We start from the raw sequence: 56585 nt of genomic DNA, 5'->3' as shown, positions 1-56585 counted from the left end.
CGCGCCGGCAGTGGCCTCGGTGGCACTGTTTGGCTGTCAGGTCAGTCGCAGCCACTGGCCATTGAAACTTCCTCCAGTGGAGTGGACCGGCCGTCTGCTGTTGAAGCGCTTCGGCGCAGTGTCCGGCTCGCGGCTCAAGCGGGGCCCGGAGGACGAACCGGCCGGCGTGCTGATCGAAGCCATGCGCTGGAATGGCCTGTTCGGTCGCTTTGGCGAGGGTAAGCGCGATTGGTGGAAAGGCCTGGCGGACGTCGATGTGCCGCTGCTGGCCGTCAGCGCGGCGGGCGACCGGCAGGATCCGGACTGGGCGTGCCGTAAGCTGTTCGAGCAGATCGGCTCCGAGCACCGTCAGTACCTGTGCCTGGGGCGCCAGCAAGGGTTTAGCGGTGATTTCGGACATGTGGAAATGCTCGTCAGCAAGGCCGCCCAGGCCGAGGTCTGGCCGCTGGTTGAGCAATGGTTGAACGACCCGCTGACACCTTTATTGGCTGCCAAGCCCGAGGCATTGGTCGTAGTTTGACCCAGGGCTCTGCCAAGGGCGTTTCGCTCGTGTGTGGTTGCGGCTAATATATGACGCGTTAAACGCTTCTGGTCATATTCAGTCGCGCAGTGGTTATTGCGTTGCGATGTAGCGAATGGGATGTTGCGCACCGGCTCCGGCTGGTGCTTCTTTCGAAAGACACTTCTTTGGCGGAAAGGAATTTTTCAATGAACCATTACGTGACCCCCGACCTGTGCGACGCCTACCCGGACCTGGTGCAGGTAGTCGAGCCGATGTTCAGCAACTTCGGCGGCCGAGATTCCTTCGGCGGCGAGATTGTCACCATCAAATGTTTCGAAGATAACTCCCTCGTCAAGGAGCAGGCCGACCAGCCGGGCGCCGGCAAGGTGCTGGTGGTCGACGGTGGTGGTTCCCTGCGCCGCGCGCTGCTGGGCGACATGATCGCCGAGAAAGCCGCGAAGAACGGTTGGGAAGGGTTGGTGATCTATGGCTGCATCCGTGACGTCGATGTGATCGCCCAGACCGACCTTGGGGTACAGGCGCTGGCCAGTCATCCGATGAAAACCGATAAGCGCGGCATCGGCGACCTGAACGTCGTGGTGACATTTGCGGGTGTGACGTTCCGCCCGGGTGAGTACATCTACGCCGACAATAATGGCGTGATCGTCTCGCCAAGCCCGCTGCAGATGCCTGAATAAACCGCAATAACCGACAGGGGTGAGGATGTTCGAGGAAGAAAACGCGCAGTGGGGGCTGGTGCATGCCCTGGTGCTGGACGGTAAAGGCGGTGCGCGTTCGATTGCCCGGACTGAGCTCGACGACTTGCAACTGCAGCCCCAGGAAAGCCTGTGGCTGCACTGGGATCGCAGCCATCCCCAGACCCAGACCTGGCTGCGCAAATCCAGTGGCTTGAGCGAATTCGCCTGTGACCTGCTGCTGGAGGAGAACACCCGCCCACGCCTGTTGCCGCTGCCGGATGCCGAGTTGCTGCTGTTCCTGCGCGGGGTCAACCTCAACCCGGGGGCCGAGCCGGAAGACATGGTCTCGGTACGTATCTTCGCTGCCGCCAGCCGCGTGATCTCCCTGCGTCTGCGCCCGTTGCGCGCCACCGATGAACTGCTGGTGCAGTTGGCGGATGGCAAGGGGCCGAAAACCGCTTCGGAGCTCATCCTTTATATGGCGCAGTACCTGACCAACAAGGTCCAGGATCTGGTCACGGATTTGTCGGAAATCGTCGATGCGGAGGAAGAAAAACTCGATACCGACGAACGGTATACACCTGAACATGGCAGTGTTTTGCAGATCCGTCGCCGAGCGGCCGGGCTCAAGCGTTTCCTGTCGCCGCAGCGGGATATTTTTGCCCAGCTCACGCGGATAAAATTGCCGTGGTTCTGTGACGACGATGCCGACTACTGGAACGAATTGAACAACAGCCTGACCCGCTACCTGGAAGAGCTCGAATTGACCCGGGAGCGCGTGGGGCTTGTGCTTGAGGCCGAAGACCGGCGCTTGAGCGTGCGCATGAACCGCACCATGTACCGCTTCGGGATCATCACGGGAATTTTCCTGCCGATGAGTTTCCTGACCGGTTTGCTGGGTATAAATGTGGGGGGGATACCGTTCTCCGCCAGCCCCTACGGATTCGTGATTGCATGCCTGTTGATGGTCTCGGTGGCACTCGGACAATGGTGGCTGTTTCGACGATTGCGCTGGGTTTGAGCTGAATATGACCTGAACGTAGGAAGGGGCCTATGTGACCCCAGGAATTTTACCCTCGTCTTTTAAAACACTTGCGAGAGGTCTTTATGCACGATCCGTTCGAACAGTCTTTGCGTGACATGCTCAATGCCTCGCCGTCCAACCGTGACGACGATGCCTGCCTGGGCCGCGTATTGAAAACCGCTAACCGCCAGGTGGGCGCGGGTGACCTGTTCGGTCTGCTCGGCCGCTGGATGCCGGCGTTGATGATGGCCCTGAACAACGGTTCGGCCCACGTGTCGCCGGTTTCCCGTCGTAAACCTCTTGCTCGCACTGCTGATAAGGCTGATTGAATATGGAACTTGATCTCTGGACCCAGAGCCTGGTCACCGCGATGACCGCATTGTGGACCAAGGTGGCGAATTTCATCCCCAACCTGTTTGGTGCCCTGGTCCTGGTGTTGCTGGGCTTTGTCGTGGCCAAGCTGCTCGACACCCTGCTGTCCAAATTGCTCGCGAAACTGGGTCTTGACCGCCTGATGGCCGGCACTGGCCTGACCAAGCTGCTGGGCCGCGCCGGGTTGCAGGTGCCGATCTCCACGTTGATCGGCAAGATCGTCTATTGGTTTGTTTTGCTGATTTTTCTGGTTTCTGCGGCGCAATCCCTTGGACTTGAGCGAGTTTCAGCTACGCTCGACATGCTGGCGCTGTATTTGCCGAAGGTTTTCGGCGGCGCGCTGGTGCTTCTCGTAGGCGTTTTGCTTGCTCAACTGGCCAATGGGCTGGTGCGCGGCGCCGCTGAAGGTGTGGGGTTGGATTATGCCGCTGGCCTGGGGCGTATCGCCCAGGGGTTGGTGATCATCATCAGTATTTCGGTCGCGATCAGCCAGTTGGAGGTCAAGACTGACCTGCTCAACCACGTGATCGTCATCGTTTTGATTACCGTTGGTCTGGCCGTTGCGCTGGCCATGGGCTTGGGAAGCCGGGAAATTGCCGGCCAGATTCTCGCGGGAATCTATGTGCGTGAGTTGTATCAGGTTGGGCAACAGGTGCGTGTGGGCGAGGTCGAAGGGCAAATCGAGGAGATCGGCACAGTCAAGACGACGGTGCTGACCGATGACGGCGACCTGGTGTCGCTGTCCAATCGGATTCTCCTCGAGCAGCAGGTCAGTAGCCGCTAACCCGGTAAACCCTGCTAATGTACGCCGCCGCAAGCCCGGCTGACCGGGCTGTAGCGGACATTGACCTGACTGTCGGCACGACTTGTTTTGAATAAAGCCCAAACGCTGTCCACGCGCTATGACCCCCGTGAGCTCTCTGATGAGGAGTTGGTCGCGCGCGCACACACGGAGCTGTTTCACGTAACTCGCGCGTATGAAGAATTGATGCGCAGATATCAACGCACTCTGTTCAACGTTTGTTCAAGGTATTTAGGGAACGATAGAGATGCGGATGATGTCTGTCAGGAAGTGATGCTCAAGGTGCTGTACGGCCTGAAGAACTTCGAGGGCAAATCGAAGTTCAAGACGTGGCTGTACAGCATCACCTACAACGAGTGCATCACGCAGTATCGGAAGGAACGGCGAAAGCGTCGCTTGATGGACGCCTTGAGTCTGGACCCCCTTGAGGAGGCGTCTGAAGAAAAGGCGCCGGCACCCGAGGAGAAGGGCGGACTTGATCGCTGGCTGGTGTATGTGAACCCGATTGACCGGGAAATTCTGGTGCTACGATTTGTCGCAGAGCTGGAGTTCCAGGAAATCGCTGACATCATGCACATGGGTTTGAGTGCTACAAAAATGCGTTACAAGCGTGCTCTAGATAAATTACGTGAGAAATTTGCGGGCGAGACTGAAACTTAGTGCGTGGCAAATATCTCTTACGTGTAGGCAAGTTCTGTTAGACTTGTCGCCGAGTTGTCCCCCGGTTTGTGGGACTGCTTTACAATCACCAGATGGGGATTTAACGGATGAAACTGAAAAACACCTTGGGCTTGGCCATTGGTTCTCTTATTGCCGCTACTTCTTTCGGCGTTCTGGCACAAGGCCAAGGCGCAGTTGAAGGCGAGCTGTTCTACAAGAAGCAGTACAACGATAGCGTCAAGCACATCGAAGACGGCTTCAATCCTGGCGCTCGCATCGGTTACTTCCTGACCGACGACCTGTCCTTGAACCTGTCCTACGACAAGACCAACCACACCCGTTCGAACGACGGTACTGGTAACCAGAAGATCAAAGGCGATACCGGCAGCCTGGTTGCCCAGTATCACTTCGGTCAAGCTGGCGTAGACAGCCTGCGTCCATACGTAGAAGGCGGCTTCGGTCACCAGAGCCGTACCAACGTCCAGGCTGACGGCCACAGCGGTCGCGACCAAACTACCTTCGCTACCGTTGGTACTGGTGTGAAGTACTACTTCACCAACAACCTGTACGCTCGTGCCGGTGTTGAAGCTGACTACGGTCTGGACAACGGCAAGTGGGACTACTCCGCACTGGTTGGCCTGGGCGTGAACTTCGGCGGTAACGCTGGCGCAGCTGCTCCAGCTCCTACCCCAGCACCAGCTCCAGAGCCAACTCCAGAGCCAGAAGCTCCAGTTGCCCAGGTTGTTCGTGTTGAGCTGGACGTTAAGTTCGACTTCGACAAGGCCGTTGTTAAGCCTAACAGCTACGGCGACGTGAAAAACCTGGCCGACTTCATGGCTCAGTACCCAGCTACCAACGTAGAAGTTGCTGGTCACACTGACTCCGTAGGTCCAGACGCCTACAACCAGAAGCTGTCCCAGCGTCGTGCTGACGCTGTTAAGCAAGTCCTGGTTAAAGACGGCGTGGCTCCTAGCCGTGTAACTGCTGTAGGTTATGGCGAATCCCGCCCAGTTGCTGACAACGCAACTGAAGCTGGTCGTGCTGTTAACCGTCGCGTAGAAGCGTCGGTTGAAGCTACCGCTCAGTAATTACTGAGATGTAGAAGAAACCCGGCCTCGGCCGGGTTTTTTTTGCTTGGAATTTGCCTCAGGCGCTGACTGCGGCAGCGACATAAGCCGTCTGCTCGGCGGCCGCAACATGGCCGATCACCAGAATCGCCGGGCTCTTCAAGGCAAATGCCTGTGCGTCTTCGTGCATCCGCGACAGCTCACTGCGGCATTCGCGCTGTTGGAGCAATGAGGCGTTTTCGATCATTGCCACCGGCATATCTGTCGCCATCCCGCCTTCGAGCAATTGCTGGCGAATCTCCTCCAGCTTGGCCACTCCCATATACACCACCAATGTCGTCCCGCCCTCGGCCAATGCGCGCCAATTAAGGCTGCTGTCGTCCTGGGTATGGGCCGTGACCAGGGTCACACCGCGGCTGACGCCACGCAACGTCAGTGGAATCGCGCAATTCGTTGCCCCCGCCAGCCCGGCGGTGATCCCGTTGACCAACTCTACCTCGACGCCGCGTTCGCGCAGCCACACGGCTTCTTCGCCACCGCGGCCGAAAATGCACGGGTCACCCCCTTTCAGCCGCACTACGCACTTGCCTTGGCGGGCGTAACGCAGCATCAGGCGGTGGATAAAGTCCTGCGGGGTCGAGCGGCAGCCGCCGCGTTTGCCGACCGTGATCACCCGTGCCTCCGCGCAGTGCTCCAGCACTGCGGGGTTGACCAGGTCATCGATCAGTACCACATCGGCTTCGTGCAGGGCCCGTACAGCCTTGAGGGTCAACAGCTCCGGATCGCCAGGGCCCGCGCCCACCAGCCAGACTTTTGCGTTCATGGGTTTTTCCTCGTCTAGAGCTGACGTCAGTTGTGAAAGAGTGAATACAGAAGAATCAGGTTGATCAGCATCGAGACCAGGCCCAAGGTGCGCCAGACCTTCAATGGTTCGCGCTCCAGCAGGGGCCTGGGGCGGATGCTCAGCTCCTGGCGGTCGGCCTGTTCCAGCACCAGCAGCCATTCCTCGGCGGTTTCATAGCGATGCGCCGGCTGTGCAGCCACGGCGCGCTCCAGGCTCAGGGGGAGCCAATCGGGGAGATCCGGGCGATAGCGGCTGGCGCTGACAGCCTGGGCAAATCGAGGCCGTTGGAAGGCTTCGATTTCCCCGTAGGGGTAATGCCCGGTCAACAGGTAATACAAGGTGACGCCTACGCTGTACAAATCCTGCTGGGCTGTCGGACGGTCGCCATTGAACGCTTCGGGCGCGATAAAGCTCGGGGTGCCGGGCAGTACGTGGGCCCGGTCCTCGGAAAGACCGGGGCAGTAGGCCAGACCGAAATCCAGCACGCGCAATTCACCGTCATCCCCCAGCAGCAGGTTTTCCGGCTTGATGTCGCGGTGAAGGATCTGCCGTCGGTGCAGCATGCCGACTGCGCGCAGCAAACGCTCGGCGACGGACTGCCATTGCGCCAGGGGCAATGGGCCCTGGTACTGGAACAGCTCGGCCAGGGTTTGCCCCGGATATTCCCGCATGACGTAGTACAAATGCTGGCGCCCGCTGGCGGCGTGCACCTCAGGAAAGGCACGCCCGGCTACCCGTCGCAAAAACCACTCTTCCGACAGTAATGCCTGGCCGGCGTCGCTGTCGTCGTCGCGGCTCAGTGGCAAGGTTTTCAGCAGCCAGGGTTGCTGTTGGGCATCGCGCACCCGGTACAGCAACGACTGCCTGCTTTGCGCCAGCACGCTGTCCACCTGCCAGCCTTCAAAGCGTTGCCCGGATTTCAGTAGCGGTGGCAAGGGCCATTGCTGCAATTGCACCAGGGCGTCGCCGAGGGTGGCGGCGCCAAGCGTGTCGATGCGCACCAGCAAGGCGCTGGCATTGTCCTGGCTGCCCGCCAGGTGTGCGGCATTGACCAGCGTGGTGACCGCCAGGTCCAGGTCGGTTTGTTCGCGCAGGATCGCGCTGATGCTGTGATCGCCCAGGGTGGCCCAGACGCCGTCGCTGAGCAGCAGGAAGCACTCACCTTCGCGCAATTGACCGTCGAGAAAATCCAGCACCAGGTGCTGATCCAGGCCGAGGGCACGCTTGAGTACGTGCTGCATGCCCGGTTGTTCCCACACATGGTCTTCGCTGATGCGCTGCAACTCACCGTCCAGCCAGCGATACGCCCTGCAATCACCGACATGGGCCAGGGTGAAACGCTGGCCGCGAAAGACCAGGGCACTGAGGGTGGTCAGCAACGGCTGGCCGCCGCCGTTGGCCTGCAACCAGCGGTTTTGCGCCAGCAGCAAGCGCTCCAATGCCTGTGCCACACCCCAGGTTTGCGGCGTGGCGTAGTAATCCAGGGCCAGGGCCTGCAAAGTCGAGCGTGCGGCCAGTCCGCCGTCGGCGCACTGGCTCACACCGTCGGCCATGGCGCACAGGTAACCTTTGCTCGCCGCCAGTTCCGCTGCGGGGGTGACGACCCGCAGCGCATCCTGGTTTTCCGCCCGTGGGCCGATGGCGCTGGCGTGGGCGACGCTCAGTTGCAGGCTCATCAGACGCGCGCAGCGGTCACTGCGGCCGAACCCCAGGTGGTTCTCCAGCGACGCTTGACGCCATGCAGGCCGAACCAGGCCAGTACGCCCAGGCTGGCGAACAGCCACAAGGCCAGTTGATAGCTGCCGGTGCTCTGCTTGATCGCGCCCATGCCCGCGGCCAGGGCGAAACCGCCGATGCCGCCGGCCATGCCGATCAAGCCGGTCATCACACCAATCTCACGCCGGAAACGCTGTGGCACCAACTGGAACACCGCGCCATTGCCCGCACCCAGGCCGAGCATGGTGCAGACGAAGAGCGCCAGTGCCGCATAGGAGCTGGGCAGGTTGAAACCCACCGCCGCAATGCAGATCGCCGCGACGCTGTACATGCCGAGCAGGGTGCGGATTCCGCCGAAACGGTCGGCCAGCGCGCCGCCCAGTGGGCGCATCAGGCTGCCACCGAACACGCAGGCGGCGGTGTAGTAGCCGGCAGTCATGGGGCTCAGGCCGTATTGGTCGTTGAAATAGCCGGGCAGGGCGCTGGCCAGACCGATAAAACCGCCGAAGGTCACGCTGTAGAAGAACATGAACCACCAGCTGTCGCGGTCGCCCAGGGCCTTGAAGTAATCGGCCATGGACTTGGCTTTCGGCCGCTCGGGTGCATTGCGTGCCAGCCAGGCGAAGACGATCAGCGTCAGGATCAGTGGAATCAGCGCAAAGCCGAACACATTGCTCCAGCCAAACGCCGCCGCCAGCACCGGGGCCAGCAACGCCGCGAACACCGTGCCCGAGTTACCGGCACCGGCGATGCCCATGGCCTTGCCCTGGTGTTCGGCCGGGTACCATTGGGACGCCAGCGGCAGCGCCACCGCAAAGGATGCGCCGGCCATGCCGAGGAACAGTCCCAGCAACAAGGCTTGTTCGTAGCTGTGAATCCCCAGTTTCCAGGCGCTGAACAAGGCGACGATCACAATCACCTGGCCAATCAGCCCGGCGGTCTTGGGCGACAGCTTGTCCGCCAGCATGCCCATCAGGAAGCGCAGCACCGCGCCGGCCAGGATCGGCGTCGCCACCATCAGGCCGCGTTGTTGGGTGGTCAGGTGCAGGTCGGCGGCAATCTGCACCGCCAGGGGGCCCAACAAATACCAGACCATGAAGCTCAGGTCGAAATACAGGAACGCGGCAAACAGGGTCGGGGTGTGCCCGGATTTCCAGAAGCTTGATTTCATCACGCACCTCAACGGTTGGGAGTCTTGTAAGAAGGCCTGGTGATGGAGCCGCCGGCTGAGGCCGCCCCACCGGCCCCGTGCTACCGGGGCCAAAACAAAAAAACGCCGCCACCGGGTTCGCAAGGGCAAACCGGGTGTGCGACGTCTTTGTCGTGAAGGGGCAACCGCCGTTGGTTACCTGTGGTGATTACTTAGCAAGTCCTGCGCCAACCTGTTGTTTCGGGTGTTCAGCCGAGCAGTTCACTCATGGCGATGATCTGCTCCGCCACCTGGATCAGTTTTTGCTGGCGGCTCATGGCCTGGCGGCGCATCAGGGTGTAGGCCTCTTCCTCATTGCAGGCCTTCATTTTCATCAGCATGCCCTTGGCCAACTCGATGCGCTTGCGCTCGGCCAACTGTTGGTCACGGGCCTGGAGCTGGGCGCGCAAGGCCTGGTCGCTCTCGAAGCGAGCCATGGCCACGTCGAGGATCGGTTGCAGGCGCTGCGCCTGAATGCCTTCGACGATGTAGGCGCTGACCCCGGACTTGATGGCCTGGCGCATCACGTCGGGGTCGTGCTCGTCGGTAAACATTACGATGGGCCGGGGCTGGTCGCGGCTGACCAGTACCACTTGCTCCATCACATCGCGGCCCGGTGACTCGGTATCGATCAGGATGACGTCCGGGCGCACCGTTTCGACGCGCGCAGGCAGGTCGATGGTCAGGCCGGATTCATCGATCACTTCAAAGCCAGCCTCGATCAGCGCTGTCCTCAGGCGGCCGACTTTGCGTGGCGTGTCGTTGATCAACAGGATTCGCAGCATGGACATCCTCCTGTCAGCGCAAGGCTTGGCGGCTGGTAGGGTCCGCCATGGCATGCAGGCGGAAGCTGCGCGCGTAGCCGGCGGGATCCGAGCCGTCCCAGATCTTGCCGTCGATCAGTTGACTGCTGCGCATGTCCTGGCCGTTGTCGCCGAGGCCCAGTGCCTCGGCGGCCTGACGATACAGCGCCAGCTGTTGTACTTGGCGCGCAACGCCGAGGTAATCAGGGTCTTCGCGCAACAGGCCCCAGCGTCGAAACTGGGTCATGAACCACATGCCATCGGAGAGGTAGGGCAGGTTGACCTCGCCATCGGCAAAAAAACGCAGGGCGTGGGGGTCCTGCCATTGGTTGCCCAGGCCGTCGTCATAGGCGCCCAGCAAACGCGGCTCGATGCAGTCGAGCGGGGCATCGAGGTACTCGCGGCCACTGAGCAATTGTGCGGTGGAGCGGCGGTTTTCGGTGTTTTGCTCGATAAAGCGGCTGGCCTCGAGGATCGCCATCACCAACACGCGGGCGGTGTTGGGGTACTGGTCGACAAACGCCTGGGTGCAGCCGAGCACCTTTTCCGGATGGTTCGGCCAGATCGCCTGGGTGGTCGCCAGGGTAAAGCCCTGGTGTTGCTTGACTGCACTGGCGCACCAGGGCTCGCCGACGCAAAAGCCATCGATACGCCCGGCCTGCAGGTGCGCGAGCATTTGCGGGGGCGGTACCACGACGCTGTCCACATCCTGTAGCGGATGAATGCCTTGGCTCGCCAGCCAGTAGTACAACCACATGGCGTGAGTGCCTGTGGGAAAGGTCTGGGCGAAAGTCAGTTTTGTTCGGCTTTGGTGCACGTGGCGGTCCAGCGCCTCAGGAGTGACCACGCCCTGCTGTTGCAGGCTGCGGGACAGGTTGATGCTTTGGCCGTTCTGGTTCAGCCCCATCAAGACTGCCATGTCGGTAGGTGCGACGCCGCCGATGCCCAGGTGCACGGCATAGACCAGCCCGTACAGGCTGTGGGCGGCGTCCAGTTCGCCGCTGACCAGTTTGTCCCGCAGGTTGGCCCATGAAGATTGGCGCTTGAGGTTGAGGGTCAAGCCATAAGGCTGGGCGAAACCTTGGGTCGCTGCCACCACCAGGGATGCGCAATCGCTCAAGGCCATGAAGCCCAGGTCAAGGCTGCTCTTTTCCGGCGCATCACTGCCGTTGACCCAGGCCAGCGGGTCGTTCGTCGGGCTGTTGCCAACCGAATCGTTCATCAACACCTACCTTTTCTTTCACAAAAAAGCGTCGTTCCCTCAGATGGCGATGCAAGGCCATTGCGGGTAACGACGCCTTTGTCCGTAAGCCCGCTCCGCCGTTGGTGCGCGCCTTGATACGGAGTCCGTAGCAAGGCACATGCCACGGGCCGATGGGCGCCGCCAGCCGTCAACTTTTCATCAAGATTGAAACTCGGCTGCCTCTCAGTATGGCCGCTTCTTACTGCCAGGCCGCCCAGGAAATCCCAGGTGTACGCTCACTTTTCCGTAACAACTCCCTGTCTCTGGCTGCTGCTTGCCGCGCTGATGCTGGGAAGTGCCGGTGCCCGGGGCGAAACCTACCAGGCGCAGGACGAGAGCCTGCATACCGTCTTTACCGCCTTGTCCGTGCCCATGGGCCTGCCCATCGTCGTGAGCGGTGAAGTGGCGCGCATACGCATCAGCGAGGTCATTGACCTCGCTATGCCGCTGCACGCCCTGGAGACGCTTGCGTTGCAGTACGGCTTGATCTGGTACAGCGATGGCCAGGCGCTCTACCTCTACAACGCCAGCGAGGCAAAACGTTCGGCAGTGGTGCTGCGGCATATATCTGTCGAGCGGTTTCGTGGCCTCATGCGCCGTTCGGGTCTTGATGAGACGCGCTACCCCCTGCGCGTGAGCGGGGCACGCACATTCGATGTATCCGGGCCACCTCATTATGTCGACCACGTTTTGCGCCTGGCCCAATTGATGGATCGCGAGCGTGCTGAATTACAAGTAGGTAACCAGGCGTTTGCTGTCGTTCAGGTACTCAACACCCACGTGGCAGACCGCGGCTATGCCATGGGTGACGAAAAGGTCACGGTGCCGGGAATCGCGTCGACGATCGAAACCCTGTTGGGTTCTGAACAGAAGGGACCGCTGGCCGACAAGAACCTGGTGGTGATCGCATACCCGGATACCAATAGCCTGCTGATCAAGGGTAAACCTGCGCAGTTGGGGTTCATCGAGCGCCTGGTGGCGGAGTTGGACGCGCCCAAGCGGTCTATCGAAGTCTCGCTATGGATGGTGGACGTGGACCGTGACGAACTGAAAAAGCTGGGCTTTGACTGGGACAAGGATGGGAAGGCCCAGGCCACGCGCATTCTGGAGCCGATGGACGATAACCGCGTGATGGCGCAAATCGCCACGCTGGAGCGCCGGCGGCGAGCAAGGGTGATGACGTTGCCGGTGATTCTCACCCAGGAGAATGTGCCGGCCATGTTCCAGGATAACCACACCTTCTACCTGCCTGCTCCCGGAGCCGACCATGCTGATTGGAAGCCCGTGCAATACGGCTCCCAGGTCAGCGTACTGCCGCGTTTTGCCGAAGCGAACCAGATCGAGATGCTGCTCCATGTCGAGGATGGTCGACAATTGAGCCAGGCGGGGCGGCGCGGCAAACCGACCGCGGTCGGACGGGTGAGTGCCAGCAGTGTGGTGAGGGTCGCGCAGGGCAAGCGCCTGTGGCTGGGAGCGTTCAGCCGTGAGGCGCATGAGCCGGGACGCAGCACCGCTCCAGCCGGCCCGGCCAAGGTTCGCCTGTTTGTCATTCAGGCCCGGGCCGCGGGTAGCGAGTTGAAGGCGTTGGCCACAGGCGTGGGCGCACCACCGTTGAGTGCGGCGCAATACGAGCGCGTGCAACGTGCGTTTGTACGCCCGGGTCGCGATAGCTCTCCGTGAATAAGGTGTTGACCCATGCATTTGGAAATTCTTCTACAGGAACAACTGATCAGCCGCAGGCGCCTGGCAGCCTTTGCTGCTGGAAAGGTGCTGCCATTGTCGCCGGGCATCATCCACTGCGTGGAAGTTCGGGTTAATGGCCGGTTGCTCGCATTGGGCGAGTTGGTGCAACTGGAGGATCGGTTGGGTGTTGAGTTGCACGAGGTCTATAAATGGGGGAGCGCCTGACGTATGTGGGTGAAGTGTCTTACAGGGTGTTGCTAAAAAGCGTCGGCTGTATGGGGTTTTTCCTAGCGTGGGCTGCAAGGTGGTTTTTTATAGTCGTGATGTGGGCACAAGAGCCAGTACTGGAAAATAAGGACTTCAATGTCAGTAGTCGGATGTCGAGGTAGATATGGCCGTCGTGAATGATGAGTTGACGACGTCCCTGCTCTTTTCCCAGTGGACGCTGCATGGCGATGGTCGCCTGACCGGCGACGGCAGCGACGTCCAGTTGCCACCCAAGGAGCTGCATGTTTTGCGGCTGCTGTTGGTCTCTGGCGGTGTACTGATGACCAAGGATCGTTTGCTCGAGTTGGCCTGGCCCCAGGGGGAGGTCGCCGAGGAGTCGCTGACCCGTTGCATTTATTCGCTGCGCAAGCATCTTGGCGCTGACAAAGGCTTTATCAAGACCATTTATGGTCGCGGGTATCGCTTTACATGCCCGGTGAAGGCTGAGCGAGCAGGGCCCGGGCCTATGGATACCCTGCCGCATGTGTGTTCGGCCTGTGGACAAGTCAGTCATGGCTGAGTTCTGGCGCCGGCTGCTGTGGCTTGGCCTGGTGACGAGCGGCAATCAGGCACTGGCCTATTGCTGGGAGGAAACCGCCCATCGCTACGATATCGAGCCGGAGTTGCTACAGGCTATCGCCGCCGTGGAGTCGGATTTTCGCCCGGATGCGATGAACTACGCCAACGGTAACGGCACACGGGATATCGGCCTGATGCAGATCAACAGTATCCATTTGCCTCGCCTGCTCAAGCTGGGTATCACCGAGGAAAGGTTGTTGAGTGAGCCTTGCCTGTCGGTGGAAGTCGGGGCGTCCATACTGGCCGAGTTTATCCAGCGCTTTGGCTACAACTGGACGGCGGTGGGGTCCTACAATGTCGGGCCCGGCTCCGGCCCTGAGCGCGACGCGTTGCGCATGCGCTATGCGGAAAAAATCTGGGCACGTTATGAGGCCCTGGTACAGCAACGCTACTGACGTTTGGGCGGCGCGCCTCGCGTGCACCCCGCCACCCCGCTATAATCGCCGCCACCTTTCGCCGCCATCCGAGTCTAGCCCGCCCATGTATACCCTGGCCCGCCAGCTGTTGTTCAAACTCTCCCCGGAAACCTCCCACGATCTGTCCCTGGACCTGATCGGTGCCGGTGGCCGCCTGGGGCTCAATGGCCTGGTATGCAAGGCGCCGGCGAAAACGCCGGTGTCGGTGATGGGGCTCGACTTCCCCAACCCGGTCGGACTGGCTGCCGGCCTGGACAAGAACGGTGCGGCCATCGATGGCTTCGCGCAGTTGGGTTTCGGTTTTGTGGAGATCGGCACCGTGACGCCGAGACCGCAACCGGGCAACCCCAAGCCGCGTATCTTCCGCCTGCCGGAAGCCGAGGCGATCATCAATCGCATGGGGTTCAACAACCTGGGCGTCGATCATCTGCTGTCGCGCGTCGAGGCCGCAAAGTACAAGGGCATCCTCGGCATCAATATCGGCAAGAACTTCGACACGCCGGTCGAGCGCGCAGTGGATGACTACCTGATCTGCCTGGACAAGGTCTACGCCCACGCCAGCTATGTCACCGTCAACGTCAGCTCGCCCAACACCCCGGGCCTGCGCAGCCTGCAGTTCGGCGATTCGCTCAAGCAACTGCTCGAAGCCCTGCGCCAACGCCAGGAAGACCTGGCCGTGCGCCATGGCAAGCGTGTGCCGCTGGCAATCAAGATCGCCCCGGACATGAGTGACGAAGAAACCGTGCTGGTGGCCCAGGCCCTGGTGGATGCGGGCATGGATTCGGTCATCGCGACCAACACCACCCTCAGCCGTGTCGGCGTCGAAGGGTTGGCCCATGGCGATGAAGCGGGCGGCCTGTCGGGGGCGCCAGTGCGTGACAAGAGCACTCATATCGTCAAGGTGCTGGCCGCTGAGCTGGCCGGGCGTTTGCCGATCATCGCGGTGGGCGGCATCACCGAAGGCAAGCATGCAGCCGAGAAGATCGCTGCGGGTGCCAGCCTGGTGCAGTTGTACTCGGGTTTTATTTACAAAGGCCCGGCGCTGATCCGCCAGTCAGTGGATGCAATTGCGGCATTGCGCGTGTAGGAGCGAGGGGGACGCCTAGTTCTTGCTCGCGAAGAGCGTCAACGATAGCGCTGCGCATCTGGCTTAACGCGGCGCCCTCAGGTTCTTCGCGAGCAAGAACTAGGCGTCCCCCTCGCTCCTACGGTAGTCCTCATTATTCTCAGGCCAATAAAAAGGGCTCCTTAAGAGGAGCCCCTGGGCCGAAGCCCGCCGCCTGGATAGGGCGTGCGTGGTTAAGTCGCTACATATTCGAGGTGGTGTCGGAATTAAATGCCCTTGATTAGCCGACGGCGTGAAGTTCGTTGAGTCTGTGGATTCCCGCAGTGCCAGTCATACCGTCCCAGTTGTCGCCGCGTCCTTCTCGCCAGCCGTTGATCCAGGCTTGGCGTACCGACGGTAGAGTAAATGGGCAAAGCTCACGGGATTTGCCATGAACGCCATATTGATATCCGCGTAAAAATGCTCTTTCCAACGGATCACGCTTAAGTCTTCTCATAGGGTGTTTCCCTCACTTGTTGACTGTCTTGATATCCTTCGGCCTCGTCTGAGGCCGGGCAGAGTTTTTCTGCCGTTGGTGGGCTCGCTGCCGGCGTGGCGAGCCTAGGTGTCGGCGTCGTTACGGCGCCAACCTGTGTTGAGTTCTAACCAATAGGTCACATGGATTCAATGATCGTTTTGTCATAAGCACGTAACGATAACGATGCTATAGCCATAAGCTGGGATGGCTTTTCGCCCCATTTGTTGGGCAAAGCCAGCTATGATGCACCCTGCAAAGAGGATGGGTTTAATCCTTTAGTGAGAATGTCCTTCTGTTGCTGTCGGTTATTATTCGACGAAGGGTCGGAATATTTCTTTTTGTTGCGTCAAATTCTCTCTCTGCCCCGTCAATAAAGGCTCCAAGGCCCGTCAGACGGGGTGGAACGGCACATTCGTGCCACGCGAGCACTCTTCAAGAAAAGTGCTTGATTGAAAACCGAGCCGGCGATGCGTCGCCCGTTCACTTATTGCTGAAAAGCCTGGAATGCCCCATGTCGGACCGTTTTGAACTCTTCCTCACCTGCCCCAAGGGCCTCGAAGGCCTGCTGATCGAGGAAGCCGTCGGGCTTGGCCTTGAGGACGCCCGCGAGCACACCTCGGCCGTGCGCGGCATGGCCGACATGGAAACCGCTTATCGCCTGTGCCTCTGGTCGCGCCTGGCCAACCGTGTGTTGCTGGTGCTCAAGCGCTTCCCGATGAAGGACGCCGAAGACCTCTACCACGGTGTGCTGGATATTGAATGGGCCGATCACATGGTTTCTGACGGTACCCTGGCGGTGGAATTCAGCGGTCACGGCTCAGGCATCGACAACACCCACTTCGGCGCGCTGAAGGTCAAGGATGCGATCGTCGACAAGCTGCGCACCCCGACCGGCGAACGCCCGTCCATCGACAAGATCAACCCGGACCTGCGCATCCACCTGCGCCTGGACCGTGGCGAAGCGATCCTGTCCCTTGACCTGTCCGGCCACAGCCTGCACCAGCGCGGCTACCGCCTGCAGCAGGGCGCCGCGCCGTTGAAGGAAAACCTCGCGGCGGCGATCCTGATTCGTGCCGGCTGGCCGCGCATTGCTGCCGAAGGCGGCGCGCTGACTGACCCGATGTGCGGCGTGGGCACCTTCCTGGTGGAAGGCGCGATGATCGCCGCCGACATGGCACCTAACCTGAATCGCGAATTGTGGGGCTTCACCACCTGGCTCGGCCACGTCCCGGCGCTGTGGAAAAAACTCCACGCCGAGGCCACTGAACGCGCGGCCATCGGCATGAACAAGCCGCCGTTGTGGGTGCGGGGCTACGAAGCCGACCCGCGCCTGATCCAGCCCGCCCGCAACAACATCGAGCGCGCCGGCCTGAGCCACTGGATCAAGGTGTACCAGGGCGAAGTCGGCACCTTCGAGCCGCGCCCGGACCAGAACCAGAAAGGCCTGGTGATCTGCAACCCGCCCTACGGCGAGCGCCTGGGTGATGAAGCCAGCCTGTTGTACCTCTACCAGAACCTCGGCGAGCGCCTGCGCCAGGCTTGCATGGGCTGGGAAGCGGCGGTGTTCACCGGCGCGCCGGACCTGGGCAAGCGCATGGGGATCCGCAGCCACAAGCAGTATTCGTTCTGGAACGGCGCATTGCCGTGCAAGTTGCTGCTGATCAAGGTCAACCCGGATCAGTTCGTCACCGGCGAGCGCCGTACCCCGGAACAGCGCCAGGCCGAACGTGAGCAGGCGGTTTACGACCAGGCCCCGGCCGAGCCGCAGGAGCGCCAGTACAACAAGAACGGCAACCCGATCAAGCCCGCCCCGGCCCCCGTGGTCGAGCAGGCGCGCCTGAGCGAAGGTGGGCAGATGTTTGCCAACCGCCTGCAAAAGAACCTCAAGCTGCTGGGCAAGTGGGCCAAGCGTGAAGGGGTGGATTGCTACCGCGTATACGACGCCGATATGCCTGAATACTCCATGGCCATCGACCTGTACCACGATTGGGTCCACGTGCAGGAATACGCCGCCCCCAAATCCATTGATCCGGAAAAAGCCTCGGCCCGCATGTTCGATGCCCTGGCGGCCATTCCCCAGGCACTGAACATCGACAAGAGCCGCGTGGTGGTCAAGCGTCGCGAGCGCCAGAGCGGTACCAAGCAGTACGAGCGCCAGAGCGCCCAGGGCAAGTTCACCGAGGTCAGCGAAGGCGGCGTGAAGCTGCTGGTCAACCTCACCGACTATCTGGACACCGGTCTGTTCCTCGACCACCGTCCGATGCGCATGCGTATCCAGAAGGAAGCGGCCGGCAAGCGTTTCCTCAACCTGTATTGCTACACCGCCACCGCCAGTGTGCACGCAGCCAAGGGCGGCGCGCGCAGCACCACCAGTGTCGACCTGTCCAAGACCTACCTGGACTGGGCACGTCGCAACTTCTCGCTCAACGGTTTTTCCGACAAGAACCGCCTGGAGCAGGGCGATGTGATGGCCTGGCTGGAGGCCAGCCGCGATGAGTTCGACATGATCTTCATCGACCCGCCGACCTTCTCCAACTCCAAGCGCATGGAAGGCATCTTCGACGTGCAGCGCGACCACGTGCAGTTGCTTGACCTGGCCATGGCGCGCCTGGCACCGGGTGGCGTGCTGTACTTCTCGAACAACTTCCGCAAGTTCCAGTTGGAGGACAATCTCAGCGAACGCTATGCGGTCGAGGAAATCAGCGACAAGACCATCGATCCGGATTTTGCGCGTAATGCGAAGATCCACCGGGCGTGGAAAATCACTGCTCGCTGATCGCCGCCACGAAAAAGCCGCAAGCCTGGACTATTCCGGGCTTGCGGCTTTTTTACGCTGGTCAAACCCTGGGCCGATGGCTATAACTTAAGGCCTAGCCAAAGTGACACCCCCCGCACGCTGGCGTTGTGAGTGTTGCCTATGCCGTTGCAAGCCGTTCGCCCGAAAATCCTAGGCTTTATCAGTGAACAGGCGTCGGCTTGGCTGGTGGCGTTGGTGGTGTTATTGGCAGGTTTTGCGCTGACGGCCATCGTCGCCTGGGCGGCCTCCGACCTCTATCAGCAACAGGTTCGCCAGCGCTTTCAGTTGCTGGTCAACGAGCGTTACAGCCGCTTGCAGGAACGTTTCGAGGATCAGGAACAACGCCTGAACAGCCTGCGGCGGTTCTTCGTCAACTCCGATGTTGTGTCCCGCGAGGAGTTCGACGGGTTTGCCCAGCCGTTACTGTTGCGCGCCCGGGCCTACGCCTGGGCACCCCGTGTGTTTCGCGGACAGCGCAGCCAATTTGAACAAGAGGTGTCCCGCCTGCGTGGGGTACCCTTTGTTATCCGTGAACTTAATAGCGTCGGCGAACTGGCCCCGGCGCCCGAGCGTGATGAATACGTTCCGGTGCTCTACAGCCAGACTCAAAGCTTGCTGGGGTCGCCCCTGGGTTTTGATCTGTTGGCCCAGCCCCTGCGGCGCTCGACCCTTGAGCGGGCGCAAAAGAGCGGCAAGCTGGCGGTGTCCCAACCGATGCAGTTGGTGGGGGTCGAGCCGGCTTATGCCACGGGTGTATTACTGGTCGCGCCGGTGAGTCACCTGCCCACGTCCGAGCCGTCCCCAAATGAGCCATACGGTTACGTAATGGCGGTGATCAGCATGCGCCAGTTGGTCGCCGAGGGCTTGCCAAAAGCGGAGCGGGACAACCTGGTGATGCAGATCGTCGACACCTCCGACCTGCAAAAGCGCGTGCTCTTCGAGTCCGGCAATGCCGTGGCCAACAGTGACCTTGCTGGCGCGCGTCGCCTGACCCTGGGCGATCATGTGTACGCCCTGAGCCTGCGCCCGAGCAAGGTGTTCGAGCAGGCCAACTATTCCTCGCTGTCCACGATCCTGACCATGGGTAGCCTACTCAGCCTGCTGCTCAGCGCCTTGCTCTATGTGCTGGTGAGCCAGCGCCAGCGTGCGTTGAAACTGGTGGAGCAGCGCACTGTGCAGTTGCGCTTGCGTGAGCAGGAACTACGTGGTGCCCATGGCCAGTTGCGCAGCGTACTCAACGCCGCTACCCAAGTGGCGATCATTGCCACTGACCTGCGCGGTGTGATCAACACCTTCAACGCCGGTGCCGAGCAGATGCTGGGGTACGAGGCCGACCAGGTGGTGGGCAAGCTGACCCTGGAAAGCCTGCACTTGGCGTTGGAGTTGGAGGCACGTTCCGCGAGCCTGAGCGTGACCTTGGGCAAGCGTATCCCGGCGAGCCAGGCGATGCTGGTGGAAAGCCCCGACAACCTGCACGAAGCCCGGGAGTGGACCTTGGTCCGCCAGGATGGCAGTCAGTTGATTGTGAACATGTTGGCCACCGTATTGCTGGATGACCATGGTCTGTGGATCGGTCACCTCGCGATTTACCTGGACGTCACCGAGCAGAAACGCGCTTACGAGGCCCTGGCGGCGCGGGACCGCCTGCTCAAGAAACTCAGTGCCCACGTACCCGGGGGGATCTTCCAATTCACCCTGGAACCCCAGGATAACTGGCGCTTTATCTACGCCAGCGACGGCATGCGCGATATCTATGAAATCGAGGTCAGCGCGTTGCAGCGGGATGCGACGAAGGTCTTCGAGCGAATCCACCCGCTGGACGCGGAACGGGTGCGGGCCTCGATTCGCCTGTCGGCATTGCAGTTGAGCCACTGGCGCGAAGAGTACCGGGTGCAGTTGCCGCAACGGGGGTTGCGCTGGATTCGCGGCGAGGCCACCCCGGAAGAGTTACCGGGGGGCGGTACGCTGTGGCATGGCTATGTGTCGGACATTTCGGACTTGAAGCGGGTTGAAGAGGAGCTGCGCGCGCTGTCTATCACAGATTCCCTGACCGGGATTCACAACCGTCGCTATTTCCAGGACCGCCTCAGGACCGAGATGGCGAGACTCAACCGGACCAGTGGGGCGCTGTCGGTGATCATGCTCGATATCGATCATTTCAAGCGTATCAACGACCAGCACGGGCATGCGGTTGGCGACGGGGTGTTGCAGGAGTTATGCAGGCGCATCAGTCAGCGTCTGCGCCGCACCGACGTGTTCTGCCGCCTGGGGGGCGAGGAATTCATGGTGCTGTGCCCCAATACCGATGGCGAGCAGGCTTATGGCCTGGCCATGGAGTTGTGGCAATCCCTGCGTAACCTGCCGATGGAGCCTGTGGGCATCGTCACCGCCAGCTTTGGTGTGGCCAGCTGGCGGGTGGATGAAGGCATTGATGGCCTGTTGTTGCGTGCCGACTCGGCGGTGTACGTGGCCAAGCAGGCGGGCAGGGACCGGGTAGAGGCCGAGAGGGCGCGGGCCTGATGCTCGCTCCTATAGGACGGGAGCCGCCGCCGCCAGTTTTGGCTGGCGGTACAGATCCAGCAGCACCTGGTCCAGCACCGACGACGCGCCCCACGGCTTCGGATCGTTGAGGATCGCCACCACCGCCCAGGTGTTGCCGTTGTTGTCGCGGCTGAACCCGGCAATGGCGCGCACGGTATTCAAGGTACCGGTCTTGACGTGGGCTTCGCCGCGCATGGCGGTGGTCTTCAGGCGTTTGCGCATGGTGCCGTCGGTGCCGGCGATCGGCATCGAGCTGATGTATTCCGCAGCGTAGGGGCTTTTCCAGGCGGCTTGCAGCATGGCGGCCATTTCGCGGGCGCTGACCCGTTCGGCACGGGACAGGCCCGAACCGTTCTCCATCACCAGGTGTGGCGCGGTGATGCCTTTCTTCGCCAGCCACTGGCGCACCACACGTTGCGCGGCCTTGGCATCGTCGCCGTCGGCATCGTTGCGGAACTGCGCGCCCAGGCTCAGGAACAATTGCTGGGCCATGGTGTTGTTACTGTATTTATTGATGTCGCGGATGATTTCCGCCAGGTCCGGCGAAAAGGCGCGGGCCAGTACCTTGGCATCCTTGGGCACCGGTGCCTGGATATCGCGGCCCTGGATGCTGCCGCCCAGTTCCTGCCAGATCGCCCGTACCGCGCCAGCGGTGTAGGTGGCGTGGTCCAGCAACGACAGATAAGTCTGCGAGCTGCAGCCATCGGCCAATTGGCCGCTGACGGTGACCGTCATACTGCCATCGGCGCCTGTGACCGGGTTGTAGCGTACGTCGCCGGTGCACTGCTTGGCGTTGGAGGCCTTGACCTGGTTGTCGATGCGGATGCTGGCAATCGGCGGCTCGACCGAGACGAGCACGCGCCCCGAATCGTTACGGGTCACAAAGCGCAGGGCCTTGAGGTTGACCAGCAGGGCGTCGGGCTTGACCAGGAACGGTTTGTTCTCGTCGTTGCCGTCATCATTGAATTCCGGCAACTGCGGTTGGTTGAAGAAACTGCGGTCCAGCACCAGGTCACCGGTGACTTGCTGCACGCCATTGGCCCGCAGGTCGCGCATCAGCAGCCAGAGTTTTTCCATGTTCAGCTTGGGGTCGCCGCCGCCCTTGAGGTACAGGTTGCCGTGCAACACGCCACCGCTGAGGGTGCCGTCGGTGTAGAACTCGGTTTTCCACTGGTGGTTGGGGCCGAGCATTTCCAGGGCCGCATAGGTGGTGACCAGTTTCATGGTGGAAGCCGGGTTTACCGAGACGTCGGCGTTGAATACCGTGGGGGTGCCGGGGCCGTTCAGCGGGATCATCACCAGGGACAGCGCAGTGTTTTGCAGCTTGGCTTTGGCGAGTGCCTGCTGGACGTTCGGGGGCAGGGTGTTATTGATCGGGGCTGCGGAGGTGGAAAAGGCCAGTGGCAGGAGAAAACTGGCGAGTAGCAATGGACGCAAAGATTTGATCATAAGAAGTAAAACCCTACTGCTGAGGAGGGTGAAAAAGGCGAGGGGTAGATAGGAAAATTCCCTCAATGGTCATGAAAGTGTCGGCATTATGCCCCAAGGTGAAGGCACTTGTAGCTGAACGATAGCTGGTAATTGGCGTTTTTTTAACAGCAAACGGCCGCCTGTCCCAGAGAGTCGGGCAATCGTCGTCTTAAACTGCTAAAGTGCCGCCCGTTATTACTTATGAGGATTGTTCCAATGGCGACTAACCGTTCCCAGCGTCTGCGCAAAAAACTGTGCGTTGATGAATTTCAAGAGCTGGGTTTCGAACTGAACCTGGACTTCAAAGAAGGCCTGAGTGAAGAAGCTATCGACGCTTTCCTCGAAGCATTCATCAAAGAAGCCATGGAAGCCAACGGCCTGGGCTATGTCGGCGGCGATGACTACGGTCTGGTTTGCCTGCAGAAGCGTGGCTCGGTCTCCGAAGAGCAGCGCGCTGCCGTCGAAGCCTGGCTGAAAACCCGTTCCGAGCTGACCAAGGCTGAAGTCAGCCCGCTGCTGGACGTGTGGTATCCGGAAAAGCCGATCAACGCGGCTAAGTGATACTGAAAAAAACGGCGACCTGAGGGTCGCCGTTTTTTTATGCCTTGCGCCAGTTCAGAATCAGCAGCGTCAACACCCCCGCCACAATCCCCCAGAACGCCGAGCCGATGGAAAACAACGTCAAGCCTGACGCGGTGACCATAAAGGTGATCAGCGCCGCTTCCCGTTCCTTCGGCTCATTCATGGCGATACTCAAGCCATTGATGATCGAGCCAAACAAGGCCAAGGCCGCAATCGACAGCACCAGTTCCTTGGGCAAGGCTGCGAACAGTGCCGCCAGTGTTGCGCCGAACACCCCGGCTATCCCGTAGAACACCCCGCACCATACGGCGGCGGTGTAGCGTTTATTACGGTCTTCATGGGCATGGGGGCCGGTGCAGATCGCTGCGCTGATCGCCGCCAGGTTGATGCCGTGGGAGCCAAAGGGCGCCAGCACCAGCGAGGCCAGGCCGGTGGCGGTGATCAGCGGCGAGGCCGGCACGTTATAGCCATCGGCCCGCAGTACGGCGACGCCGGGCATGTTCTGCGAGGTCATCGCCACCACGAACAACGGAATCCCGATGCTGATGGTTGCCGCCAACGAGAAGTGCGGTGTCGTCCACACCGGCGTCGCCACTTCCAGGTGGAAACCGCTGAAGTCCAGCAAGCCCATCAGCCCCGACAGCAGGGTACCGATCATCAGGGCGGCCAGTACCGCGTAGCGTGGCGACAGACGCTTGATGATCAGGTAGGTGAAAAACATCCCCAGTACCAGGCCGGTGCGATGCTGCGCGGCGACGAAAATTTCGCTGCCGATCTTGAACAGGATCCCCGCCAGCAACGCGGCCGCCAACGATGCCGGGATGCGCTTGACCAGTTTTTCAAAGCTGCCGGTGAGCCCGCAGAGCGTCACCAGCACCGCGCAGGTGATGTAGGCGCCGATGGCCTCGCCGTAAGTCACACCGCCCAGGCTGGTGATCAACAGCGCCGCGCCGGGGGTGGACCAGGCAATGGTGATCGGCGTGCGATAGCGCAGGGACAGGCCGATGCTGCAGACCGCCATGCCGATGGAAATCGCCCAGATCCACGAAGAAATCTGCGCCGTGGTCAAGCCGGCCGCCTGGCCGGCCTGGAACATCAGCACCAGGGAGCTGGTATAGCCGGTCATCATGGCGATAAAGCCGGCGACGACGGCGGAGGCAGAAGTGTCGGCCAGCGGGCGCAAGGGCGCTTGGGTGGCGTCGGTCATGGAGAGGTGTTCCTTTTACCTGGGTGTTTGCCGGTGACGGCGCAGATTCAAGCCTAAACTCAAACGTAACGACTCATTGCAATACAGACGGCACCGCAAACAGCCGTACAGTGTGTTGGCGCAGTGGGTTGTGTACAATGTGCGCTGTTTTTAGGTGATACTTGCCAGCGACCCCGTGTTGCCGTATTACCTTAAAGTTGCCGTATTACCGTTAATTCGCCGCCGTTCTCCCTACCCGAGTGCCCATGAACGAACAGTTGCAACCTCTCAAGAAACAACCGCGAGCCGGCAAGGTCGGTCGCAGCGGAACCCAGGACGATATCGTCTACGCGCATATCTTCGAGGCGATCCTCGAGCAGCGCCTGGCACCCGGTACCAAATTGAGCGAAGAGGCACTGGGCGAAATCTTCGGCGTCAGCCGCACCATTATTCGCCGCGCGCTGTCGCGCCTGGCCCATGAAGGCGTGGTGTTGCTGCGGCCCAATCGTGGCGCGGTGGTGGCGAGCCCAAGCGTGGAAGAAGCACGCCAGGTGTTCCTGGCCCGGCGCCTGGTAGAGCGAGCGATCACCGAGCTGGCGGTGCAGCACGCCACCGCCGAGCAACTGGCCGAACTGCGCCAGATGGTCAACGACGAGCGCGACAGCTTCTCCCGCGGCGATCGCGGGGCGGGCATCCGCCTCTCCGGCGAGTTCCACCTCAAGCTGGCCGAGGCCGCGAAAAACGCGCCGCTGATCAGCTTCCAGCGCAGCCTGGTGTCCCAGACCTCGTTGATCATCGCCCAGTACGAAAGCGGCAACCGCTCGCACTGCTCCTACGATGAGCACACGCAACTGATCGACGCTATCGAAGCGAGGGACGCGGCGCTGGCGGTGAATTTGATGATGCATCACATGGATCACATCGACAGCAAGCTCAACCTCGACGAGGAAAGTGCGTCGGATGATTTGCATGCGGTGTTCTCGCATCTGTTGCAGACCAAGAAGCCGGGGCGTTCTTCGGTCAAGCTGTAAACCCGATTAAAAAATGTGGGAGGGGGCTTGCTCCCGATGGCAGAGTGTCAGTCACTGAATTAAGTGCCTGATCCACCGCTATCGGGAGCAAGCCCCCTCCCACATTTGTTTTGTGTCGTGGCGCAGATCAGCGTTGGTGCACGAGTTGGCCGGCCGCATACGTCTGCAACACCGTCCGATCATCCCCCAGGGTCATCAACACGAACAACGTCTCGGCAATGTTATTGGCTTGCTTCAAGCGATAGCTCAGCAGCGGCGTGGCGTTGTAGTCCAGCACCAGGAAGTCGGCATCGGTGCCCGGCTGCAGCGTGCCGATCTTGTCTTCCAGGCGCAGTGCCCGCGCACCACCCAGGGTAGCCAGGTACAGTGACTTGAAGGGGCTCAACCGCGCGCCCTGCAGTTGCATGACCTTGTAGGCTTCGTTCAAGGTTTGCAGCAGCGAGAAACTGGTGCCGCCACCCACATCGGTGCCCAGGCCGACATTCAGCTTGTGTTTCTCGGCCATCGGCAGGTTGAACAGGCCGCTGCCGAGGAAGAGGTTCGAGGTCGGACAGAACGCCACCGCCGACCCCGTCTCCGCCAACCGTGCGCACTCGTCATCACACAGGTGCACGCCGTGGGCAAACACCGAGCGCTCGCCCAGCAGCTGGTAGTGGTCGTACACATCCAGATAGCCGCTGCGCTCCGGAAACAGCGCCTTCACCCACTCGACTTCCTGCTTGTTCTCACTGATGTGCGTCTGCATGTACAGGTCCGGGTACTCGCCCAGCAGTTGCCCGGCGAGCGCCAATTGTTCCGGCGTGCTGGTCGGCGCAAAACGCGGGGTGACCGCGTAGTGCAGGCGGCCCTTGCCGTGCCAGCGTTCGATCAGCGCCTTGCTTTGCTGGTAGCCGGATTCGGCGGTGTCGGTAAGGTAGTCCGGAGCGTTGCGGTCCATCATCACCTTGCCGGCGATCATGCGCAGGTCGAGTTTTTCCGCCGCCTCAAAGAATGCGTTCACCGACTGCGGATGCACACTGCCGAACACCAGTGCGGTGGTGGTGCCGTTGCGCAGCAGTTCCTTGATAAAAATGCCTGCGACTTCTTCGGCGTGGGCCTTGTCGGCGAACTGGCCTTCGCACGGGAAGGTGTAGGTGTTGAGCCAGTCCAGCAACTGCTCGCCATACGCGCCGACCATGCCGGTTTGCGGCAGGTGGATATGGGTGTCGATCAGGCCGGGGATGATCAGCGCATCCTGGTAATGGGTGATGTCGATGTCGGCAGGCAAGCTCGGCAGCAGGTCGGCGGCATGGCCCACGGCGCTGATCCGGCCGTTTTCGATCACCAGCAGGCCGTCTTCGAAATACTCGTAGGAGGCTTCGATCCCAACTTCAGCGGGGTCGGCGATGCTGTGCAGGAGGGCGGCACGGTAGGCTTTGCGAGTCAAAGGCATGGTCGTCTCAATTGATAGCTTGGCTTCGGCGCGAGGCCGGCAGCAATTTGGCAATGGGTTCGGCGCTCGCGGTGTGCTGGCCGAAACTGGCGTTATAGGTGGCGATGATTTCGCCGGCGATGGAGATGGCGATCTCCACCGGCAACTTGCCCTTCACCTCGCTGAGGCCCATGGGGCAACGCATGCGTTGCATCTGCGCGGCGTCGAAGCCGCGATCGCGCAGGCGGTGTTCGAACTTGACGCGTTTGGTCTTCGAGCCGATCAGGCCGAAGTAGGCAAAGTCATTGCGTTTGAGCAGGGCGGCGGTGAGTTCCAGGTCCAGCGCGTGATTGTGGGTCATGACGATGCAGTAACTGCCCACCGGCAGGTCGGCAATTTCGTCCACCGGCTCTTCGCTGACGATTTTACGCACGCCCTGGGGGATATGTTCCGGAAACTCCTGCTCGCGGGAATCGATCCATCGTACCCGGCACGGCAGGCTCGCCAGCAACGGCACCAGCGCGCGGCCGACATGGCCGGCGCCGAACACCGCGATCTGCGCCTGTACCTGGCCCATGGGTTCGAACAGCAGCACGGTGATGCCACCGCAGCACTGGCCCAGGCTGGCGCCGAGGCTGAAGCGCTCCAGATGGGTGTTCTGCTGGCCACGCACAAGCATGTCGCGGGCGATCTGCATGGCCTTGTATTCCAGGTGCCCGCCGCCGATGGTGTCGAAGGTTTGCGCGGCACTGATCACCATCTTCGAACCGGCATTGCGCGGCGTGGAGCCGAGCTCTTCGATGATGGTCACCAGTACGCAGGGTTCACTCTGGTTTTGCAGGTCGGCGAGGGCGCTGATCCAGTTGTTCATGTTTACCTCAACATTACTGTTGTCAGTTCGGGCAGCGCCTCGGTCTAGAGCGAAGCCATTTCAGTTTCAGTCTCGACAGCTGTCGCCGTCTGCAACTTGCGCATCTGCTCACACCCCCACAACACCCGCTCCGGTGTCGCCGGCGCATCGATCTTCGGCTGATGGCGATAATCAGCCAGGCTCGCCACCGCATCCTTGATCGCGCACCACGAGGCAATTCCGAGCATGAACGGTGGCTCGCCCACGGCCTTGGAATGGAACACCGTGTCTTCCGGGTTCTTGCGGTTTTCCACCAGCTTCACACGCAAATCCAAAGGCATGTCGGCCACCGCCGGGATCTTGTAGCTGGCCGGGCCGCAGGTCTCTAGCTTGCCCTTGTTGTTCCACACCAGCTCTTCCATGGTCAGCCAGCCCATGCCCTGGATAAAGCCTCCTTCTACCTGGCCGATGTCGATGGCCGGGTTCAGTGAGGCGCCCACATCGTGGAGGATGTCGGTGCGCAGCATCTTGTATTCGCCGGTCAGGGTGTCGACGATCACTTCGCAGCACGCCGCGCCGAAGGCGAAGTAGTAGAACGGCCGACCGCGGGCCTGGCTGCGGTCGTAGAAGATTTTCGGAGTCTTGTAGAAGCCGGTGCTCGACAGCGACACCTGGGCGAAATACGCCTGCTGGATCAACGCTTCAAAGCTCAGGATTTGCTCGCGCACGCGCACATGGCCGTTATGGAACTCCACATCCGCTTCGCTCACGTCGTACTTGCGCGCGGCGAATTCCACCAGGCGTTGCTTGATGGTTTCGGCGGCGTTCTGGGCGGCCTTGCCGTTCAGGTCCGCACCGCTGGAGGCAGCAGTCGGCGAGGTGTTGGGCACTTTGTCGGTGTTGGTGGCGGTGATCTGCACGCGGTCGATGTCCACCTGGAACACTTCGGCCACCACTTGCGCGACTTTGGTGTTCAAGCCCTGGCCCATCTCGGTGCCGCCGTGGTTCAGGTGGATGCTGCCGTCGGTGTAGATATGGATCAGCGCGCCCGCCTGGTTCAGGAAGCTCGCCGTGAACGAGATCCCGAATTTCACCGGCGTCAGCGCCAGGCCTTTTTTCAGGATCGGGCTGTGGGCGTTGTACAGGCGGACCGCTTCGCGGCGCTCGGCGTATTGGCTGCTGGCTTCAAGTTCGGCGGTCATCTCTTCGAGCATGTTGTGCTCGACGGTCTGGTAGTAGTGGGTGACGTTGCGCTCGGTCTTGCCGTAGTAATTGGCCTTGCGCACCGCCAACGGGTCCAGCCCCAGATGGCGCGCGATGGCGTCCATCACTTCCTCGATGGCGACCATGCCTTGCGGGCCACCGAAGCCGCGATAGGCGGTGTTGGACGCGGTGTTGGTCTTGCAGCGATGGCCGTTCACCGTGGCATCGCCCAGGTAATACGCGTTGTCGGCGTGGAACATGGCGCGGTCGACGATCGAGTTGGACAGGTCCGGCGAGCAGCCGCAGTTACCGGCCAGCTCTAGGTTGATCCCGTGCAGGCGACCGCTGTCGTCGAAGCCCACGTCGTATTCGATATAGAAGGGGTGGCGCTTGCCGGTCATCAGCATGTCTTCGACGCGCGGCAGGCGCATCTTGGTCGGCTGGCCGGTGAGGCGCGCCACCACCGCGCACAGGCACGCCGGGCTGGCGGCCTGGGTTTCCTTGCCGCCGAAACCGCCGCCCATGCGGCGCATATCGACGACGATCTTGTTCATCGACACATCCAGCACTTCGGCCACCAGCTTCTGCACTTCGGTGGGGTTCTGCGTGGAGCAATAGACGATCATGCCGCCGTCTTCGGTGGGCATTACCGAGGAAATCTGGGTTTCCAGGTAGAAGTGTTCCTGGCCGCCGATATGCAGGGTGCCCTGGAGGCGGTGCTTGGCGGTCGCCAGCGCGCCGGTCGAATCACCCCGTTGGTGGGTGTGGCTGTCGAGCACGAAGTGCTTGTTGCGAAAGGCCTCGACCACATCCAGTACGGGCTCCAGGTCTTCATATTCGATCACGGCCGCCATCGCGGCCTTGCGTGCGGTGTCCAGGTCGCGGGCGGCCACGGCCAAAACCACCTGGCCGACGAACTGCACCGTGTCTATGGCCAGCAAGGGGTCGCCGGGCAGCAGCGGGCCGATGTCTTTCAGGCCCGGCACGTCTTCGTGGGTGATGACGATACGCACACCGTCGAAGGCGTAGCAGGGCGTGGTGTCGATGCGGATGATCCGGGCGTGGGCGCGGTCGGACATGCGTGCATACAGGTGCAGTTGGTTGGGGAATTCCAGGCGGTCATCGATGTACTGCGCTTCACCGGACACGTGCTTGGCGGCGCTGTCATGCTTGACGCTGCGGCCGACCCCGGAGGTCAGGTCCTGGGCAAACAGCGCGGCCAGTTCGGCCTGGGTTTTTTCCACGGCGTGATGGTTAGACATAAGCGGTCACCCGAGTCTCGATGTGCGGCGTTTGCAGTTCGATGAAGTATTTGCGCAGCAGGTTCCGGGCGCTGAGCAGGCGGTATTCCTTGCTGGCGCGGAAGTCCGACAGCGGGGTGAAATCCTCGGCCAGGGCAGCGCAGGCTTTCTCGACGGTGGCGGCGTTCCAGGTGGCACCGACTAACACGGCTTCGCAGTTTTTCGCGCGTTTTGGCGTGGCGGCCATGCCGCCGAACGCGACGCGGGCATCACTGATCACACCGTTGTCGATCTTCAGGTTGAATGCAGCGCAGACGGCGGAAATATCATCGTCCAGGCGCTTGGAAACCTTGTAGGCACGGAACAGCGCGTGGCCCTTGGGTACGATGATTTTCTCGATGAACTCGCTGTCCTGGCGCGCCGTCACACGGTAGTCGATGAAGTAGTCTTCCAGGGCCAACGTACGGCGCGTGTTGCCTTTGCACAGCACGATCTGCGCGCCGAGAGCGATCAACAGCGGCGGCGAATCGCCAATGGGCGAAGCGTTGCCGATATTGCCGCCCAGGGTGCCCTGGTTACGAATTTGCAGGGAAGCGAAGCGGTGCAGCAGGTCGCCGAAATCCGGGTATTCGTGGTGCAGCACGGTGTAGCAGTCGGAGAGGGCAGTGGCGGCGCCGATTTCCAGGCGGTCGTCGAAGTCCTCGATGCGCTTCATCTCTTCAATATTGCCGACATAGATCATCACCGGCAGGGTGCGGTGGAACTGGGTGACTTCCAGCGCCAGGTCGGTACCGCCGGCCAGCAGGCGGGCTTGCGGGTAGGCGTCGTAGAGGTCGGCCAGGTCGGCAACGGTGAGGGGCACCAGGCAGCGTTTGTCGCCGCTGTTGAGTTCACCGGTTTGGGTCGGCGCGATGGCTTTGAGGCGGGCGATGGTCTCGGCCTGGCGGCTGTCGAACTGGTCCGCCGGTTTGTTGCAGCAGGCCTGTTCGGCGGCGGCCAGGATCGGCCGATAGCCGGTGCAGCGGCACAGGTTGCCGGCCAGGGCTTCGTGGGCCTTCTGGCTGTCGGGGGCGTCGCTGTTCTTTTGCAGGGCGAACAACGACATCACAAACCCGGGGGTGCAAAAGCCGCATTGCGAACCGTGGCACTCCACCATGGCCCGTTGCACGCTGTGCAGTTGGCCCTGGTGCTTGAGGTCTTCGACGCTGATCAATTGCTTGCCGTGCAGCGACGATACAAATGTCAGGCAGGAATTGAGGCTGCGATAACGGATCTGCTCAACGCCCTGAGGGTCGGTGTGCAACTCGCCGACCACCACCGTGCACGCACCGCAGTCGCCGCTGGCGCAGCCTTCCTTGGTACCGGGTTTGCCCACATGCTCGCGCAGATAGTTGAGCACGGTCAGGTTGGGGTCCAGGGCGTGCTCGCTACGGAGTTCCTGGTTAAGTAAAAACTGGATCACGGAAGGCCTCGCAGACTCATTATTGTTGTTAACCGCTTTGCGCCGAATCTAGTCATGTCTGACTTTTCGGTCAATGATTTTCTGACTGGGAGGTCAGGAAATTGCGATCGCAACACTTTCAATTATGGTTCAGTCTTCTGAAACCGGCGTTTTTGGGGGCGTGTGGGTGTTCAGCTTTGCTTATTTCATGCCAAATTCGCCACGGTGGGCGTAGCGCCATCAGCGGGCCAATGCGCTACACTGCCGCGCTTGTACCGATAGACGATTTTGAAGGGAAAACATGACGTTCAAGGCGCCGGACAGTCTCGCCGAGCAAATCGCTCACCACCTCGCCGAACGTATCATTCGCGGCGATCTCAAGCCTGGGGAGCGGATCCAGGAACAGAAAGTCACGCTGGCGCTGAATGTCAGCCGTGGCTCCGTGCGTGAAGCTTTACTGATCCTCGAACGCCGCCACCTGATCGCGATCCTGCCGCGCCGTGGCGCCCACGTGACCGAGCTCACGGCGCACAAGGTGCAGAGCCTGTGCACGCTGATGAGCGAGTTGTATATCCTGCTTGGCAATGCGGTCGCCCAGGGCTGGCAGACCCAGGCCGACATGGCGCCGTTCGTCCAGATCCAGCAGCGCCTGGTGAGCAATTTCGAGCGCCAGGACATCCGCGCCTTTGTCGAAGAATGCTTCAATGTGATGCGCGCCGCGTACCCCTTTGCCAACAACCCGTATTTGCAGGAAACCGTCGAAAACCTGCAGCCGGCGATGAACCGTGCCTATTACCTGGCCCTGGATCAGCGCAAGGCGTCCATGAGCGAGTACCTGGCGCTGTTCGAGCAACTGCTCGCCGCCGTACTCGCCCGTGACCTGGAGCAGATCCGCCAGGTGCTGTCGGCCTACTGCCAGCGCAGTAGCTCGCTGGTCATCGCTGCGTTGGCGGACGCCTAAACGTGCGGCTCAAGTGCATCAAACTGGCGGGGTTCAAATCCTTCGTCGACCCGACCACGGTGAACTTCCCCAGTAACATGGCGGCAGTGGTCGGGCCCAATGGCTGCGGCAAGTCGAACATCATCGACGCCGTACGCTGGGTGATGGGCGAGAGCTCGGCAAAAAACCTGCGTGGCGAGTCGATGACCGACGTCATCTTCAACGGCTCCACCAGCCGCAAGCCGGTGAGCCAGGCCAGCATCGAACTGGTGTTCGACAACTCCGACGGCACCCTGGTCGGCGAATACGCGGCCTATGCGGAAATCTCCATCCGCCGCAAGGTCACGCGCGACAGCCAGAACAGTTACTTCCTCAACGGCACCAAGTGCCGACGCCGGGACATTACCGACATCTTCCTCGGTACCGGCCTGGGCCCGCGCAGCTATTCGATCATCGAACAGGGCATGATCTCCAAGCTGATCGAAGCCAAGCCCGAAGACCTGCGCAACTTTATCGAGGAGGCGGCCGGCATCTCCAAGTACAAGGAGCGCCGCCGCGAGACTGAAAACCGTATCCGCCGCACCCATGAAAACCTCGCCCGCCTCACCGACCTGCGCGAAGAGCTGGAGCGCCAGTTGGAGCGCCTGCACCGCCAGGCCCAGGCGGCCGAGAAGTATCAGGAATACAAGGGCGAAGAGCGCCAGCTCAAGGCGCAACTGTCGGCCCTGCGCTGGCAGGCGTTGAACGATCAGGTGGGCCAGCGCGAAGCGATCATCGGCACCCAGGAAATCAGCTTTGAAGCGCTGGTGGCCGAACAGCGCAATGCCGACGCCGCCATCGAGCGCCTGCGCGACGGGCACCATGACCTGTCCGAGCGCTTCAATCTGGTGCAGGGCCGTTTCTATTCGGTGGGCGGTGATATTGCCCGGGTCGAGCAAAGCATCCAGCACGGCCAGCAGCGCCTGCGTCAGTTGCAGGATGATCTGAAGGAAGCCGAACGCGCGCGCCTGGAGACCGAATCGCACCTGGGCCACGACCGCACCTTGCTGCTGACGTTGGGCGAAGAGCTGGACATGCTCACCCCCGAGCAGGAAATCACCAACGCCGCCGCCGAAGAGGCCGCCGCTGCGCTGGAAGAATCCGAAACCACCATGCACGGCTGGCAGGAGCAGTGGGACGCCTTCAACCTGCAATCCGCCGAACCGCGGCGCCAGGCCGAGGTGCAGCAGTCGCGCATCCAGCAACTGGAAACCAGCATGGAGCGCCTGGCCGAGCGCCAGCGTCGCCTGCAGGAAGAGCGCGTGCTGCTTGCCGCTGACCCGGAAGACGCGGCGATCATGGAGCTCAGCGAGCAACTGGCCGAAAGCGAAATGACGCTGGAGGAGCTGGAAGCCAGCGAAGAACAACAAGTGGAGCGCCTGGAGCAATTGCGTCAGCAACTGCAACAGGCGACCCAGGCCCAGCAGCAGGCCCAGGGCGATTTGCAGCGGCTCAATGGCCGGCTGGCGTCCCTTGAAGCCTTGCAGCAAGCGGCGTTGGACCCAGGCACCGGCACCGCCGAATGGCTGCGTGATCAGCACCTGGCCGAGCGTCCGCGCTTGGCCGAAGGCTTGAAAGTTGAAGCCGGTTGGGAGCTGGCCGTAGAGACCGTTTTAGGCGCCGACCTGCAAGCCGTGCTGGTGGATGATTTCGGCGGCTTCGACCTGGCCGGTTTTGCCCAGGGTGATCTGCGTCTGCTCAGCCCCGCCGCTGATGGCACGCGAGTGCCGGGAAGCCTGCTGGATAAGGTCGAGGCGGCGATTGACCTGTCGCCGTGGCTGGGCCAGGTCAGGCCGGTGGATTCCCTGGAGCAGGCCCTGGCCCGGCGTGGTCAACTGGCTGGCGGCGAAAGCCTGATCAGCCGCGACGGTTACTGGGTCGGCCGCCACTTCCTGCGGGTGCGCCGTGCCAGTGAAGCGGAAAGCGGCGTTCTGGCCCGTGGCCAGGAAATCGTCAACTTGATCGCCGAGCGTGAAGAGCGCGAAGCTACCTTGGAAAGCCTCGAAACCGAACTGCAAACCCTGCGCGCCACCCAGCGCCAGCAAGAGACCGGCCGCGAACACCTGCGCCGCCTGTTGCAGGACGAAGCGCGCCAGCAAGGCGAATTGAAAGCCCAGCTTTCCGCGAGCAAAGCCAAGGCCGAGCAACTGACCCTGCGCCGTACCCGTCTCGATGAGGAAGTGGCCGAGATGGGCGAGCAGCGCGCCCTGGAACACGAGCAGATCGGCGAAGCGCGCCTGCAATTGCAGGAAGCCCTCGACAGCATGGCCCTGGACACCGAGCAGCGCGAATTGCTGCTGGCCCAGCGTGACAGCCTGCGCGAGCGCCTTGATCGTGTGCGCCAGGAAGCCCGCCAGCACAAGGACCACGCCCATCAGTTGGCCGTGCGCCTGGGTTCGCTCAAGGCCCAGCACAATTCCACAGCCCAGGCCCTTGAGCGCCTGGAGATGCAGTCCGAACGCCTGACCGAAAAACGCGAGCAACTGAGCCTCAACCTGGAGGAGGGCGAAGCGCCGCTGGAAGAGCTGCGCCTCAAGCTTGAAGAGTTGCTCGACAAGCGCATGACCGTCGACGAAGAACTCAAGACCGCACAGATCGCCCTGGAAGACGCCGACCGCGAATTGCGCGACGCAGAAAAACGCCGGACCCAGGCCGAGCAGCAATCCCAGCTGATTCGCGGCCAGCTCGAGCAACAGCGCATGGAATGGCAAGCCCTGACCGTGCGCCGCAAGGCCCTGCAAGACCAATTGCTCGAAGACGGCTACGACTTGCACGGTGTGCTCAATACCTTGACCGCCCAGGCCAGCGAGAAAGAAGCCGAGGAAGAACTTGAACGGATTGCCGCACGTATCCAGCGACTGGGCGCGATCAACCTCGCGGCCATCGATGAATACCAGCAGCAGTCCGAGCGCAAACGTTATCTGGATGCCCAGGACGCCGACCTGGTGGAAGCCCTGGACACCCTGGAAAACGTAATCCGCAAGATCGACAAGGAAACCCGTAATCGCTTCAAAGATACCTTTGATCAGATTAATGGCGGTTTACAGGCGTTATTCCCGAAAGTTTTCGGTGGTGGCAGCGCTTACTTGGAACTGACGGGCGAAGATCTACTCGATACAGGGGTAACGATCATGGCGCGGCCTCCGGGCAAGAAGAACAGCACCATTCATTTGTTGTCCGGCGGCGAAAAAGCCCTGACCGCATTGGCCCTGGTGTTTGCCATCTTCAAGTTGAACCCGGCGCCGTTCTGCATGCTCGATGAAGTTGATGCACCATTGGATGACGCTAACGTTGGACGCTATGCGCGACTGGTCAAGGAGATGTCCCAGACGGTGCAGTTCATCTATATCACCCACAACAAGATTGCCATGGAAATGGCTGATCAGTTGATGGGGGTGACAATGCATGAACCGGGTTGTTCACGTTTGGTCGCGGTGGATGTCGAAGAAGCGATGGCGATGGTGGAATCCTGAGCTGCGCCATGAGAGAAAGTTTTCCGCGCGATGTCAGGTGATTTACCGGCCGAGTGAAAGTGGCAAATGGACATATTTGTTCAAGGCATTTTGACAGACGGTGTAAAGTTATCTTTGGTCGTGCTAGTTTAATGTCAATTTTTCGTATGCGTGGGCAAAACGTCAGTCAGAACATAGAGTTGGCGCCACGTTTTAAAGCGGTTTGCACGGTGCTAAACCCCTTATTTTTCAGCATTTTTTATTAGAGGCACGGGATTACATGGAAATCGGTCTGCGCGAGTGGCTGATCGTCATCGGCATCATTGTCATTGCCGGTATTCTTTTTGATGGCTGGCGCCGCATGCGCGGTGGCAAGGGCAAGCTCAAATTCCGTCTGGACCGCAACCTGTCCAACTTGCCCGACGACGACGGCAGCGCCGAGCTGCTGGGGCCGCCCCGTGTGCTGGATACCCATAAGGAACCGCAACTGGACGAGCATGACCTGCCGTCGATGAGTGCGCCGCTGCGTGAAGCCCGCGAGCCGTCCTCCAAGCGTGGCAAACGCGCCAGTGCAGCCGCTGCCGAACCGCATCAGGGTGACCTGAACCTCGATGTCGATGAAGGCCCGAGCTTCAGCAGCCGTGATGACGATTTCCCGGATGAAAACGCCGGCAAGAATGCGCCGCGCCAATCGGTCAACGATCAGCCTGCCGCTGAAGAAGTGCTGGTGATCAGCGTGATCTGCCGCGACGCCGCCGGCTTCAAGGGGCCGGCGCTGTTGCAGAACATCCTCGAAAGCGGCCTGCGCTTTGGCGAGATGGATATTTTCCACCGCCACGAAAGCATGGCCGGCAACGGCGAAGTGCTGTTCTCCATGGCCAACGCGGTCAAGCCAGGCACTTTCGACCTGGACGACATCGACCTGTTCAGCACCCCTGCGGTGAGCTTCTTCCTCGGTCTCCCGGGCCCGCGTCACCCGAAGCAAGCGTTCGACGTGATGGTGGCCGCTGCCCGCAAGCTGTCCCAGGAACTCAACGGCGAGCTCAAGGATGACCAACGCAGCGTCCTGACCGCCCAGACCATCGAACACTACCGTCAGCGCATCGTCGAGTTCGAGCGTCGCGCCCTGACACAGAAACGCTGAGGATTGGTTTCCAGCGTTGTCATTAGAATAAGCGCACCAACATTTGAGCAGCTTCGGCTGCTCTTTTGCTTTATGAGAGAACACCCATGACCGCCGCCCACACCCGCATCCTCGAACTGCGCGCTGAACTGGATCAGCACAACTACCGTTACCACGTCCTCGACGAACCGAGCATTCCGGACGCCGAGTACGACCGGCTGTTCCACGAGCTCAAGGCCCTGGAGGCCGAGCATCCGGACCTGGTGACGCGGGATTCGCCGACGCAGCGGGTCGGCAGTGCGGCGTTGTCAGCCTTTACCCAGGTACGCCATGAGATCCCGATGCTCAGCCTGGGCAACGCGTTTGATGAAAACACCATGCTCGAGTTCGATCGCCGGGTCACCGAGGGTCTTGACCTGCCGGTGGGCGACCTGTTTGGCGGTGGCGCAGCGGTGGAATACAGTTGCGAGCCGAAGCTGGATGGCCTCGCGGTCAGCCTGCTTTATCAGGATGGCGAGTTGGTACGCGGCGCCACCCGAGGTGACGGCACCACTGGCGAGGACATCAGCGTCAACGTGCGTACCGTGCGCAATATCCCCTTGAAACTGCATGGCAGCGGCTGGCCGGCGACCCTGGAAGTGCGCGGCGAAGTGTTCATGTCCAAGGCCGGTTTCGAGCGGCTCAACGCCTCGCAACTGGAACTCGGCGGCAAGACCTTCGCCAACCCGCGTAATGCGGCGGCGGGCAGCTTGCGTCAGCTGGATTCGAAGATCACCGCCAGTCGTCCGCTGGAGTTCTGCTGCTACGGCATCGGCCAGGTGACCGGGGATATCAGCGACACCCATATCGGTAACTTGAAGCAACTGCAGAAGTGGGGCATGCCCATCAGCCATGAGCTGAAACTGGCCAAGGGCATCCAGGAGTGCTTGGACTATTACCGCGATATCGGCGAGCGACGTAACAGCCTGCCCTATGAAATCGACGGCGTGGTGTTCAAGGTCAACAGCATCGCCTCCCAGCGTGAACTGGGCTTTCGCGCCCGCGAACCGCGCTGGGCCATCGCGCACAAATTCCCGGCCATGGAAGAACTCACCGAGTTGCTCGACGTGGAGTTCCAGGTCGGCCGCACCGGCGCCGTGACGCCGGTGGCGCGCTTGAAACCGGTCAAGGTCGCGGGCGTCACCGTGTCCAACGCCACCCTGCACAACATGGATGAAGTCGCGCGCCTGGGCTTGATGATCGGCGATACCGTGATCATCCGCCGTGCCGGGGATGTGATCCCGCAGGTTGTCTCCGTGGTCACCGAGCGCCGCCCGGAACACGCCCGTGCGGTGCAGATTCCCGAAAGCTGCCCGGTGTGCGGTTCTCATGTGGAGCGCACGCAACTGGTCAAGCGCAGCAAGGGCAAGGAAACCGTCAGCGAAGGCGCGGTGTACCGCTGCGTCGGGCGCCTGGCCTGTGGTGCCCAGCTCAAGCAGGCGATTATCCATTTCGTCTCGCGCCGGGCCATGGACATTGACGGGCTCGGTGACAAAACCATCGAGCAACTGGTGGATGAAAAACTCATCGGTTCGCCGGCCGACCTCTACAAACTCAAGTACGAGCAGATCATCGACCTGGAAGGCTTTGCCGATATCTCCAGCAAGAAACTGATCACTGCCATCGAAAACAGCAAGACCCCGACCCTGGCGCGCTTTATCTACGCCCTGGGCATTCCCGACGTGGGCGAAGAGACGGCCAAGGTGCTGGCGCGCTCCCTGGCGTCCCTTGAGCGTGTGCAGAAGGCCTTGCCGGAAGTGTTGACGTACCTGCCGGATGTGGGCCTGGAAGTGGCCCATGAGATCCACAGCTTCTTCGAAGACAGCCACAACCAGGAAGTGATCGGCGCGTTGCTGTCGCCTGATGAATGCGGCCTGCAATTGCAGGATCAGGGTGAGCTGAGCGCCGAGTTCGCCGCCAGTACCACCTTGGGCGGCTTCCTCGACAAGCTGCACGTACCCTCCGTCGGCCCCGGCGCCGCGCAGAAACTTGCGGACAAGTTCGGCAGCCTGGAAGGTGTGATCAAGGCGGACTGGCTCGACATGCGCCAGGCGCTGCCGGAGAAGCAGGCCAAGGCTGTGCGCGACTTCTTTGATAACCCGGACAACGCCAGCCGCGCCGTGGCGATTGAGCAGCAGCTCAAGGACTTCGGCATGCATTGGCAGAGCGAGAAGAAGGTGGTCGAAGGCCTACCCGAGGCAGGGCATACCTGGGTGCTCACCGGCTCCCTGGAGTTGATGAGCCGCGACGTGGCCAAGGACAAGCTCGAAAGCCTCGGCGCCAAGGTGGCCGGCTCCGTGTCGGCCAAGACCCATTGCGTCGTGGCCGGGCCGGGTGCCGGCTCCAAGTTGGCCAAGGCCAGCGAACTGGGGTTGAAGGTGCTGGACGAAGAGGCCTTTGTCGCGTTCCTTGCCAAACACAACATTTCGGTCTGACACGGCGCCGATGGTGAGCGGGCTTGTCGAATCGTCGCACCGCCCGCGCCGGGCTGCGAAGCCGCCCTTGAAGAAAGTGGAACGATCCTGAGTCCCAAATGATCTAGTCTCAGTCACCCAGGGAGAGATCGCCATGTTCCGCTACTTCGAGCAACTCAGCTCGCGCATCGCCGCACCGTTCATGGCCGAAACCTCGCGTAACAGCAAGGTGTGGCAGTGCCGGTGCGGGCAAGCGCTGTTCTTTCGCAACAGCCAATGCCTGGCTTGCCAGGCGCTGCTGGGTTATCAGCCGCAGCAAAGCCGCTTGTCCTCCCTGCAGCCGGGGCCTGTGGAAGGCACTTGGCTACAGGACGACAACCTCGATGCCGGCGCCTTCCGCCGCTGTGCCAATCTCGACACCGCGGCGGCCTGCAACTGGCTGATTCCCGCCCACAGCACCGCACCGTTGTGTGTGGCGTGCAGCGTCAACCGCACCATCCCCGACCTGTCGATCCCGGAGAACCCCGAGCGCTGGCGCAAGGTGGAGACCGCCAAGCGTCGGCTGGTGGCACAGTTGATCAGCCTGGGCCTGCAAGTGGTGCCCAAGAGCGTCGACGAGGACAGCGGCCTGGCTTTCGACTTCGTCGGCATCGACCTGGAAGGCAACGCGCCCATGACCGGGCATGCCAACGGCCTGATCACCCTCGACATCAAGGAAGCCGACGACGCCCACCGCGAAAAAATCCGCGTGCAGATGCGCGAACCCTACCGCACCTTGCTGGGCCACTTTCGCCATGAGGTCGGCCACTATTACTGGGATCGCCTGATCGCCAACAGCCACTGGCTGGAGCCTTTTCGCAGCCTGTTCGGCGACGAACGCGCCAGTTATGCCGACGCGCTCGATCAGCACTACCAGAACGGCCCACGCCCCGACTGGCAGCAGACCTGCGTCAGTGCCTACGCCACCATGCACCCCTGGGAAGACTGGGCCGAAACCTGGGCCCACTACCTGCACATGATGGACGCTGTCGACACCGCCCTGGGCTTTGGCATGAGCGCCCGTGAGATGGACCTGGATTACCAGCCATTCCCCCTCACCACCCTCTATGACCCCGAACATCCCGGCGGCGTGGCATTCCTGTCCTTCGTCAACGCCTGGATCGAACTGGCCGGCATGCTCAATGAGCTGTCCCGCGCCATGGGCCAGCCGGACTTCTACCCGTTCGTGCTGCCACCGGCGGTGATTGCCAAGCTGCACTTCATCCACCTGGTGATCCAGGAAGAGGGTGGCCGGGCGGACGAGGTGTTGCAGGCACAATGATGAACCCCTGTGGGAGGGGATGCTGACGGCGGTGGCAAGTGCTTGAACCCCTTCATATTTTTAATCCGTCGCCAACGGTTGTAACTTCCGATGAGATCGGTACAATGGCCCCGCTTGCCGAGAGGCCAGCGTCGTTATGGTGACCCCATCGGTCCCCCCGCAACGATTACCCGTGAACCTGGTCAGAGCCGGAAGGCAGCAGCCACAGCGGGAACATTGTGTGCCGGGGTGTGGCTGGTGGGGTTGCCTCCATAACGCTCTTCCTTGCAGTCCTCCTTCGATTCAAATTCAAATGACCTGTTTTCAGTCAACTGCCGATGTTTTATTGCGCGGTCGATGATGGTTGTTTCACAACTTTCCAACACCCCTCTGGACAACCCCAAACCGCCTTGTTAGTTTCCGCCGGCCACTTGTTACAGAGTATGACGAGGGCGCCGACTTGATATTGAAGTGCTATCACTTCTTTAACTAACAAGGATGTCTGTGATGAAAAGCCTGCAAGGGTTACCCCGTCTTATCAGTGCCTCGGTAGGTGCGCCGGGTAAAGCCCGCAACTTGCCCGCCGATGTGCAGTGCATCCAGTATTTATTCAATCTGATCATTCCCAAGATGGGTTTCCCGCTGGCCGAAAACGGCAAGTGCGATGGCCAGTTGGTACAGTGCATCAGCCAATACCAGTTTCGCCACCTCAAGTATGCCCATCCCGATGGCGTGGTCGACCCCACCGGTCGCACGTTCAATAGCCTGATCGAAGAAGCGGTGAAGGTACCGCTGAAGGCCTTCCCGACGATGCGCATCCCGAGTTTTCTCAATGCATTCGGCAACAATCAGGGCGATGCGGTGCAGGCCACGGTCAATGTGTACCTGGACCGCATGCGCGCGATGATCGAGGCCGAGCGACGTAACCGGCAGTTGATGCTCCAGGCCACGTGCGATGGGGGTATGACCCTCAGCGAAACGGACTTTCAGAATGCCGCCACGCAGTTGGGCAGCGGTATTTCGGTGAATATCATCAAGGCCTTCGCCACCGTGGAATCAGGTGGGCGTTCCGGGTTCGGGCCGGCCAAGTTGCCGGTGATCGCGTTTGAAGGGCACTTGTTTCGCAAGTACACCAAGCACATCTACGACCAGGCGCACCCGCTGCTGTCCTACCCCTACAAGAAAAAGGCCGGGCCGCAGTGGCAGGCCAATAACAAGGACCAGATCAAGGCTTGGGAAACCATGGCCACCGCGTTTGCCTTGGATCAGGAAGCGGCACTCATGTCGGCGTCGTGGGGCATGTTCCAGATCATGGGCTTCAACTACGCGTCGTGCGGTTACAAGACGGTGTTTGAGTTCGCCGCAGCATTAAAGGTAAATGCCGGCAACCAACTAAAAGCCTTCCTCGGTTTTTGCAGCAAGAGCCCGGCATTGATGAAGGCCATGAAAGCCAAGGATTTTACCGGCATGGCACGTAACTATAACGGCGAGGACTACGGCAACTACGACGTCCTTATGCAAAAAGCCTACGAAAAACTTGAAGGGAAAAAATAGGATGATCCGTTTTCTAGCGATAGGTGTGTTGTCGTTGTGCGCCGTGGGCCCTGCCTTGGCCGGTCCGGCCGCGTTGCATTCGGGCAAGTACGAAGGGCTGATGCTGGCGGTGACGCCGGAGCATCAGGTCGAAGGGTTCTATTCGGAAGCCATGGGCGAGGGCGTCACCCGCCGTTGCGCGTTTTACCTGCAAGGCAAGCCTGAGGCGCTCACCACGTGGCTTGACGAGGCTCATCCCGGCAGCCTGGCGCCTTCGTCCGATGGCGTGACCCTCACGGTGGAAGAGGGCCGCCAGCACCCCGGTTGCCTGAATGTACTGATGCCGGAGATTGCCACCGGCCTGGACCTGACCCAGACCGCCAGCAAACAATGGATCGGCCTGGTGACGGTATCCGCCGACAAGGCTTACCTGCTGAAAACCCCAGGCGCCAAGGTCGCCAAGCGTCCGTATATCGTCAAGCGCGATGTGGTCGGTGTGCTGGCCTTCAAGGACGGTTGGGCCCAGGTCGAGTTCATCAATGCCGACGACCGCTCGTTCAGCGGCTGGATCAGCCAGGATCAATACAGTCGTCTGGCCGCGCCCAACTGAGTCATCCCAATCGCCGCAGTGTGCCGGGCACGCTGCGGCGTTTTTGTGCCTGGGGTTCAGGCCTTGTTGCGGTTGAACAGCTTGCGAATCACTGCGAGCAGCGCCACTACGCCGATCACCAGGAACTTCTTCGCAGCCAGCAGGAAGATACCGATCTTGGCAAATAGCCCGGCCTTGGCGGCGATCCCACCGGCAACCAACGCGGCGAGGCCGTAAGTGGCAAGCTTGTCGGTTTTCGGATTGAAGTCGGTATAGAGGTTGCCGTCGGTGAAGTTGGTAAAGGCCAGCACCTTAGGCAATTCCTGCTGGATGGTGGCCAGGTCGGCCATGGCGGCCACAGCGTTGAGTTCCAGTACGCCTTCACGGCCCAACACGCGGATGCTGTAGTTGAGGGTGTTCTGGTCGGCGTCGTCAGCCTTCAGTTCGCGGGCCCAATACATCTTGTGGGTGGTGTCGTCGTAGCGCGGTGGCTCGGCCCAGCCCAGCAGGTGCAGGCCGGCGTAGCCTTGTTTCTGGCGCTCCTTGTTCTCTGCTTCGTCTTCTTCCTGCATTTGCTTGAGCAGATCGGCGTAGTCGATTTTTGCCGCATCTTCGTCGGAGATGTGCCCATCTGCCTTGTAGCTGACGATCACGCCCCAGCCGCGTTCCGACAATGGGCTGACGGCTTTGGGCACGATCATGCCCAGGGTCTTGAAGCCCGGCGGGTTGCCCCAGCCATCGGTCAGCAAGCGCTCGGTATCGGCGGGGTCGAGGTAGTAGAACTCGTCGGTGAGCTTGAGGGTGGCGATGCCGCTGGGCAGGGTGACCGTGCCGGTCTTTTGGTTGAGTGACGCCAGAAAGTGCTCGGCTGTTTCGGCGGGGGCACTGGCTTCAACGGGGGCAGGCGAGGCAGCAGCAACGGCAGGTGCGGCAGGCAGGCTCAGAGCAGCCGCCGCCAACAACAGGCGGAAGTAATTCATGGTAGTCCCTTACATTTTGAATTAATTTCGCTGGAGGATAACCGAAACAACATGTTGCGAGTTAGCCAAAAGTCTCCCGCAACAGCTCGGCAAACGCATCCCGGGCCAGATGCCGCTGGGTGTCCTTGTGCCAGAACAACAGGTTATCCACGGCCGCCAGCTCTTCAAATCGATAGGACGCCAGCTGGTTGGCCTGCTCATAGCGGGCCAGGATGCCCTCTGGCGCCAACGCTACGCCAATCCCCGCGCTGACGCAGCCGATGATCGTGCCCCAACTGGCATAGCTGGCAATGGTCGGTTTGAAGTCATGGGGCTTGACCCAGTTTTCCAGTGCCGCGCGATACGGGCAGCCGGGTGGCCAGACCAGCAAGGTGCGGCCGGCGAGGTCCTCGGCGCCACTGATGGGGGCGCTGGACGCGCTGGCGATCAGCACCAGGCGCTCGCTGTAGACCACGCTGTGTTCGAGCTTGGTGCGTTTGTTGCCGGCGGCCACCAGCGCCACATCCAGGCGGTGGTGTTGCAGGTCGTCGAGCAACGGGCCCCAGGCGCCGGTCACCAGTTCCAGGCTGACATCGGGGTAGCGCCGGTGATACTCCGCCAGCAGGGGCGGCAAACGCCCGCTGGCGCTGGACTCCACCGCGCCGATACGCAAGGTGCCACGGGGAATGGCATTGGCGTCCACGGCGCGTTTGGACTCATCCACCAGCGCCAGGATGCGCTCGCAGTAATCCAGGAAAATCTCACCGGCGGCACTGATGGCCAGTCCACGCCCGGCCCGGATGAATAGCGGTGTGCCCAACTCGCCTTCGAGCTGCTTGATGCGCGTGGTGATGTTGGACGGCACGCAATGCAGCAGCACGGCCGCCTGGGCCACGCTGCCGGTTTGTGCCACGGCTCGCACCATTTTCAATTGGGCCAGTTCCATTGCTCAGTTCCAGTGATTGCAGAAGTCAGAAACGGTTAATTGTCGTGCGCCTTGCCCGGGCCAAGACTGACGGCCCTCCTTCCCGGTTTCTGGACGCCGTCGATGAATACCCCTTCACCTGTAAAGCTTACGCTAGTCATCGCCAGCGTCATCCTGTGTTGGGCCTATTCGCCGATTGGCGTGCACATCGGGCTGCACAGCTACAGTCCCGGCCAATTGGCGTTGTTAAGGTTTTTGATTGCCTCGCTGTTCATGGGCGGTGTGGCACTGGTGATGGGCATCGGCCGGCCGCGCCTGCGGGATGTTCCGTGGTTGCTGGTGCTGGGGTTCTTCGGCGTGTTCCTGCATCACACCAGCCTCAACTATGGGCAGCAATGGGTAACGGCAGCGGCGTCCAGCGTCCTGGCGCAGTCGGCGCCGTTGTTCAGTGTGCTGATCGCGTTTTTGTGCCTGAAGGAGCGAGTCAGTGCCTGGCGCTGGGGCTGCGTCTTGCTGGGGCTGCTCGGCGTGCTGGTGGTGATCTGGGGGGATCAGGGGCTGGGTGAGATCGACCCGCGTGGCTTGTTGATCCTGCTGGCGGCGGTGTCGTGGAGCGTGTACTTCGCCCTGCAGAAGCACTATGCCCACCGCTACAGTCCGCTGACCATGGCGTGCTACATGGTGTGGGCGGGCACCCTGATGCTGTGTGTGAACCTGCCGGGCCTGCCGGCTGCAGTGGTGCAGGCGCCGTTGGCGGAGAATGTGGCGGTGCTGGTGCTCGGCATTTTCCCCAGCGCCTTGGCGTATCTGGCCTGGGGGTATGTGTTGAAGCATGTGGAGGTCAGCCGCGCGTCGGTGGCGATGTACCTGATCCCGCCGGTGGCAATGGTGATGGCCGCGACGTTGCTGGGCGAACACATTGCCGTGCAGGTGATGCTGGGCGCTGTGATCGTGCTGGCCAGTGTGGCGGCCATCAGCCTGGAGGGGCGCTGTCGGTCAGTCGTTCAGGCAAAACGCGCGCAAGCGGTGGCCGTCGAGGTCCTGGGCGACGAAGGTGTAGCCGAAGTCCATGGGCGTCGGTGACTGGACAATGATGGCGCCCTGTTCTGCCCATTGGTCGTGCAACGCGTCCACGGCGGCCGTGTCGGGCAGCGAGAAGCCCACTTCACCGCCACCGCCTGTGAACCGGGCTGCCGGCTCGACAGTATGACGCGACCACAGCCCGAGCTTTACGCCGTTGTCCAGAATGAACAGGGCAAAGGTCGGGTTCAATTCGACCGGCGGCTTGCCCAGCAGGCGGCTATAGAAATTGGCACTGGTGGCCGGGCTGTCGACGTACAGCAGGAAGTAATGGGCGAGGGTGTTCATGTGGGCTCCTTGAGAACAGGCGTGGTGTGGCGCCGAGTCTATAAGGAGTGCCTGTCAGTTTTTGTCAGGAGCGTGCAGGGGGACCGGGTCTTCGCCAGTGTATAGCTTGATGATGTCGTCGATTTCGCCGGACATTTTCATCCGCAGCAAGGTGCGCAGGATCTTTTGGGCCGGTACGTCGGGATCGTTGCGCACGATGCAGCCGAGGTTTTGCTCCTCAATCAGCGCAACTTTGTGCAAGCGCTGGCTGATCGGCATTTTCTGGTTGAAACGGTCGACGATCCATTCATTGCTCACCGCGTAGTTGAATCGCCCCGCCACCAGCTTGTGCAGCACCTGTTCTTCGCTGCGGGCGTCGTCGCGGGTGAGTTGGCCGCTGGCAAACAGTGGGTCGAGGGCGCCATAGCGATAGTTGAGCACCGTGCCGATCGGCTGGGGTGTCAGCTTGAGCACCTGCACCGGCTGGTTGCGCACACTGACCAGCACATTGCGCTGCACCATTAAAGGCAAGCTCCAGATGTAGTCGCCGGACAGGTTGTCGACCCACGCGTGGGTGACATAACAGCGCACATCAATATCCCCGTGGCCCATGGCTGTGGCGATACGGGCGCGGGCCAGCACGTGGAATTCCGCCGGCTGGCCGACCTGGGTGGCCAGGCTCAACATCAAATCATACAAAATCCCCTGTGTAGGCCGGCCGTTCTCGACCTGCACCATGGGCATCGCCCAACTGTCGGAAACCGAGAAACGCAGCGGTGCAGGCGCCGCCAGGCAAGCCGTGGTCATCATCCATAAAGCGCCCAGGACTACGCGCATACACTCTCCGGGTTCAGGCCTTTTCGGGGCCAGTCAGCAGAGCTTAGTCAGATTAGGCGAGCGTGCCGGATGCAATTTCCCCCTTGCTCCGCTAGCATTACCCGCTTCCGCTTCCCAGTTGCGACGGTTTTCGATGAGTTATCAGGTTCTTGCACGTAAATGGCGTCCGCGCTCGTTCCGCGAAATGGTCGGCCAGACCCATGTGCTCAAGGCTCTGATCAATGCCTTGGACAGCCAGCGGCTGCACCACGCCTACCTGTTCACCGGTACCCGGGGAGTGGGCAAGACCACCATTGCGCGCATCATCGCCAAATGCCTGAACTGTGAAACCGGTATCACTTCGACGCCCTGCGGCACCTGCTCGGTGTGCCGCGAGATCGACGAAGGGCGTTTCGTCGACCTGATCGAGATCGACGCCGCAAGCCGCACCAAGGTCGAAGACACCCGCGAGCTGCTCGACAACGTGCAGTACGCGCCCAGTCGCGGCCGCTTCAAGGTCTACCTGATCGACGAAGTGCACATGCTTTCCAGCCATTCCTTCAACGCCTTGTTGAAAACCCTGGAAGAGCCGCCGCCGTACGTCAAATTCATCCTGGCCACCACCGACCCGCAGAAACTGCCTGCAACGATCTTATCGCGGTGCCTGCAGTTCTCCCTGAAGAACATGACCCCCGAGCGCGTGGTGGAGCATTTGACCCACGTGCTGGGCGTCGAGAACGTACCGTTCGAAGACGACGCACTGTGGCTGCTGGGCCGCGCCGCCGATGGCTCGATGCGCGATGCCATGAGCCTCACCGACCAGGCCATTGCCTTTGGTGAAGGCAAGGTCATGGCTGCCGATGTGCGCGCCATGCTCGGCACCCTGGACCACGGCCAGGTGTTCGACGTGCTGCATGCGCTGATCGAGGGCGATGCCAAGGCGTTGCTCGAAGCCGTGCGCCACCTGTCGGAGCAAGGCCCGGACTGGAACGGCGTGCTCTCGGAAATCCTCAATGTGCTGCACCGCGTCGCCATCGCCCAGGCGTTGCCGGAAGGTGTCGACAACGGCCATGGCGACCGTGACCGCGTGTTGGCCCTGGCCCAGGCGTTGCCGGCCGAAGACGTGCAGTTCTACTACCAGATGGGCCTGATCGGTCGTCGCGACTTGCCTTTGGCGCCCGACCCACGCGGAGGCTTCGAGATGGTCCTGCTGCGGATGCTGGCCTTCCGGCCGGCGGATTCGGCGGACGCACCGAGACAGCCGCTAAAGCCAGTGGGGATCAGCCAGGCCACAGTTGATTCCGCCAAACCAGTGGCTGGCGCGGCGGTGGTCGCGCCAGTGGTTGCTGCCCCTGTTGCACCGGCGCCTGAGCCGGCAGCGGTGGTGGCGGCAGCGGTGGTTGAGCCGGAACCGGTTGTCGAGCCCGAGCCTGTCGTCGACCTGCCCTGGAATGACCCGGTAGACGCTGAGGTCGAGGTTGAACAGCAGCCCTATGTCGAGCCCGTCCTGGAAACCGTCGGTGAGCAGCCTGAGCTGACGCCGATGCCTGCGCCGACGCCGGACAGCGTGGTACCGGCCGCCCCCGAGTGGGTGACGGCCCCGGTTCCCGAGCCGACTGTGGCCCAGGTCGAAGCCGCAACCCCGGGCATCGACCTCGACGACGAACCGCCGCTGGACGAAGACTACATCGAGCCGGACATGGATTCGGCCTACAGCTACCTGGACGACCTGGCCAGCGAGCACACCGCCGAGCCTGCCCCGGAACCCGAGGTGGAGCCCGCTGCGGCACCAGCCACCGGCCTGGCCCTGCAATGGCTGGAGCTGTTCCCGAAACTGCCGATTTCCGGCATGACCGGCAGCATCGCCGCCAACTGCACCCTGATCGCCATCGATGGCGACCACTGGCTGTTGCACCTGGACCCGGCCCACAGTGCGCTGTTCAACGCGACCCAGCAGCGGCGCCTCAACGACGCCCTGAACCAGTACCATGGGCGCACGCTGACCATCGCTATCGAGTTGATCAAGCCCGAGCAGGAAACCCCGGCCCAGGCTGCCACCCGCCGGCGTATCAACCGCCAGCGGGAGGCTGAGGACTCGATCCACGGCGATCCGCTCATCCAGCAAATGATGCAGCAGTTCGGGGCGGTCGTTCGCCAAGATACAATTGAACCTGTCGAAGCCCCGGTGCCCCAGGCGTCCTGACACCGGGCTATTCATTGATCCACGTACTTTTGAGGTGATTCCCATGATGAAAGGTGGCATGGCCGGCCTGATGAAGCAGGCGCAGCAGATGCAGGAAAAGATGGCCAAGATGCAGGAAGAACTGGCCAACGCCGAAGTCACCGGTAAAGCCGGTGGCGATATGGTCAGTGTGGTGATGACCGGTCGTCACGACATCAAGCGCGTGAGCATCGACCCAAGCGTATTGCCAGGCGTGGGCGAAGATGACCTGGAAATGCTGGAGGCGCTGTTCGCCGCGGCCGTCAACGACGCCGTGCGCAAGATCGAAGCCAACAGCCAGGACAAAATGTCCGGCGTGACCGCCGGCATGCAACTGCCACCGGGCATGAAGCTGCCGTTCTGATCGCCAGGCTTTAGCTAGACTCCAATGCCAGGCCTTGTGCCTGGCATTTTTGTTTGTGCCAATCCAATCGAACCCTGGCGCGGCACCCATGGTCTGCACCCTATACCGATAGATTCGATCAAGGAGCCCTTCATGCCTCACGAACCGACTTTGAACCAGCGCATTGTCCTGGTCTCACGCCCTCAAGGCGCACCCACGCCGGAAAACTTCCGCCTGGAACGGGTGACCTTGCCGGAATTGGCAGACGGCCAGGTCCTGCTGAAGACGCTCTACCTCTCCCTCGACCCTTATATGCGCGGGCGCATGAGCGACGCACCGTCCTACGCCGCGCCGGTGGAAATCGACGAGGTGATGACCGGCGGGGCTGTCAGCCGTGTCGAGCAATCGCGTAATCCGAAATTCGAGGTGGGTGATCTGGTCGTCGGCGCCACCGGTTGGCAGAGCCACAGCATTTCCGACGGCCGCAACCTGATCCCGGTGCCCAATGGCCTGGCCAGCCCGTCCATGGCCCTGGGGGTACTGGGCATGCCGGGCATGACCGCCTACATGGGCCTGATGGACATCGGCCAGCCGAAAGCCGGAGAAACCCTGGTGGTGGCGGCTGCCTCCGGCGCGGTGGGTTCGGTGGTCGGCCAGGTGGCCAAGCTCAAGGGCCTGCGTGTGGTCGGGATTGCGGGCGGTGCCGAGAAGTGCCGCTACGTGGTGGACGAATTGGGTTTTGATGCCTGCATCGACCACAAAAGCGCAACGTTTGCCGACGACTTGGCCCAGGCCTGCTTCAAGGGCGTGGACATTTATTTCGAAAACGTCGGTGGCAAGGTGTTCGACGCCGTGCTGCCGTTGCTCAACCCCAAGGCGCGCATCCCCCTGTGCGGGCTGATCGCCGGCTATAACGCCCATGAAGCGCCCAGCGGGCCTGACCGCTTGCCGGCGCTGCAACGCACGTTGTTGACCAAGCGTGTACGGATCCAGGGCTTTATCGTGTTTGACGACTACGGTGATCGCCAGCCGGAGTTCCTCAGCGCCATGGCGCCGTGGGTACGCGACGGCAAGATCAAGTTCCGCGAAGACGTGGTCGAGGGCCTGGAGCAGGCGCCCGAAGCCTTTATCGGTTTGCTGGAAGGGCGCAACTTCGGCAAGTTGGTGGTACGGGTCGCGCAGGATTGAGCATTTGACGCTAATCCGAGGCGCGGGTATAAACCGCGTCTCGTTGTTTTGTCGGACCACTCGCCCATGAGCTTCAGCCCCCTGATTCGCCAACTGATCGACGCCCTGCGCACGTTGCCGGGTGTCGGCCAGAAAACCGCCCAACGCATGGCGCTGCAACTGCTGGAGCGTGATCGCAGCGGCGGTACCCGGCTGGCCCAGGCCTTGAGCCAGGCCATGATCGGGGTGGGTCACTGCCGCCAGTGTCGGACCCTCACCGAAGAAGAACTCTGCCCGCAATGCGCCGACCCGCGCCGCGACGACACGCTGCTGTGCGTGGTGGAAGGGCCGATGGATGTGTACGCGGTAGAGCAGACTGGTTATCGCGGGCGCTACTTCGTGCTCAAGGGCCACCTCTCGCCGCTCGATGGGCTGGGGCCGGAGGCCATCGGCATTCCGCAGTTGGTGGCGCGTATCGAGGAGCAGGGCACCTTTACCGAGGTGATCCTGGCCACCAACCCGACCGTGGAAGGTGAAGCCACCGCGCATTACATCGCCCAACTGCTGAGCAACAAAGGCCTGGTCACTTCGCGAATCGCCCATGGCGTGCCGCTGGGGGGCGAGTTGGAGTTGGTGGACGGCGGCACGTTGGCGCATTCGTTCGCCGGTCGTAAACCGATCGCGCTCTAACGATCAGCGCAGGATCAAATGTGGGAGGGGCAGTGCGGCGAATCCACTTGCCCCTGATAGCGTCAGTCCGCGCAACCGTTACCGCTCGGTGAGGGCAAAGCGGGTCAGGCAAAACGTCGGGATGCCCATGTCTTCCAGGCGTTGCGAGCCGCCGAGTTCCGGCAGGTCAATGATCGCCGCCGCTTCAAAGATCTTCGCCCCCATGCGTCGCACCAGGTTGGCCGCCGCGATCAAGGTACCGCCCGTGGCGATCAGGTCATCGAACATCAGCACCGAATCACCTTCGCACAGGCTGTCGGCATGCACTTCGAGGAAGGCCTCGCCGTATTCGGTCTGGTAACCCTCGGACAGCACGTCAGCCGGCAGCTTGCCCTGCTTGCGGAACAGGATCAGCGGCTTGTTCAGTTGGTAGGCGATGATCGAGCCGATCAGGAAGCCGCGCGCATCCATCGCGCCGATATGGCTGAAATCGGCCTCGACATAGCGATGGGCAAAGGTGTCAGCCACCAGGCGCAGGGCCTTGGGCGATTGGAACAGCGGTGTGATGTCACGAAAGATCACCCCAGGCTTGGGGAAGTCGATGACGGGGCGGATCAGGGATTTGATGTCGAACGAATCGAAAGTCATCGTCGAAGAGTCCTGGGCGGAAAACGGACTCGAAGTATACCTGCGGCCTCACCGATTGGCGCGGCCGCAAGCGTCTGCATCAGCCTTCCAAGGAACCACCGGCGAGTGCGCACAGCTGGATCGGGTCGAGGATGTGCACTTCCTTGCCTTCGGCGGCCAGCAGTTCGCTCTGCTGGAAGCGGGTAAACACACGGGATACGGTTTCCACTGCCAGGCCCAGGTAATTGCCGATTTCGTTGCGCGACATGCTCAGGCGGAACTGGTTGGCCGAGAAACCACGGGCACGGAACCGCGCCGACAGGTTGACCAGGAAGGTGGCGATGCGCTCGTCGGCGGTTTTCTTCGACAACAGCAGCATCATCTGCTGGTCGTCACGAATCTCGCGGCTCATCACGCGCATCAACTGACGGCGCAGTTGTGGCAATTGCAGGGCCAGTTCGTCCAGGCGCTCGAAGGGGATTTCGCACACCGACGTGGTTTCCAGGGCCTGGGCCGACACCGGGTGAATCTCGGTGTCCATGCCCGATAACCCGACCAGCTCGCTGGGCAGGTGGAAACCGGTGATCTGCTCTTCGCCGCTGTCGCTCAGGCTGAAGGTCTTCAGCGCGCCCGAACGTACTGCATAGACGGAATCGAACTTGTCCCCCTGGCGAAACAGAAACTCGCCTTTCTTCAGCGGGCGACCGCGTTTAACGATTTCGTCCAACGCTTCCATGTCTTCCAGATTCAGCGAAAGTGGCAGGCAGAGGGGAGCCAGGCTGCAATCCTTGCAGTGAGCCTGGCTGTGAGCGCGCAGTTTGACTGGCTCGGACATTTCTTAAATCCTTGTGGGAAAACACACATAATACGTAAGGGTACCGCACTGGTGGGCAGTGAAGCCAGCCTGTACAAAAAACAAGCAACGGTATAAAGCTTTTTGTACCGATGCCGATACAGTTGCACATCTACCATTCGGAGCTCGGATCATGTCTGTTATCGCGGCTTACAACCCTGCCATCCGTGTACCCAGCGTGCAGGACTTGAAGCCCGCTGCCGAGGCCGAGGAAAAGCTGCCCGTGACCGCGCCGGCGCCTGAAACCAAGGTGATTGAAGGGGTGACGGTGACTATTTCCGCCGCAGCGTTCAAGGCGGCCGGGGCGCCCAAAAGCGCGAATGCCGATATCGACGACAGCGGCCTGGACGATAACGTCAAGCAGGTGCTGAAAATGATCCGCAAGCTGAAACAGCAGATCGCCGAGAAAATGGCTGAGCTTCAGGCGATCGCGGCAGACAAAAGCTTGACCCCGGAGCAGGCCCGGGCCAAGACCGCCAATGTGCAAGGCGCGATCAGTTCGTTGCAGGCAGGTTTGATGACGGCCCAGACCTCTCTGGCCAAAGCGATGAAGACCATGAGCGCCGATGACGCGCTCAAAGCCGCGTCGTTGTCGATGTAACTAGATCACCCGCGAAAACCGCTGCCGGTTCTGGTGCTCCAGGTACGCATCGAACACCATGCAGACCGAACGCACCAGCAGCCGTCCGGCGGGCAGCACGCGAATGCCTTGGGCATCCAGTTCGATCAGGCCGTCTTGCGCCATCGCCTCAAGTTGCGGCCAGACCTCGTCGAAATACCCGCGAAAATCGATGTTGAACGCCTGTTCGATCTGCTCGAAGGCCAGGCTGAACGTGCAGATCAACTGCTGGATCACTTCCCGACGTAAGCGGTCGTCGGTGGTGCAGATCAAACCACGGCTGGTGGCCAGTTGGGCGTTGGCCAGGGCGTTCTGATAGCCGTTCAGGTCACTGCTGTTCTGGCAGTACAGGTCGCCGATCTGGCTGATGGCTGACACGCCGAGGCCGATCAGGTCGCAATGGCCGTGGGTGGTGTAGCCCTGGAAGTTACGTTGCAGCGTGCCTTCTTCCTGGGCAATGGCGAGTTCGTCGTCCGGCAGGGCGAAGTGGTCCATGCCGATATAGCGGTAGCCGGCCTGGGTCAGTTGCTCGATGGTGGTCTGCAGCATCAGCAGCTTGGATTCCGGCGACGGCAGTTCCTCGCTGTTGATCCGTCGTTGGGGCATGAAGCGTTCCGGCAGATGCGCGTAGTTGAACACCGACAGGCGGTCCGGCTGCAGCTTGATCACTTCCTCCACGGTGCGCGCGAAGTTGATCGGCGTCTGCTTGGGCAGGCCGTAGATCAGGTCGATATTGATCGAGCGAAACTGCAGGGTGCGCGCGGCGTCGATCACCGCGCGGGTTTCTTCCAGGCTTTGCAGGCGGTTGACCGCGCGCTGCACGTCCGGGTCGAGGTCTTGCAGGCCGATGCTCACACGGTTGAAGCCCAGTTCACGCAGCAGGCCCATGGTCGCCCAGTCGGCTTCGCGCGGGTCGATCTCGATGCTGTAGTCGCCGGAGTCGTCGTCGAGCAGATTGAAGTGCTGGCGCAGGCTGCCCATGACCTGGCGCAGTTCGTCGTGGCTGAGAAAGGTCGGGGTGCCGCCGCCGAAGTGCAGTTGTTCAACCGACTGTTTCGGGTCGAGGTGGCAGGCCACCAACTGAATCTCCTGCTCCAGGCGTTGCAGGTAGGCCTGGGCGCGGCCGCGGTCCTTGGTGATCACCTTGTTGCACGCGCAGTAGTAGCAAATGTTCGCGCAGAACGGCACATGCACATACAGCGACAACGGTCGCGTGGCCTTGCGGCTTTCGCGCAGGGCGTGGAGCAGGTCGAAGGTGCCGACCTGGCTGTCGAATTGTACGGCGGTGGGGTAGGACGTGTAGCGCGGTCCCGCCAGGTCGTAGCGGTGAATCAGATGTGAGTCCCAACGAATGGCGTCGAGCATGCGGGCATTCCCCGGATAGGCTAGTGAGCCGAGTCTAGGGGCGTGGCCGGTAGGGCATCTTGATTTGCATCAACGGGGAGCGGCGCTATGCCACATAGCCTTTTAATGGCCCATCAGCCAGTGCTGGTGCGGACCTGGCAGGGTCCAGATACCGAAAACAATCACCAGCAGGCCACCGGCCATCCGCACGCTGCGCTTGCGCAATAACGCGGTCACGCGTTCGGCCGCCAACCCGGTCGCCAGCAGTACCGGCCATGTGCCTAAGCCAAAAGCCAGCATCAGCAGCGCACTGTCCAGCGCATTACCCTGGCTGGCGGCCCACAGCAGGGTGCTGTAGACCAGCCCGCACGGCAACCAGCCCCACAGCGCGCCCAGCAGCAGCGCGCGGGGCAGGCTGGATACCGGCAGCAAACGGTTGGCGACGGGCTGTATGCAGCGCCACAGGCCGCGCCCGAGGCTTTCGATACGGGTGAGGCCGCTCCACCAACCGGCCAGGTACAGCCCCATGCAGATCAACAGCAACCCGGCGAGCACACGCATGAACAGGGCCGCCGGGCTGTTGGCCACCGCCCAGCCGGCCAGGCCGATCAATAACCCCGCGGTGGCATAGCTGAGGATGCGCCCCAGGTTGTACGCCAGCAGCAGGCGGAACCGGCGGCTGCGCTGTTCCTTGGGAATCGCCAGGGTCAGCGCGCCCATCAGCCCGCCGCACATGCCCAGGCAATGGCCGCCGCCCAGCAGGCCGAGGATCAGCGCAGAGACCAGCAGCGGCGCCAGCTCAAGCATGGGGTGGGGCTTTGGGCACGGGCGGTTGCTCGGGGCCGTTGGCTTCGTCGACGGCCGCCAGGTGGTTCGGGTCCTGGTCGTCGAACAGCACGCTGTGGGCCGGGCCGTCGAGGTCGTCGTACTGGCCGCTGTCCACCGCCCAGAAGAAGATGTAGATGGCCACGCCCACTAACAGCAGCGCCGCCGGAATCATCACGTATAGAGCTGGCATCTGCACTCCATGCCCGCGCGGCTCAAGCCGGCAGCGGACGGGTTACCAAAGGGGCGCTTCTGGCCTGCGCACTCGGCAGGCGAGTCAGGCGCAGGGCATTGAGCACCACGGTCAACGAACTGAGGGACATGCCGATCGCCGCCCAGATCGGAGTGATCCAACCGAGGGCGGCAAACGGCAGCATAAGGCCATTGTACAGTCCCGCCCACAGCAGGTTTTCAATGATCACCCGGCGGGTGCGCCGCGCCAGGGTGAAGGCTTGCACCAGGGCATCCAGGCGGTTGGACAGCAGCACCGCATCGGCGCTGGTCTTGGCCAGGTCGGTGGCCGAGCCCATGGCCACGCTGATGTCGGCGGCGGCCAGCACCGGCACATCGTTGACGCCATCGCCGAGCATCAGCACCTTGCGGCCTTCCTTGTGCAGTTGTTGCAGCACGTGGAGCTTGTCGTCGGGGCGCAGGCCGCCGTGGGCTTCATCGATACCCAGTTCAGCAGCGACGCTGGCGACCATCGGCGAACTGTCCCCCGACAGCAGCAGCGTGCGCCAACCTCGCGCCTTGCAGGCGGCCAGCAGGGCAGGGGCATCGCTGCGCAGGCGGTCGTCGAGGACGAACCAGGCCAGGGCACCGTCGCCGTCGCCCAGCAGCAGCCATTGGCCGTCATCCTCCGGAGCGGCGGGAATCGGGCAACCACTGAGTGCACAAACAAACCCCGGCTGGCCGATGCGCAACTGGCGTGTGCCGACACGGCCTTCCAGGCCAAGGCCCGGGGAACTGAGCACCTCGTCGGCGGCCAGCGGCGCACGCCCGAAGGCGCGGGCAATCGGGTGTTCGGAGCGGTTTTCCAGGGCGGCGGCGAGGCCCAGGCACTGGTCGCTGTTCAAGGCGGCCAGCGGCCGGATCGCTTTCAACGCCAGGCGGCCTTCGGTGAGGGTGCCGGTCTTGTCGAAGATCACCGTGTCGATCTGGTTCAGGCCTTCGAGCACATGGCCACGGGTCAGCAATAGCCCGAGCTTGTGCAGGGTGCCGGTGGCGGCGGTGAGGGCGG

The 56585-nt window shown here is 61.6% G+C and carries 51 protein-coding genes and 1 other RNA gene (2 of these 52 running past the window's edge); 30 read left to right on the top strand and 22 right to left on the bottom strand.

What is annotated here, in order from left to right; genetic code table 11:
* The 7 genes from BFP99_RS06395 to BFP99_RS06365 all read left to right on the top strand — a co-directional run.
* Positions 1–520: the 3' portion of an alpha/beta fold hydrolase gene (locus BFP99_RS06395; protein ID WP_065924779.1), read on the top strand. It extends 470 nt beyond the left edge of the window; the window shows 520 of its 990 coding nt (coding positions 471–990); the start codon falls outside the window, past its left edge; the stop codon is at positions 518–520.
* Positions 521–708: 188 nt separating this feature from the next.
* Positions 709–1200 (top strand): ribonuclease E activity regulator RraA, encoded by a 492-nt coding sequence (gene rraA / locus BFP99_RS06390; RefSeq protein ID WP_027603684.1) that lies wholly within the window; start codon positions 709–711, stop codon positions 1198–1200.
* A gap of 25 nt (positions 1201–1225) precedes the next feature.
* Complete coding sequence (locus tag BFP99_RS06385) at positions 1226–2221, top strand: zinc transporter ZntB (RefSeq protein WP_027603685.1); 996 nt, start codon at positions 1226–1228, stop codon at positions 2219–2221.
* Positions 2222–2307: 86 nt separating this feature from the next.
* Entirely contained in the window at positions 2308–2553 is a 246-nt protein-coding gene (locus BFP99_RS06380; RefSeq protein ID WP_015885347.1) for a hypothetical protein, read from the top strand.
* Positions 2554–2555: 2 nt separating this feature from the next.
* Positions 2556–3380 (top strand): mechanosensitive ion channel family protein, encoded by an 825-nt coding sequence (locus BFP99_RS06375; protein WP_003175519.1) that lies wholly within the window; start codon positions 2556–2558, stop codon positions 3378–3380.
* Between the two features lie 87 nt (positions 3381–3467).
* The gene (gene sigX, locus BFP99_RS06370; protein ID WP_003175518.1) at positions 3468–4058 is read left to right on the top strand and encodes an RNA polymerase sigma factor SigX; all 591 of its coding nucleotides are present in this window, start codon (positions 3468–3470) and stop codon (positions 4056–4058) included.
* Between the two features lie 107 nt (positions 4059–4165).
* Positions 4166–5146 (top strand): OmpA family protein, encoded by a 981-nt coding sequence (locus tag BFP99_RS06365; protein ID WP_065873888.1) that lies wholly within the window; start codon positions 4166–4168, stop codon positions 5144–5146.
* A 58-nt stretch (positions 5147–5204) separates the two neighbouring features.
* Here BFP99_RS06365 and cobA read toward each other — a convergent pair whose 3' ends face one another.
* The 5 genes from cobA to BFP99_RS06340 all read right to left on the bottom strand — a co-directional run bounded on the left by cobA (position 5205) and on the right by BFP99_RS06340 (position 10899).
* Positions 5205–5948, bottom strand: coding sequence for a uroporphyrinogen-III C-methyltransferase (gene cobA, locus BFP99_RS06360; protein WP_065946893.1), 744 nt, complete (start codon positions 5946–5948; stop codon positions 5205–5207).
* A gap of 26 nt (positions 5949–5974) precedes the next feature.
* Positions 5975–7645: a bifunctional protein-serine/threonine kinase/phosphatase gene (locus tag BFP99_RS06355; RefSeq protein WP_065946892.1), complete on the bottom strand. Its 1671-nt coding sequence runs from the start codon at positions 7643–7645 to the stop codon at positions 5975–5977.
* The gene (locus BFP99_RS06350; protein WP_027603689.1) at positions 7645–8856 is read right to left on the bottom strand and encodes a nitrate/nitrite transporter; all 1212 of its coding nucleotides are present in this window, start codon (positions 8854–8856) and stop codon (positions 7645–7647) included. Before BFP99_RS06350 ends, BFP99_RS06355 begins: the two co-directional genes overlap by 1 nt.
* A gap of 227 nt (positions 8857–9083) precedes the next feature.
* Positions 9084–9659, bottom strand: coding sequence for an ANTAR domain-containing response regulator (locus BFP99_RS06345; protein WP_027603690.1), 576 nt, complete (start codon positions 9657–9659; stop codon positions 9084–9086).
* Between the two features lie 13 nt (positions 9660–9672).
* Positions 9673–10899: a CmpA/NrtA family ABC transporter substrate-binding protein gene (locus tag BFP99_RS06340; protein ID WP_065924774.1), complete on the bottom strand. Its 1227-nt coding sequence runs from the start codon at positions 10897–10899 to the stop codon at positions 9673–9675.
* A 306-nt stretch (positions 10900–11205) separates the two neighbouring features.
* On the opposite strand from BFP99_RS06340, the gene sctC reads away from it, so the two are divergent.
* The 5 genes from sctC (at position 11206) to BFP99_RS06310 (ending at position 14952) form a co-directional block, all read left to right on the top strand.
* Complete coding sequence (sctC, locus tag BFP99_RS06335; protein ID WP_083221142.1) at positions 11206–12600, top strand: type III secretion system outer membrane ring subunit SctC; 1395 nt, start codon at positions 11206–11208, stop codon at positions 12598–12600.
* 15 nt (positions 12601–12615) lie between these two features.
* Positions 12616–12828 (top strand): FliM/FliN family flagellar motor switch protein, encoded by a 213-nt coding sequence (locus BFP99_RS06330; protein ID WP_027603693.1) that lies wholly within the window; start codon positions 12616–12618, stop codon positions 12826–12828.
* Positions 12829–12994: 166 nt separating this feature from the next.
* Complete coding sequence (locus BFP99_RS06320; RefSeq protein ID WP_065924771.1) at positions 12995–13390, top strand: winged helix-turn-helix domain-containing protein; 396 nt, start codon at positions 12995–12997, stop codon at positions 13388–13390.
* Positions 13383–13844 carry a transglycosylase SLT domain-containing protein gene (locus tag BFP99_RS06315; RefSeq protein ID WP_027603696.1) on the top strand — a complete coding sequence of 154 codons (462 nt, stop codon included), beginning with the start codon at positions 13383–13385 and terminating at the stop codon, positions 13842–13844. Before BFP99_RS06320 ends, BFP99_RS06315 begins: the two co-directional genes overlap by 8 nt.
* A gap of 85 nt (positions 13845–13929) precedes the next feature.
* Complete coding sequence (locus BFP99_RS06310; protein ID WP_065946890.1) at positions 13930–14952, top strand: quinone-dependent dihydroorotate dehydrogenase; 1023 nt, start codon at positions 13930–13932, stop codon at positions 14950–14952.
* Positions 14953–15211: 259 nt separating this feature from the next.
* On the opposite strand, the gene rmf is transcribed toward BFP99_RS06310, so the two are convergent.
* Positions 15212–15427: a ribosome modulation factor gene (rmf, locus tag BFP99_RS31760; RefSeq protein WP_002553055.1), complete on the bottom strand. Its 216-nt coding sequence runs from the start codon at positions 15425–15427 to the stop codon at positions 15212–15214.
* Positions 15428–15959: 532 nt separating this feature from the next.
* Here rmf and rlmKL point away from each other — a divergent pair.
* Both rlmKL and BFP99_RS06300 read left to right on the top strand, forming a co-directional pair.
* On the top strand, positions 15960–18224 hold the full coding sequence (gene rlmKL / locus BFP99_RS06305; RefSeq protein ID WP_065924769.1) for a bifunctional 23S rRNA (guanine(2069)-N(7))-methyltransferase RlmK/23S rRNA (guanine(2445)-N(2))-methyltransferase RlmL: 2265 nt from the start codon (positions 15960–15962) through the stop codon (positions 18222–18224).
* 141 nt (positions 18225–18365) lie between these two features.
* Positions 18366–20765: a sensor domain-containing diguanylate cyclase gene (locus tag BFP99_RS06300; RefSeq protein ID WP_065946889.1), complete on the top strand. Its 2400-nt coding sequence runs from the start codon at positions 18366–18368 to the stop codon at positions 20763–20765.
* 9 nt (positions 20766–20774) lie between these two features.
* Here the strand turns inward: BFP99_RS06300 and dacB are convergent, their stop codons facing one another.
* The gene (gene dacB, locus BFP99_RS06295) at positions 20775–22235 is read right to left on the bottom strand and encodes a D-alanyl-D-alanine carboxypeptidase/D-alanyl-D-alanine endopeptidase (RefSeq protein WP_065924767.1); all 1461 of its coding nucleotides are present in this window, start codon (positions 22233–22235) and stop codon (positions 20775–20777) included.
* A gap of 237 nt (positions 22236–22472) precedes the next feature.
* Here dacB and BFP99_RS06290 point away from each other — a divergent pair, with 237 nt between their 5' ends.
* Positions 22473–22817: a YggL family protein gene (locus tag BFP99_RS06290; RefSeq protein ID WP_010208515.1), complete on the top strand. Its 345-nt coding sequence runs from the start codon at positions 22473–22475 to the stop codon at positions 22815–22817.
* A gap of 37 nt (positions 22818–22854) precedes the next feature.
* Here BFP99_RS06290 and BFP99_RS06285 read toward each other — a convergent pair whose 3' ends face one another.
* Complete coding sequence (locus tag BFP99_RS06285) at positions 22855–24045, bottom strand: benzoate/H(+) symporter BenE family transporter (protein ID WP_065946888.1); 1191 nt, start codon at positions 24043–24045, stop codon at positions 22855–22857.
* A 245-nt stretch (positions 24046–24290) separates the two neighbouring features.
* Here BFP99_RS06285 and BFP99_RS06280 point away from each other — a divergent pair, with 245 nt between their 5' ends.
* Complete coding sequence (locus tag BFP99_RS06280) at positions 24291–25055, top strand: GntR family transcriptional regulator (protein ID WP_065924765.1); 765 nt, start codon at positions 24291–24293, stop codon at positions 25053–25055.
* Positions 25056–25182: 127 nt separating this feature from the next.
* Here the strand turns inward: BFP99_RS06280 and guaD are convergent, their stop codons facing one another.
* From guaD to xdhA, 4 genes are read right to left on the bottom strand one after another with little or no spacing between them, the layout of a single operon-like run.
* Positions 25183–26487, bottom strand: a complete 1305-nt coding sequence (guaD, locus tag BFP99_RS06275) for a guanine deaminase (protein ID WP_065946887.1) — start codon at positions 26485–26487, stop codon at positions 25183–25185.
* A gap of 7 nt (positions 26488–26494) precedes the next feature.
* Complete coding sequence (gene xdhC / locus BFP99_RS06270) at positions 26495–27337, bottom strand: xanthine dehydrogenase accessory protein XdhC (RefSeq protein ID WP_065946886.1); 843 nt, start codon at positions 27335–27337, stop codon at positions 26495–26497.
* A gap of 44 nt (positions 27338–27381) precedes the next feature.
* The gene (xdhB, locus tag BFP99_RS06265) at positions 27382–29781 is read right to left on the bottom strand and encodes a xanthine dehydrogenase molybdopterin binding subunit (RefSeq protein ID WP_065946885.1); all 2400 of its coding nucleotides are present in this window, start codon (positions 29779–29781) and stop codon (positions 27382–27384) included.
* Positions 29774–31222 (bottom strand): xanthine dehydrogenase small subunit, encoded by a 1449-nt coding sequence (gene xdhA, locus BFP99_RS06260; RefSeq protein ID WP_065946884.1) that lies wholly within the window; start codon positions 31220–31222, stop codon positions 29774–29776. Before xdhA ends, xdhB begins: the two co-directional genes overlap by 8 nt.
* 280 nt (positions 31223–31502) lie before the next feature.
* On the opposite strand from xdhA, the gene BFP99_RS06255 reads away from it, so the two are divergent.
* From BFP99_RS06255 to BFP99_RS06220, 8 genes are all read left to right on the top strand, one after another.
* Complete coding sequence (locus BFP99_RS06255) at positions 31503–32162, top strand: GntR family transcriptional regulator (RefSeq protein WP_027603706.1); 660 nt, start codon at positions 31503–31505, stop codon at positions 32160–32162.
* Positions 32163–32164: 2 nt separating this feature from the next.
* A complete protein-coding gene (gene smc, locus BFP99_RS06250; protein ID WP_065924760.1) occupies positions 32165–35653 on the top strand; it encodes a chromosome segregation protein SMC in 3489 nt (1162 codons plus the stop codon).
* A 259-nt stretch (positions 35654–35912) separates the two neighbouring features.
* Positions 35913–36776, top strand: a complete 864-nt coding sequence (zipA, locus tag BFP99_RS06245) for a cell division protein ZipA (RefSeq protein WP_065924759.1) — start codon at positions 35913–35915, stop codon at positions 36774–36776.
* Positions 36777–36862: 86 nt separating this feature from the next.
* Positions 36863–39229 carry an NAD-dependent DNA ligase LigA gene (gene ligA, locus BFP99_RS06240; RefSeq protein WP_065924758.1) on the top strand — a complete coding sequence of 789 codons (2367 nt, stop codon included), beginning with the start codon at positions 36863–36865 and terminating at the stop codon, positions 39227–39229.
* Positions 39230–39362: 133 nt separating this feature from the next.
* Positions 39363–40529, top strand: a complete 1167-nt coding sequence (locus tag BFP99_RS06235) for a zinc-binding metallopeptidase family protein (RefSeq protein WP_065946883.1) — start codon at positions 39363–39365, stop codon at positions 40527–40529.
* Between the two features lie 146 nt (positions 40530–40675).
* Positions 40676–40772: signal recognition particle sRNA small type (ffs, locus tag BFP99_RS06230), an RNA gene on the top strand.
* A 243-nt stretch (positions 40773–41015) separates the two neighbouring features.
* Positions 41016–42062: an N-acetylmuramidase family protein gene (locus BFP99_RS06225; RefSeq protein ID WP_065946882.1), complete on the top strand. Its 1047-nt coding sequence runs from the start codon at positions 41016–41018 to the stop codon at positions 42060–42062.
* A gap of 1 nt (position 42063) precedes the next feature.
* Complete coding sequence (locus BFP99_RS06220) at positions 42064–42651, top strand: hypothetical protein (protein WP_065946881.1); 588 nt, start codon at positions 42064–42066, stop codon at positions 42649–42651.
* A 56-nt stretch (positions 42652–42707) separates the two neighbouring features.
* Here the strand turns inward: BFP99_RS06220 and BFP99_RS06215 are convergent, their stop codons facing one another.
* Both BFP99_RS06215 and BFP99_RS06210 read right to left on the bottom strand, forming a co-directional pair.
* Entirely contained in the window at positions 42708–43610 is a 903-nt protein-coding gene (locus BFP99_RS06215) for a DUF2167 domain-containing protein (protein WP_065946880.1), read from the bottom strand.
* 61 nt (positions 43611–43671) lie between these two features.
* On the bottom strand, positions 43672–44535 hold the full coding sequence (locus tag BFP99_RS06210; RefSeq protein WP_065946879.1) for a LysR family transcriptional regulator: 864 nt from the start codon (positions 44533–44535) through the stop codon (positions 43672–43674).
* Positions 44536–44637: 102 nt separating this feature from the next.
* On the opposite strand from BFP99_RS06210, the gene BFP99_RS06205 reads away from it, so the two are divergent.
* Positions 44638–45597, top strand: a complete 960-nt coding sequence (locus BFP99_RS06205; protein WP_065924752.1) for a DMT family transporter — start codon at positions 44638–44640, stop codon at positions 45595–45597.
* Here the strand turns inward: BFP99_RS06205 and BFP99_RS06200 are convergent.
* Positions 45511–45882 (bottom strand): VOC family protein, encoded by a 372-nt coding sequence (locus tag BFP99_RS06200; protein WP_065924751.1) that lies wholly within the window; start codon positions 45880–45882, stop codon positions 45511–45513. The two genes, BFP99_RS06205 and BFP99_RS06200, sit on opposite strands and share 87 nt — an antisense overlap.
* A gap of 54 nt (positions 45883–45936) precedes the next feature.
* On the bottom strand, positions 45937–46698 hold the full coding sequence (locus tag BFP99_RS06195; protein ID WP_065924750.1) for a substrate-binding periplasmic protein: 762 nt from the start codon (positions 46696–46698) through the stop codon (positions 45937–45939).
* 133 nt (positions 46699–46831) lie between these two features.
* Here BFP99_RS06195 and dnaX point away from each other — a divergent pair, with 133 nt between their 5' ends.
* The 4 genes from dnaX to recR all read left to right on the top strand — a co-directional run bounded on the left by dnaX (position 46832) and on the right by recR (position 51098).
* A complete protein-coding gene (gene dnaX, locus BFP99_RS06190) occupies positions 46832–48880 on the top strand; it encodes a DNA polymerase III subunit gamma/tau (RefSeq protein WP_065924749.1) in 2049 nt (682 codons plus the stop codon).
* A gap of 43 nt (positions 48881–48923) precedes the next feature.
* Positions 48924–49262: a YbaB/EbfC family nucleoid-associated protein gene (locus BFP99_RS06185; RefSeq protein WP_003193199.1), complete on the top strand. Its 339-nt coding sequence runs from the start codon at positions 48924–48926 to the stop codon at positions 49260–49262.
* A gap of 132 nt (positions 49263–49394) precedes the next feature.
* The gene (locus BFP99_RS06180; RefSeq protein WP_065924748.1) at positions 49395–50429 is read left to right on the top strand and encodes an NADP-dependent oxidoreductase; all 1035 of its coding nucleotides are present in this window, start codon (positions 49395–49397) and stop codon (positions 50427–50429) included.
* Positions 50430–50495: 66 nt separating this feature from the next.
* On the top strand, positions 50496–51098 hold the full coding sequence (gene recR, locus BFP99_RS06175) for a recombination mediator RecR (protein WP_065946878.1): 603 nt from the start codon (positions 50496–50498) through the stop codon (positions 51096–51098).
* Positions 51099–51176: 78 nt separating this feature from the next.
* On the opposite strand, the gene BFP99_RS06170 is transcribed toward recR, so the two are convergent.
* The gene (locus BFP99_RS06170) at positions 51177–51725 is read right to left on the bottom strand and encodes an adenine phosphoribosyltransferase (RefSeq protein WP_027603721.1); all 549 of its coding nucleotides are present in this window, start codon (positions 51723–51725) and stop codon (positions 51177–51179) included.
* Positions 51726–51804: 79 nt separating this feature from the next.
* Positions 51805–52539: a fumarate/nitrate reduction transcriptional regulator Fnr gene (gene fnr, locus BFP99_RS06165; RefSeq protein ID WP_065924746.1), complete on the bottom strand. Its 735-nt coding sequence runs from the start codon at positions 52537–52539 to the stop codon at positions 51805–51807.
* Between the two features lie 151 nt (positions 52540–52690).
* Here fnr and BFP99_RS06160 point away from each other — a divergent pair, with 151 nt between their 5' ends.
* The gene (locus BFP99_RS06160; RefSeq protein WP_083221141.1) at positions 52691–53158 is read left to right on the top strand and encodes a hypothetical protein; all 468 of its coding nucleotides are present in this window, start codon (positions 52691–52693) and stop codon (positions 53156–53158) included.
* On the opposite strand, the gene hemN is transcribed toward BFP99_RS06160, so the two are convergent.
* The 4 genes from hemN to BFP99_RS06140 form a co-directional block, all read right to left on the bottom strand.
* The gene (gene hemN, locus BFP99_RS06155; RefSeq protein WP_065946877.1) at positions 53159–54541 is read right to left on the bottom strand and encodes an oxygen-independent coproporphyrinogen III oxidase; all 1383 of its coding nucleotides are present in this window, start codon (positions 54539–54541) and stop codon (positions 53159–53161) included.
* A gap of 102 nt (positions 54542–54643) precedes the next feature.
* Positions 54644–55327: a sulfite exporter TauE/SafE family protein gene (locus BFP99_RS06150; protein ID WP_065924744.1), complete on the bottom strand. Its 684-nt coding sequence runs from the start codon at positions 55325–55327 to the stop codon at positions 54644–54646.
* On the bottom strand, positions 55320–55538 hold the full coding sequence (ccoS, locus tag BFP99_RS06145) for a cbb3-type cytochrome oxidase assembly protein CcoS (RefSeq protein ID WP_065924743.1): 219 nt from the start codon (positions 55536–55538) through the stop codon (positions 55320–55322). The genes BFP99_RS06150 and ccoS overlap by 8 nt, the downstream gene beginning before the upstream one ends.
* Positions 55539–55560: 22 nt before the next feature.
* On the bottom strand, positions 55561–56585 hold the 3' end of the coding sequence (locus BFP99_RS06140) for a heavy metal translocating P-type ATPase (RefSeq protein ID WP_065946876.1). 1426 nt of this gene lie beyond the right edge of the window; only the last 1025 of its 2451 coding nucleotides appear in the window; its start codon lies off the right edge, out of view; the stop codon is at positions 55561–55563.

This window comes from Pseudomonas sp. 1 R 17, assembly GCF_900067035.1.
Lineage (GTDB): Bacteria > Pseudomonadota > Gammaproteobacteria > Pseudomonadales > Pseudomonadaceae > Aquipseudomonas > Aquipseudomonas marginalis.
Note: the sequence above shows the minus strand (reverse complement) of the source record. Positions and strands in the feature narration are given on the sequence as shown.

Excerpts from the sequence above, each read along its gene's own strand:
- rraA (WP_027603684.1), top strand. The coding sequence starts at position 709 with ATGAACCATTACGTGACCCCCGACCTGTGCGACGCCTACCCGGACCTG.
- BFP99_RS06385 (WP_027603685.1), top strand. The coding sequence starts at position 1,226 with ATGTTCGAGGAAGAAAACGCGCAGTGGGGGCTGGTGCATGCCCTGGTG.
- BFP99_RS06380 (WP_015885347.1), top strand. The coding sequence starts at position 2,308 with ATGCACGATCCGTTCGAACAGTCTTTGCGTGACATGCTCAATGCCTCG.
- BFP99_RS06375 (WP_003175519.1), top strand. The coding sequence starts at position 2,556 with ATGGAACTTGATCTCTGGACCCAGAGCCTGGTCACCGCGATGACCGCA.
- BFP99_RS06365 (WP_065873888.1), top strand. The coding sequence starts at position 4,166 with ATGAAACTGAAAAACACCTTGGGCTTGGCCATTGGTTCTCTTATTGCC.
- cobA (WP_065946893.1), bottom strand. The coding sequence starts at position 5,948 with ATGAACGCAAAAGTCTGGCTGGTGGGCGCGGGCCCTGGCGATCCGGAG.
- BFP99_RS06355 (WP_065946892.1), bottom strand. The coding sequence starts at position 7,645 with ATGAGCCTGCAACTGAGCGTCGCCCACGCCAGCGCCATCGGCCCACGG.
- BFP99_RS06350 (WP_027603689.1), bottom strand. The coding sequence starts at position 8,856 with ATGAAATCAAGCTTCTGGAAATCCGGGCACACCCCGACCCTGTTTGCC.
- BFP99_RS06345 (WP_027603690.1), bottom strand. The coding sequence starts at position 9,659 with ATGCTGCGAATCCTGTTGATCAACGACACGCCACGCAAAGTCGGCCGC.
- BFP99_RS06340 (WP_065924774.1), bottom strand. The coding sequence starts at position 10,899 with ATGAACGATTCGGTTGGCAACAGCCCGACGAACGACCCGCTGGCCTGG.
- sctC (WP_083221142.1), top strand. The coding sequence starts at position 11,206 with ATGCTGGGAAGTGCCGGTGCCCGGGGCGAAACCTACCAGGCGCAGGAC.
- BFP99_RS06330 (WP_027603693.1), top strand. The coding sequence starts at position 12,616 with ATGCATTTGGAAATTCTTCTACAGGAACAACTGATCAGCCGCAGGCGC.
- BFP99_RS06320 (WP_065924771.1), top strand. The coding sequence starts at position 12,995 with ATGGCCGTCGTGAATGATGAGTTGACGACGTCCCTGCTCTTTTCCCAG.
- BFP99_RS06315 (WP_027603696.1), top strand. The coding sequence starts at position 13,383 with ATGGCTGAGTTCTGGCGCCGGCTGCTGTGGCTTGGCCTGGTGACGAGC.
- BFP99_RS06310 (WP_065946890.1), top strand. The coding sequence starts at position 13,930 with ATGTATACCCTGGCCCGCCAGCTGTTGTTCAAACTCTCCCCGGAAACC.
- rmf (WP_002553055.1), bottom strand. The coding sequence starts at position 15,427 with ATGAGAAGACTTAAGCGTGATCCGTTGGAAAGAGCATTTTTACGCGGA.
- rlmKL (WP_065924769.1), top strand. The coding sequence starts at position 15,960 with ATGTCGGACCGTTTTGAACTCTTCCTCACCTGCCCCAAGGGCCTCGAA.
- BFP99_RS06300 (WP_065946889.1), top strand. The coding sequence starts at position 18,366 with ATGCCGTTGCAAGCCGTTCGCCCGAAAATCCTAGGCTTTATCAGTGAA.
- dacB (WP_065924767.1), bottom strand. The coding sequence starts at position 22,235 with ATGATCAAATCTTTGCGTCCATTGCTACTCGCCAGTTTTCTCCTGCCA.
- BFP99_RS06290 (WP_010208515.1), top strand. The coding sequence starts at position 22,473 with ATGGCGACTAACCGTTCCCAGCGTCTGCGCAAAAAACTGTGCGTTGAT.
- BFP99_RS06285 (WP_065946888.1), bottom strand. The coding sequence starts at position 24,045 with ATGACCGACGCCACCCAAGCGCCCTTGCGCCCGCTGGCCGACACTTCT.
- BFP99_RS06280 (WP_065924765.1), top strand. The coding sequence starts at position 24,291 with ATGAACGAACAGTTGCAACCTCTCAAGAAACAACCGCGAGCCGGCAAG.
- guaD (WP_065946887.1), bottom strand. The coding sequence starts at position 26,487 with ATGCCTTTGACTCGCAAAGCCTACCGTGCCGCCCTCCTGCACAGCATC.
- xdhC (WP_065946886.1), bottom strand. The coding sequence starts at position 27,337 with ATGAACAACTGGATCAGCGCCCTCGCCGACCTGCAAAACCAGAGTGAA.
- xdhB (WP_065946885.1), bottom strand. The coding sequence starts at position 29,781 with ATGTCTAACCATCACGCCGTGGAAAAAACCCAGGCCGAACTGGCCGCG.
- BFP99_RS06255 (WP_027603706.1), top strand. The coding sequence starts at position 31,503 with ATGACGTTCAAGGCGCCGGACAGTCTCGCCGAGCAAATCGCTCACCAC.
- zipA (WP_065924759.1), top strand. The coding sequence starts at position 35,913 with ATGGAAATCGGTCTGCGCGAGTGGCTGATCGTCATCGGCATCATTGTC.
- ligA (WP_065924758.1), top strand. The coding sequence starts at position 36,863 with ATGACCGCCGCCCACACCCGCATCCTCGAACTGCGCGCTGAACTGGAT.
- BFP99_RS06235 (WP_065946883.1), top strand. The coding sequence starts at position 39,363 with ATGTTCCGCTACTTCGAGCAACTCAGCTCGCGCATCGCCGCACCGTTC.
- BFP99_RS06225 (WP_065946882.1), top strand. The coding sequence starts at position 41,016 with ATGAAAAGCCTGCAAGGGTTACCCCGTCTTATCAGTGCCTCGGTAGGT.
- BFP99_RS06220 (WP_065946881.1), top strand. The coding sequence starts at position 42,064 with ATGATCCGTTTTCTAGCGATAGGTGTGTTGTCGTTGTGCGCCGTGGGC.
- BFP99_RS06215 (WP_065946880.1), bottom strand. The coding sequence starts at position 43,610 with ATGAATTACTTCCGCCTGTTGTTGGCGGCGGCTGCTCTGAGCCTGCCT.
- BFP99_RS06210 (WP_065946879.1), bottom strand. The coding sequence starts at position 44,535 with ATGGAACTGGCCCAATTGAAAATGGTGCGAGCCGTGGCACAAACCGGC.
- BFP99_RS06205 (WP_065924752.1), top strand. The coding sequence starts at position 44,638 with ATGAATACCCCTTCACCTGTAAAGCTTACGCTAGTCATCGCCAGCGTC.
- BFP99_RS06200 (WP_065924751.1), bottom strand. The coding sequence starts at position 45,882 with ATGAACACCCTCGCCCATTACTTCCTGCTGTACGTCGACAGCCCGGCC.
- BFP99_RS06195 (WP_065924750.1), bottom strand. The coding sequence starts at position 46,698 with ATGCGCGTAGTCCTGGGCGCTTTATGGATGATGACCACGGCTTGCCTG.
- dnaX (WP_065924749.1), top strand. The coding sequence starts at position 46,832 with ATGAGTTATCAGGTTCTTGCACGTAAATGGCGTCCGCGCTCGTTCCGC.
- BFP99_RS06185 (WP_003193199.1), top strand. The coding sequence starts at position 48,924 with ATGATGAAAGGTGGCATGGCCGGCCTGATGAAGCAGGCGCAGCAGATG.
- BFP99_RS06180 (WP_065924748.1), top strand. The coding sequence starts at position 49,395 with ATGCCTCACGAACCGACTTTGAACCAGCGCATTGTCCTGGTCTCACGC.
- recR (WP_065946878.1), top strand. The coding sequence starts at position 50,496 with ATGAGCTTCAGCCCCCTGATTCGCCAACTGATCGACGCCCTGCGCACG.
- BFP99_RS06170 (WP_027603721.1), bottom strand. The coding sequence starts at position 51,725 with ATGACTTTCGATTCGTTCGACATCAAATCCCTGATCCGCCCCGTCATC.
- fnr (WP_065924746.1), bottom strand. The coding sequence starts at position 52,539 with ATGTCCGAGCCAGTCAAACTGCGCGCTCACAGCCAGGCTCACTGCAAG.
- BFP99_RS06160 (WP_083221141.1), top strand. The coding sequence starts at position 52,691 with ATGTCTGTTATCGCGGCTTACAACCCTGCCATCCGTGTACCCAGCGTG.
- hemN (WP_065946877.1), bottom strand. The coding sequence starts at position 54,541 with ATGCTCGACGCCATTCGTTGGGACTCACATCTGATTCACCGCTACGAC.
- BFP99_RS06150 (WP_065924744.1), bottom strand. The coding sequence starts at position 55,327 with ATGCTTGAGCTGGCGCCGCTGCTGGTCTCTGCGCTGATCCTCGGCCTG.
- ccoS (WP_065924743.1), bottom strand. The coding sequence starts at position 55,538 with ATGCCAGCTCTATACGTGATGATTCCGGCGGCGCTGCTGTTAGTGGGC.